The sequence below is a fragment of the Sulfitobacter sp. M368 genome, from assembly GCF_025141875.1.
GTDB classification, from domain to species: Bacteria; Pseudomonadota; Alphaproteobacteria; order Rhodobacterales; family Rhodobacteraceae; genus Sulfitobacter; species Sulfitobacter mediterraneus_A.
This window is the reverse complement of the sequence record NZ_CP081113.1, coordinates 3,484,096-3,539,807: the sequence shown is the minus strand read 5'-3', so window position 1 is coordinate 3,539,807 and position 55,712 is coordinate 3,484,096. Positions and strand designations below refer to the sequence as shown.

56 protein-coding genes and 1 riboswitch (1 of these 57 running past the window's edge) are annotated in these 55,712 nt (G+C 59.7%); of the genes, 25 read left to right on the top strand and 31 right to left on the bottom strand.

Annotated features, from left to right (window positions below):
• Positions 1–1,816 carry the 3' portion of an aspartate--tRNA ligase gene (gene aspS / locus K3754_RS17465; RefSeq protein ID WP_203209868.1) on the top strand. The gene continues 35 nt to the left of window position 1, outside the view, so 1,816 of the gene's 1,851 nt are visible here — the last part of the coding sequence; the start codon falls outside the window, past its left edge; it ends in the stop codon at positions 1,814–1,816.
• A gap of 50 nt (positions 1,817–1,866) precedes the next feature.
• Here aspS and K3754_RS17460 read toward each other — a convergent pair whose 3' ends face one another.
• Positions 1,867–2,343, bottom strand: a complete 477-nt coding sequence (locus tag K3754_RS17460; RefSeq protein ID WP_203209869.1) for a hemerythrin domain-containing protein — start codon at positions 2,341–2,343, stop codon at positions 1,867–1,869.
• A gap of 111 nt (positions 2,344–2,454) precedes the next feature.
• Here K3754_RS17460 and K3754_RS17455 point away from each other — a divergent pair, with 111 nt between their 5' ends.
• On the top strand, positions 2,455–3,864 hold the full coding sequence (locus K3754_RS17455; protein ID WP_259938919.1) for a DUF1800 family protein: 1,410 nt from the start codon (positions 2,455–2,457) through the stop codon (positions 3,862–3,864).
• 4 nt (positions 3,865–3,868) lie between these two features.
• Positions 3,869–5,044 (top strand): DUF1501 domain-containing protein, encoded by a 1,176-nt coding sequence (locus K3754_RS17450; protein ID WP_259938918.1) that lies wholly within the window; start codon positions 3,869–3,871, stop codon positions 5,042–5,044.
• Positions 5,045–5,053: 9 nt separating this feature from the next.
• On the opposite strand, the gene K3754_RS17445 is transcribed toward K3754_RS17450, so the two are convergent.
• Positions 5,054–5,236 carry a hypothetical protein gene (locus tag K3754_RS17445; RefSeq protein ID WP_203209871.1) on the bottom strand — a complete coding sequence of 61 codons (183 nt, stop codon included), beginning with the start codon at positions 5,234–5,236 and terminating at the stop codon, positions 5,054–5,056.
• A gap of 153 nt (positions 5,237–5,389) precedes the next feature.
• On the opposite strand from K3754_RS17445, the gene K3754_RS17440 reads away from it, so the two are divergent.
• Entirely contained in the window at positions 5,390–6,115 is a 726-nt protein-coding gene (locus K3754_RS17440; RefSeq protein WP_203209872.1) for a GNAT family N-acetyltransferase, read from the top strand.
• 7 nt (positions 6,116–6,122) lie between these two features.
• Here the strand turns inward: K3754_RS17440 and K3754_RS17435 are convergent, their stop codons facing one another.
• Positions 6,123–6,842, bottom strand: coding sequence for a response regulator (locus K3754_RS17435; protein WP_259938917.1), 720 nt, complete (start codon positions 6,840–6,842; stop codon positions 6,123–6,125).
• 130 nt (positions 6,843–6,972) lie between these two features.
• Here K3754_RS17435 and mce point away from each other — a divergent pair, with 130 nt between their 5' ends.
• Positions 6,973–7,377 (top strand): methylmalonyl-CoA epimerase, encoded by a 405-nt coding sequence (mce, locus tag K3754_RS17430; RefSeq protein WP_025050021.1) that lies wholly within the window; start codon positions 6,973–6,975, stop codon positions 7,375–7,377.
• A gap of 3 nt (positions 7,378–7,380) precedes the next feature.
• Positions 7,381–7,674 (top strand): DUF1467 family protein, encoded by a 294-nt coding sequence (locus tag K3754_RS17425; RefSeq protein ID WP_203209874.1) that lies wholly within the window; start codon positions 7,381–7,383, stop codon positions 7,672–7,674.
• Here K3754_RS17425 and K3754_RS17420 read toward each other — a convergent pair.
• From K3754_RS17420 to trpS, 4 genes are all read right to left on the bottom strand, one after another.
• The gene (locus K3754_RS17420; protein ID WP_203209875.1) at positions 7,634–8,341 is read right to left on the bottom strand and encodes an EI24 domain-containing protein; all 708 of its coding nucleotides are present in this window, start codon (positions 8,339–8,341) and stop codon (positions 7,634–7,636) included. The two genes, K3754_RS17425 and K3754_RS17420, sit on opposite strands and share 41 nt — an antisense overlap.
• Positions 8,326–8,904: a nitroreductase family protein gene (locus K3754_RS17415; RefSeq protein WP_120504463.1), complete on the bottom strand. Its 579-nt coding sequence runs from the start codon at positions 8,902–8,904 to the stop codon at positions 8,326–8,328. The genes K3754_RS17420 and K3754_RS17415 overlap by 16 nt, the downstream gene beginning before the upstream one ends.
• Positions 8,905–9,014: 110 nt before the next feature.
• On the bottom strand, positions 9,015–9,485 hold the full coding sequence (locus tag K3754_RS17410; RefSeq protein WP_203209877.1) for a VOC family protein: 471 nt from the start codon (positions 9,483–9,485) through the stop codon (positions 9,015–9,017).
• Between the two features lie 183 nt (positions 9,486–9,668).
• A complete protein-coding gene (gene trpS / locus K3754_RS17405) occupies positions 9,669–10,685 on the bottom strand; it encodes a tryptophan--tRNA ligase (protein WP_259938914.1) in 1,017 nt (338 codons plus the stop codon).
• Positions 10,686–10,758: 73 nt separating this feature from the next.
• On the opposite strand from trpS, the gene K3754_RS17400 reads away from it, so the two are divergent.
• A complete protein-coding gene (locus tag K3754_RS17400; RefSeq protein WP_259938912.1) occupies positions 10,759–11,445 on the top strand; it encodes a rhomboid family intramembrane serine protease in 687 nt (228 codons plus the stop codon).
• A gap of 11 nt (positions 11,446–11,456) precedes the next feature.
• Here the strand turns inward: K3754_RS17400 and murJ are convergent, their stop codons facing one another.
• The 4 genes from murJ to K3754_RS17380 all read right to left on the bottom strand — a co-directional run bounded on the left by murJ (position 11,457) and on the right by K3754_RS17380 (position 19,417).
• Complete coding sequence (murJ, locus tag K3754_RS17395; protein WP_259938911.1) at positions 11,457–12,998, bottom strand: murein biosynthesis integral membrane protein MurJ; 1,542 nt, start codon at positions 12,996–12,998, stop codon at positions 11,457–11,459.
• A gap of 101 nt (positions 12,999–13,099) precedes the next feature.
• Entirely contained in the window at positions 13,100–15,232 is a 2,133-nt protein-coding gene (locus K3754_RS17390) for a Hint domain-containing protein (protein ID WP_259938909.1), read from the bottom strand.
• Positions 15,233–15,447: 215 nt separating this feature from the next.
• Positions 15,448–18,231 (bottom strand): [protein-PII] uridylyltransferase, encoded by a 2,784-nt coding sequence (locus K3754_RS17385; protein WP_259938907.1) that lies wholly within the window; start codon positions 18,229–18,231, stop codon positions 15,448–15,450.
• Position 18,232: 1 nt separating this feature from the next.
• Complete coding sequence (locus K3754_RS17380; protein WP_203209883.1) at positions 18,233–19,417, bottom strand: penicillin-binding protein activator; 1,185 nt, start codon at positions 19,415–19,417, stop codon at positions 18,233–18,235.
• Between the two features lie 94 nt (positions 19,418–19,511).
• On the opposite strand from K3754_RS17380, the gene rsmI reads away from it, so the two are divergent.
• Genes rsmI through K3754_RS17360 form a run of 4 tightly spaced genes read left to right on the top strand, consistent with a single transcriptional unit; the run spans position 19,512 to position 22,665 of the window.
• Entirely contained in the window at positions 19,512–20,375 is an 864-nt protein-coding gene (gene rsmI / locus K3754_RS17375) for a 16S rRNA (cytidine(1402)-2'-O)-methyltransferase (RefSeq protein ID WP_259938894.1), read from the top strand.
• On the top strand, positions 20,372–20,749 hold the full coding sequence (locus K3754_RS17370) for a YraN family protein (protein WP_259938891.1): 378 nt from the start codon (positions 20,372–20,374) through the stop codon (positions 20,747–20,749). The genes rsmI and K3754_RS17370 overlap by 4 nt, the downstream gene beginning before the upstream one ends.
• 57 nt (positions 20,750–20,806) lie before the next feature.
• A complete protein-coding gene (gene gshB / locus K3754_RS17365; protein WP_259938888.1) occupies positions 20,807–21,742 on the top strand; it encodes a glutathione synthase in 936 nt (311 codons plus the stop codon).
• Positions 21,739–22,665, top strand: coding sequence for an alpha/beta hydrolase (locus tag K3754_RS17360; protein WP_259938886.1), 927 nt, complete (start codon positions 21,739–21,741; stop codon positions 22,663–22,665). The genes gshB and K3754_RS17360 overlap by 4 nt, the downstream gene beginning before the upstream one ends.
• Here the strand turns inward: K3754_RS17360 and K3754_RS17355 are convergent.
• From K3754_RS17355 to cobU, 4 genes are all read right to left on the bottom strand, one after another.
• Positions 22,631–24,145 carry a YifB family Mg chelatase-like AAA ATPase gene (locus K3754_RS17355; protein ID WP_259938885.1) on the bottom strand — a complete coding sequence of 505 codons (1,515 nt, stop codon included), beginning with the start codon at positions 24,143–24,145 and terminating at the stop codon, positions 22,631–22,633. The genes K3754_RS17360 and K3754_RS17355 overlap by 35 nt on opposite strands.
• Positions 24,146–24,241: 96 nt before the next feature.
• Entirely contained in the window at positions 24,242–24,928 is a 687-nt protein-coding gene (locus K3754_RS17350; RefSeq protein ID WP_203209889.1) for a glutathione S-transferase, read from the bottom strand.
• Between the two features lie 58 nt (positions 24,929–24,986).
• Entirely contained in the window at positions 24,987–25,568 is a 582-nt protein-coding gene (locus tag K3754_RS17345; RefSeq protein ID WP_259938882.1) for a histidine phosphatase family protein, read from the bottom strand.
• Complete coding sequence (gene cobU / locus K3754_RS17340) at positions 25,565–26,086, bottom strand: bifunctional adenosylcobinamide kinase/adenosylcobinamide-phosphate guanylyltransferase (protein ID WP_203209891.1); 522 nt, start codon at positions 26,084–26,086, stop codon at positions 25,565–25,567. The genes K3754_RS17345 and cobU overlap by 4 nt, the downstream gene beginning before the upstream one ends.
• 97 nt (positions 26,087–26,183) lie before the next feature.
• Between cobU and K3754_RS17335 the strand changes: the two genes are divergently transcribed.
• From K3754_RS17335 to K3754_RS17310, 6 genes are all read left to right on the top strand, one after another.
• The gene (locus tag K3754_RS17335; protein WP_259938880.1) at positions 26,184–27,062 is read left to right on the top strand and encodes an RNA polymerase factor sigma-32; all 879 of its coding nucleotides are present in this window, start codon (positions 26,184–26,186) and stop codon (positions 27,060–27,062) included.
• A gap of 80 nt (positions 27,063–27,142) precedes the next feature.
• Positions 27,143–28,339 (top strand): bifunctional phosphopantothenoylcysteine decarboxylase/phosphopantothenate--cysteine ligase CoaBC, encoded by a 1,197-nt coding sequence (gene coaBC, locus K3754_RS17330; RefSeq protein WP_203209893.1) that lies wholly within the window; start codon positions 27,143–27,145, stop codon positions 28,337–28,339.
• 33 nt (positions 28,340–28,372) lie between these two features.
• On the top strand, positions 28,373–28,810 hold the full coding sequence (dut, locus tag K3754_RS17325; protein ID WP_409202393.1) for a dUTP diphosphatase: 438 nt from the start codon (positions 28,373–28,375) through the stop codon (positions 28,808–28,810).
• Positions 28,810–29,868, top strand: coding sequence for a molybdopterin-synthase adenylyltransferase MoeB (locus tag K3754_RS17320; RefSeq protein ID WP_259938858.1), 1,059 nt, complete (start codon positions 28,810–28,812; stop codon positions 29,866–29,868). The genes dut and K3754_RS17320 overlap by 1 nt, the downstream gene beginning before the upstream one ends.
• 51 nt (positions 29,869–29,919) lie before the next feature.
• Positions 29,920–30,261, top strand: coding sequence for a DUF1428 domain-containing protein (locus K3754_RS17315; protein ID WP_259938856.1), 342 nt, complete (start codon positions 29,920–29,922; stop codon positions 30,259–30,261).
• A gap of 71 nt (positions 30,262–30,332) precedes the next feature.
• Positions 30,333–32,345 (top strand): M3 family metallopeptidase, encoded by a 2,013-nt coding sequence (locus tag K3754_RS17310; RefSeq protein WP_259938855.1) that lies wholly within the window; start codon positions 30,333–30,335, stop codon positions 32,343–32,345.
• An 18-nt stretch (positions 32,346–32,363) separates the two neighbouring features.
• On the opposite strand, the gene K3754_RS17305 is transcribed toward K3754_RS17310, so the two are convergent.
• From K3754_RS17305 to K3754_RS17275, 7 genes are read right to left on the bottom strand one after another with little or no spacing between them, the layout of a single operon-like run.
• A complete protein-coding gene (locus K3754_RS17305) occupies positions 32,364–33,293 on the bottom strand; it encodes a glyoxylate/hydroxypyruvate reductase A (RefSeq protein WP_203209898.1) in 930 nt (309 codons plus the stop codon).
• Positions 33,290–33,700 carry a VOC family protein gene (locus tag K3754_RS17300; RefSeq protein WP_259938852.1) on the bottom strand — a complete coding sequence of 137 codons (411 nt, stop codon included), beginning with the start codon at positions 33,698–33,700 and terminating at the stop codon, positions 33,290–33,292. Before K3754_RS17300 ends, K3754_RS17305 begins: the two co-directional genes overlap by 4 nt.
• A gap of 31 nt (positions 33,701–33,731) precedes the next feature.
• Positions 33,732–34,871, bottom strand: a complete 1,140-nt coding sequence (gene rodA / locus K3754_RS17295; RefSeq protein ID WP_203209900.1) for a rod shape-determining protein RodA — start codon at positions 34,869–34,871, stop codon at positions 33,732–33,734.
• The gene (gene mrdA, locus K3754_RS17290; protein ID WP_203209901.1) at positions 34,868–36,811 is read right to left on the bottom strand and encodes a penicillin-binding protein 2; all 1,944 of its coding nucleotides are present in this window, start codon (positions 36,809–36,811) and stop codon (positions 34,868–34,870) included. The genes rodA and mrdA overlap by 4 nt, the downstream gene beginning before the upstream one ends.
• Positions 36,812–36,825: 14 nt before the next feature.
• The gene (locus K3754_RS17285) at positions 36,826–37,365 is read right to left on the bottom strand and encodes a rod shape-determining protein MreD (protein WP_259938848.1); all 540 of its coding nucleotides are present in this window, start codon (positions 37,363–37,365) and stop codon (positions 36,826–36,828) included.
• On the bottom strand, positions 37,362–38,270 hold the full coding sequence (gene mreC, locus K3754_RS17280; RefSeq protein ID WP_259938846.1) for a rod shape-determining protein MreC: 909 nt from the start codon (positions 38,268–38,270) through the stop codon (positions 37,362–37,364). The genes K3754_RS17285 and mreC overlap by 4 nt, the downstream gene beginning before the upstream one ends.
• 43 nt (positions 38,271–38,313) lie before the next feature.
• Positions 38,314–39,360, bottom strand: a complete 1,047-nt coding sequence (locus K3754_RS17275; protein ID WP_025049534.1) for a rod shape-determining protein — start codon at positions 39,358–39,360, stop codon at positions 38,314–38,316.
• Positions 39,361–39,532: 172 nt separating this feature from the next.
• Here K3754_RS17275 and K3754_RS17270 point away from each other — a divergent pair, with 172 nt between their 5' ends.
• Positions 39,533–40,117: a VOC family protein gene (locus K3754_RS17270; RefSeq protein ID WP_203209904.1), complete on the top strand. Its 585-nt coding sequence runs from the start codon at positions 39,533–39,535 to the stop codon at positions 40,115–40,117.
• A 335-nt stretch (positions 40,118–40,452) separates the two neighbouring features.
• On the opposite strand, the gene K3754_RS17265 is transcribed toward K3754_RS17270, so the two are convergent.
• Entirely contained in the window at positions 40,453–42,021 is a 1,569-nt protein-coding gene (locus K3754_RS17265; RefSeq protein WP_259938845.1) for a 2-isopropylmalate synthase, read from the bottom strand.
• Positions 42,022–42,326: 305 nt separating this feature from the next.
• Here K3754_RS17265 and K3754_RS17260 point away from each other — a divergent pair, with 305 nt between their 5' ends.
• The gene (locus tag K3754_RS17260) at positions 42,327–42,992 is read left to right on the top strand and encodes an SDR family NAD(P)-dependent oxidoreductase (RefSeq protein ID WP_259938844.1); all 666 of its coding nucleotides are present in this window, start codon (positions 42,327–42,329) and stop codon (positions 42,990–42,992) included.
• Positions 42,986–44,515, top strand: coding sequence for a cryptochrome/photolyase family protein (locus K3754_RS17255; RefSeq protein WP_311201495.1), 1,530 nt, complete (start codon positions 42,986–42,988; stop codon positions 44,513–44,515). Before K3754_RS17260 ends, K3754_RS17255 begins: the two co-directional genes overlap by 7 nt.
• 15 nt (positions 44,516–44,530) lie before the next feature.
• Here K3754_RS17255 and K3754_RS17250 read toward each other — a convergent pair whose 3' ends face one another.
• From K3754_RS17250 to K3754_RS17240, 3 genes are all read right to left on the bottom strand, one after another.
• Positions 44,531–44,956: a thioesterase family protein gene (locus K3754_RS17250; RefSeq protein WP_203209907.1), complete on the bottom strand. Its 426-nt coding sequence runs from the start codon at positions 44,954–44,956 to the stop codon at positions 44,531–44,533.
• 75 nt (positions 44,957–45,031) lie between these two features.
• Positions 45,032–45,376: an antibiotic biosynthesis monooxygenase gene (locus tag K3754_RS17245; RefSeq protein WP_259938842.1), complete on the bottom strand. Its 345-nt coding sequence runs from the start codon at positions 45,374–45,376 to the stop codon at positions 45,032–45,034.
• A 2-nt stretch (positions 45,377–45,378) separates the two neighbouring features.
• Complete coding sequence (locus K3754_RS17240) at positions 45,379–45,696, bottom strand: NIPSNAP family protein (protein ID WP_259938841.1); 318 nt, start codon at positions 45,694–45,696, stop codon at positions 45,379–45,381.
• Positions 45,697–45,766: 70 nt separating this feature from the next.
• Here K3754_RS17240 and K3754_RS17235 point away from each other — a divergent pair, with 70 nt between their 5' ends.
• A complete protein-coding gene (locus K3754_RS17235; RefSeq protein ID WP_259938840.1) occupies positions 45,767–46,450 on the top strand; it encodes a helix-turn-helix transcriptional regulator in 684 nt (227 codons plus the stop codon).
• Here K3754_RS17235 and K3754_RS17230 read toward each other — a convergent pair.
• The 4 genes from K3754_RS17230 to K3754_RS17215 all read right to left on the bottom strand — a co-directional run bounded on the left by K3754_RS17230 (position 46,447) and on the right by K3754_RS17215 (position 49,984).
• Positions 46,447–47,247: a PHB depolymerase family esterase gene (locus K3754_RS17230; protein WP_259938839.1), complete on the bottom strand. Its 801-nt coding sequence runs from the start codon at positions 47,245–47,247 to the stop codon at positions 46,447–46,449. The genes K3754_RS17235 and K3754_RS17230 overlap by 4 nt on opposite strands.
• Before the next feature lie 32 nt (positions 47,248–47,279).
• The gene (locus K3754_RS17225; RefSeq protein ID WP_259938838.1) at positions 47,280–47,804 is read right to left on the bottom strand and encodes a hypothetical protein; all 525 of its coding nucleotides are present in this window, start codon (positions 47,802–47,804) and stop codon (positions 47,280–47,282) included.
• Positions 47,805–47,808: 4 nt separating this feature from the next.
• Entirely contained in the window at positions 47,809–49,467 is a 1,659-nt protein-coding gene (locus K3754_RS17220) for an NAD+ synthase (RefSeq protein ID WP_259938837.1), read from the bottom strand.
• A gap of 91 nt (positions 49,468–49,558) precedes the next feature.
• On the bottom strand, positions 49,559–49,984 hold the full coding sequence (locus tag K3754_RS17215) for a GFA family protein (protein ID WP_259938835.1): 426 nt from the start codon (positions 49,982–49,984) through the stop codon (positions 49,559–49,561).
• Positions 49,985–50,177: 193 nt separating this feature from the next.
• Here K3754_RS17215 and K3754_RS17210 point away from each other — a divergent pair, with 193 nt between their 5' ends.
• The 4 genes from K3754_RS17210 (at position 50,178) to K3754_RS17195 (ending at position 54,844) form a co-directional block, all read left to right on the top strand.
• Positions 50,178–51,566: an MORN repeat-containing protein gene (locus tag K3754_RS17210; RefSeq protein ID WP_259938833.1), complete on the top strand. Its 1,389-nt coding sequence runs from the start codon at positions 50,178–50,180 to the stop codon at positions 51,564–51,566.
• A 21-nt stretch (positions 51,567–51,587) separates the two neighbouring features.
• The gene (locus tag K3754_RS17205) at positions 51,588–51,989 is read left to right on the top strand and encodes a DUF1801 domain-containing protein (protein WP_203209916.1); all 402 of its coding nucleotides are present in this window, start codon (positions 51,588–51,590) and stop codon (positions 51,987–51,989) included.
• 62 nt (positions 51,990–52,051) lie between these two features.
• Entirely contained in the window at positions 52,052–53,389 is a 1,338-nt protein-coding gene (gene gltX / locus K3754_RS17200) for a glutamate--tRNA ligase (RefSeq protein ID WP_259938832.1), read from the top strand.
• Between the two features lie 57 nt (positions 53,390–53,446).
• Entirely contained in the window at positions 53,447–54,844 is a 1,398-nt protein-coding gene (locus tag K3754_RS17195; protein ID WP_259938830.1) for an MATE family efflux transporter, read from the top strand.
• Here the strand turns inward: K3754_RS17195 and K3754_RS17190 are convergent.
• Positions 54,824–55,381, bottom strand: coding sequence for a gamma-glutamylcyclotransferase family protein (locus K3754_RS17190; RefSeq protein WP_259938828.1), 558 nt, complete (start codon positions 55,379–55,381; stop codon positions 54,824–54,826). The genes K3754_RS17195 and K3754_RS17190 overlap by 21 nt on opposite strands.
• A 93-nt stretch (positions 55,382–55,474) precedes the next feature.
• A riboswitch (glycine riboswitch) is annotated at positions 55,475–55,563 on the top strand.
• Positions 55,564–55,712 lie beyond the last annotated feature (149 nt).

Genomic DNA, 55,712 nt, shown 5'->3' with positions numbered 1-55,712 from the left:
GAACATTGAAAACAAAGGCGACGCCGTGCGCCTTTCCGGTTGGGTCCACCGTGTCCGCGACCATGGTGGCGTTCTGTTCATTGATCTGCGTGACCACTATGGCATGACGCAGGTTCTGTGCGATCCGGACAGCCCGGCCTTTGCCGAGTTGGAGAAGGTCCGTTCTGAATGGTGCATCCGCGTGGATGGTGTGGTGAAGGCGCGGGACGAAAGCCTGATCAACCCCAAATTGTCCACCGGCGAAATCGAAGTGTACATTCGCGAGGTCGAAGTGCTGGGCGCGGCGGATGAGCTGCCCTTAATGGTGTTTGGCGATCAGGAATATCCCGAAGAAACCCGCCTGCGTTATCGCTATCTCGACTTGCGTCGTGAGAAGATGCAGCAAAATATGATCCTGCGCTCTGATGTGGTCAGTTCGATCCGTCGCCGCATGTGGGACCAGAAGTTCAAAGAATTCCAGACCCCGATTATCACTGCATCAAGCCCCGAAGGCGCCCGCGATTTCCTCGTGCCGTCGCGTCTGCATCCGGGCAAGTTCTACGCTCTGCCACAAGCCCCGCAGCAGTTCAAACAGCTGTTGATGGTGTCCGGCTTTGACAAGTATTTCCAGATCGCGCCGTGCTTCCGCGACGAAGATCCACGTGCCGATCGTTCGCCCACCGATTTTTACCAGTTGGACCTCGAAATGTCTTTTGTGACCCAGCAGGATGTATTCGACACCATCCAGCCGGTGATCGCAGGGGTGTTTGAAGAATTCGGCGGTGGCCGCAAAGTCGATGAGACATGGGAACAGATCTCCTATAAAGACGCCGCGCTTTGGTATGGTTCTGACAAGCCCGACCTGCGCAACCCGATCAAGATGCAGGTCGTGAGCGAGCATTTCGCGGGCTCCGGTTTCGCGATCTTTGCCAAGCTGCTTGAGCAAGACGGCACCGAGATCCGCGCTATTCCGGCGCCCACCGGCGGCAGCCGCAAGTTCTGTGACCGGATGAACGCCTTTGCCCAGAAAGAGGGTCTGCCCGGCATGGGCTATATCTTCTGGCGCGAAAAAACCGCCGATGCTGTGGCGCAGGAACTGGGCATCACCGTGAAAGAGGCGCAGGCCAAGCTGAAATCCGGCGAAGTCGAAGGCGGCATGGAAGCGGCCGGCCCATTGGCCAAGAACATTGGCCCCGAACGCACCGAGGCGATCCGGCAGCAGCTGGGCCTTGATGTGGGCGACGCGGCGTTCTTCCTGGGCGGCAAGCCAAAAGCCTTTGAAGGTGTTGCGGGCCGCGCCCGGAACGTCATCGGCGAAGAGCTGGGTCTGACCGACAAAAACCGCTTTGCCTTTGCGTGGATTGTCGATTTCCCGATCTACGAAAAAGACGAAGAGACCGGCAAGATCGATTTTGAACACAACCCTTTCTCCATGCCGCAAGGCGGGATGGAAGCGTTGCAGGGCGATCCGCTTGAAGTGCTGGGCTATCAGTACGATCTGGCCTGTAACGGTTATGAACTGGTGTCCGGTGCGATCCGGAACCATCGCCCGGAGATTATGTTCAAGGCCTTTGAAATCGCCGGTTATGGCGAAGAAGAAGTGCGCAAGCGGTTTGGCGGGATGGTCAATGCGTTCCAGTACGGCGCTCCGCCCCACGGCGGCTGCGCGGCCGGCATTGACCGGATTGTGATGCTGCTGGCGGATGAGCAGAACATCCGCGAGGTGATACTTTTCCCGATGAACCAACGCGCCGAAGACCTGATGATGAATGCGCCATCCGATCCGACATCGGATCAGTTGATGGATCTGGGTCTGCGGGTCATTCCGCAGGAATAATTACAATAAGGGCCGCTGCGATGCGGCCCTTTCCTTTTGGCGGTGGTTGATCAGTCTTCCAGACTGTCCTCGCGTTTTTTCTCAATCAGCCCGCGTTCCTCTTTCTTGCGCTCCTCAAAACGCTGGCCGAACGCTTCATTGTGTTCCTCGCCGATGGTCTCGCGGGCGCGGGTGAAAACCTCGTTCTCTTCTTCGTCGATGTGATGCTCATAGTCATGCTTGAGCGTTTTGAACTTGGTGAGCCAACCGGGGGACGACATGTCCATCTCGTTTAGCTCTTCCATCAGATCGTCCAGCTGCTGATGCTCGTGTACCGAATGGCGGGCCGAATCCTGCCCCCAGGTTTCCGAGATAAGTTTGGAATAAAATGTCTCTTCCTCTGCGGCGGCATGTGATTTCACATCACGGTAAAAACTGTCCCATGCTTCACGGCGTTCCGCAGTATCGCCGCTGGTCTGTTCCAAAGCATTCAGCAGGTCGCGGTGCGCGTCATGGTCGGATTTGATGGCGTCATAAATCGATGGCATTTTGATCCCTTTCTGTGTCTGCCATAACAACGCCTGTCTCGCACCCCGGTTCCCGTCACCGGCCAGCCAAAACAATTAGAGAAAAATAAATCCTCAATCCGCTATACTTGAATGGCTGTAGTTAAAGGATTGGATCCCGTGCCCTTCACTCCCGAATTGGCGGAACGGCGGTTTGGCTATGGGCTGTCCCCTCAAATCGCGGCGCCGCCCTCTGTGGCGGATATGCTCACCGGCCTGCGCGGGCCGGATGTTATGGCACAGACCTATCCGATCCCCGGTTTCAGGTACATTCAGGACCAAATTGTCCTTGTCAGCCGGTTTTCTAGATTCGCCCGCAAGAACCCCCAAACCGAGGCGGGAGCGGCGGCCGGGGAAAAAGCCAAGACTGCGCGTCGCGCTCTGTTTCATGACCGCCAGCGTTGGGTGGTTTCGACCCTGCAAAGGCGCATCGACACACCACATGCCTTTCGGGAACGGCTGATTGCCTTTTGGGCCGATCATTTCACCGCCCGGGGCAAAAGCGGGTTGCTGCGGGCAGCACCGCCCGCCTATGCCGAGGAGGCCGTCCGCCCCCATATAGGCGGCAGATTTGCCGATCTATTGTTCGCCTGCGTCACCCATCCGCTGATGCTGCATTATCTGGATCAAAACACCTCCGCCGGTCCAAACAGCCGGGCGGCACGGCGGCCGGACAGACGGCGCGGGTTGAATGAAAACCTCGCGCGGGAGGTGCTGGAGCTGCACACATTGGGGGTGGCCGGACCCTATAATCAGTCCGATGTGCGTGAATTGGCCAAACTGCTGACCGGGCTGGCGGGCACACGCGACCACAGCTTCAAGTTCCGCCGCAACATGGCAGAACCGGGGGCGGAGACTGTTCTGGGCCGCACCTATGGCGGTGCTCCGGGGCTCGCACCAATCCGTGCCGTGCTGTTTGATCTGGCGCTACATCCGGCCACTGCCGCGCATATCGCGCGCAAATTGGCGGTACATTTTGTCTCTGATCAACCCGCGCCGGATCTGATCCGCGATCTTGAAGAAACCTACCTCAGCGGAGGCGGTGATCTCATGCAATGCTACGAAACTTTGCTGCACCATCCTGCGTCGTGGACCAACGACGCGCCAAACATTCGGCCACCGGATGAGTTTGTCAGCGCCGCGTTACGCGCCTTGGCGGTGGCACCCGAGATGATGCAGTCTCTAAGACCAGCCCAGATCAAGCGGCTTATGACCACGCCAATGCGGTTGATGGGGCAGCCGTGGCAACAGCCGGCAGGTCCGGACGGCTGGCCGGAGGATGATAGCGCATGGATCACCCCACAGGGTATGGCGGCGCGGTTGGAGTGGGCGGTGAACACTCCGGCGCGGCTGCGGCCCGATCTACCCGATCCCCGCGAGTTCGTGCAGGATGTTTTGGGACCGATCCCGCCCGCGGATGTGGTGTTTGCCGCGCGCGCCGCGGAAACCCGCGCAGATGCAATTGGTCTGGTACTCTGCGCCCCGGCATTTCAGAGGCGGTGATCTGATGAACCATGCACCCCTTTCCCGCAGACAAATGTTGGCCCGCAGCGGTTGGATCGGCTGTTCACTGGCGGCCAGTCCGCTTTGGACCCCGCTTAGTCTGGCCAATGCCCCGTGGCAGGGGCGCTTGGTGGTGATCATCCTGCGCGGCGGTATGGACGGGCTGGATGTAGTGCGGCCCACCGGCGATCCGGCCTTTGCCGCGCTACGCCCGACTTTGGCCAAGGGCGATGCCCCGCTGGACCTGGACGGGTACTTTGCGCTGCACCCCGCGTTGAAGGATCTCATGCCGCTTTGGCACCGCGAAGAATTGGGGTTTGTACACGCGGTTTCCACCCCATACCGAGACAAGCGCAGCCACTTTGATGGACAGGATTTGCTTGAGGCCGGCACTCAGGATCTGGGCGGGGCAGGGCGTGACGGCTGGCTGAACCGATTGATGCAGCATCTGCCGCAGATCGAGGCCGAGACAGCATATGGCATCGGGCAAGGCACCTTGAACCTGTTGGCCGGGACAGCGCCGGTGGCCAATTGGACGCCCGAAGCGGCGCTGGACCTGAGCCCACAGGTGCTGCGTCTGGCCGAACAGATCATGCAAAGCGACCCGCAAATGCATGCGGCCCTGATAGAGGCTCAAATGCTCTCGGATGGTCGGCCCGGGGCAGTATCAACCAAAAAGGGGCCAGCACATATCCAGGTCGCCCGATTTGCGGCGGACCGGCTGCGCGGCCCGGCTCGCATCGCCGCGTTTTCACTCAATGGCTGGGACACCCACCGTGCCCAAGCCCGTATGCTGCCGCGCAGCTTAGGACAATTGTCGGATGTTATCACCACTTTGAAACAAGACCTTGGCGCGGCGGTCTGGTCTCAAACCGCAGTGGTCGCGCTGACGGAATTTGGCCGGACCGCCCGCGAAAACGGCACTGGCGGCACGGATCATGGAACAGCAGGTCTGATGATGATGGCGGGCGGGGCCATTCGCGGCGGACGGGTGTTCGGGCGCTGGCCGGGGCTGGGGGAGCAGGCCCTGTATCAAGAGCGCGATCTGATGCCGACGGATGACGTGCGGGCGCCCGTGGCCTGGATCATGCGCGGCATGACTGGCCTGCCGATATCAACCTTACAAGATAAGGTGTTCCCCGGCCTCGAAATGGGGGCAGATCCGAAGGTGGTGCGGTAAGGCTGGCCGTCAAAACAGATTTGAGCGGCCGACATAGCTGCCCAATTGGCCAACCAGCCCATGCTCGCCCTCGCGCACCGAGGCGATAATCACCACCGCCAAACCCAGCACACCGGCTGTGAACACGATCCAGTCAAAACTGACCAGATTTTCCAGTTCACGGCGATCTTGCTTGTCGGTTCTGTCTGTCATGGGATCCTCATTGAAGAGCAGCGGCACAAAGACAGCATCACATCGCAATATGGCCAGATTATGCACCGCTTATGCTGCTTTTGCGACGATTGGTTCCATCTGCCACCGCGTTATGGGCTTGGCCTTGGACGGGACTGCGCCTAACCTGCCGGCATGAGTGACCCAATACATACCGACACAATTCTTGGCACACCGGTTCCGAACTGGACAGTGCCGCCGCGCCCGGATGGCGCGGTTCTGAAAGGCCGATATGCCGAATTGGCCCCGCTGTCGGCAGAGGCTCATGCGGCCCTGCTCTTTCGCGCCTATCAAGGTCAGGATCACGTTTGGGATTACATGCCTTACGGTCCGTTTTCCTCGGCGTCACAATACCACCGCTGGGTGCGGGATCATGCAGGTCAGCCCGATCCGTTTTTCTACGCGATCCGCAACCTTGAAAGCGGTGCATGGGAAGGGGTGGCGAGTTTTCTGCGGGTCGCGCCGGAGATGGGCAGTATCGAAGTCGGGCATATCAACTACAGTCCCGCGTTACAGCGTACGCGCGCTGCAACCGAAACGATGTATCTGATGATGAAATGGGCCTTTGAGGCGGGATACCGGCGCTACGAGTGGAAATGCAATGCGCTTAATCTTGGATCGCGCCGCGCTGCACAACGGCTGGGCTTCAGCTACGAAGGGGTGTTTCGTCAAGCCGCGGTCATCAAGGGCCGCAATCGCGACACCGCGTGGTTTGCTGCAATCGACAGCGAATGGCCCGCCTTGAAAGAAGCCTTTGAGGCATGGTTGTCCCCTGCCAACTTTGACAGCGCCGGACAGCAGTTGGAGCGTCTTGGCGATCTGACGGGTCTTGTGCGCACGGCCTCTGATCCGACCCTTTGACCTGACCCTAGATTGCGACCCGGTCTGCCAGCCGCGATTGGATCAGACCGGCAATTCGTGCGGTGTCTGAGGCCGCCGCATGACCCAATGCCCGCTGGCGGGCCAGCATTTTGGCCGCATCGGCCAAACCATCGTCCCCTGCGGCATGCGCGACACCCTCCAAAAATTGCGCGACATAATCCAGTGTGTGATCGGTTGGGGCGTCCTCAAGAATGTCGGCGACATGGGCGATATCATCGCGGTAGGCAATCCTGTCCGGTTCAACTGTGGTCGGATCAATGCGCCGTGGCCCTTTTGGGCGCTGCTCGGGCGGCAAGAGAGACAGGACTTTTTCCTGAAACGGGGCCAGCGCCACAATGGGTTTCGACATGAACCCATGCGCACCCTTGGACAGTGCCGCCTTTTCCAGATCGGAATCGCCCGACATTGCCAAGATTCCGACAATCGCAGGTTGGCCATGGGAAAGTTCTTCAATCAGGTCCAATCCACTGCCATCGGGCAGGCCCAGATCAATGATAATGACGGACGGACGGTACACCCGCAGATGCCGCCGGGCAGAGCGTAGGCAATCCGCCCGTCTGATCCGCGCCCCGGACCGCAAACACAACAGGCGCAATGCCTCACAGGCAAAGCGGCTGTCCTCCACCACAAGGACAGTCAGCCCCAGCAGTGGCCGCGCCGCCGTGGGCGCGGGGATCGTCGCGGTAAACGGGTCCGTGGTATCCATTCTGGCCTCCAACATGATTTGATAGGACTATGGTTACGCACCGTTGGCTAACGGCAGGTTAACGTGACGCATTGCTCTTGCTCCCGCCAAAGACGATAAGACCGCAACTCAAATGACGAAGGATCAAAAGATGATTGGACGCCTGAACCACGTTGCCATAGCCGTTCCGGATCTGGAGGCTGCGGCCGATCAATATCGCAACGCTTTGGGGGCCAATGTCGGCGCCCCGCAAGATGAGCCGGATCACGGCGTAACCGTGATTTTTATCGAGCTGCCAAACACCAAGATTGAATTACTGTATCCTTTGGGTGAAAACAGCCCGATCCAGGGCTTTCTGGACAAGAACCCATCAGGTGGCATTCACCACATCTGTTATGAAGTCGATGATATCATCGCCGCCCGCGATCACTTGAAATCCACCGGCGCACGTGTCCTTGGCACGGGAGAGCCAAAAATCGGCGCCCATGGCAAACCGGTGATCTTCTTGCATCCCAAGGATTTCAACGGCGCTCTTGTCGAGCTGGAGCAGGTTTAGGCCATGGGTATTACATCCGGCCTTGTCCTCTTTGCGGTGATCTGGGCGATGACCTTTCTTATCGCCCTGCCGATCCGCGTGCAGACCCAAGGTGATCTGAACGACGTTGTGCCGGGCACCCATGCGGGTGCACCGGAGCATCATCATCTGCGCAAAAAGGCGTTTTGGACCACGCTGGTCGCCGCAGTGATCTGGGCGATTGTGGCCACCATCATTCTGTCCGAATGGATCAGTGTCGCCGACGTCGAAAGCTGGTTCAGGGCTGGCGCATGGAGAGACGGTGATACAGATGGGTAAAGGTCGCCGCTCCTAGGATCGGGATCACCAGATTGAGCAGGGGCACCGACAGCGGAATCGCCATCAAAATACCGGCGAGCCAGATCGTGCCCATATGTTTGCGCCGCAGCTTCTTGGCCTCGATGCGGCCAACACGGCGGATCGCGGCCATGGTGTAATATTCCCGGCCCAGCAAAAACCCGTTCAATGTCCAGAACACCAGCGGTGCAAAGACGTTGAACAGGAAATAGAACAACAACGCCAAGATATTGGCGCCGACCAGCACACCCAGAAAATTCACGGTATCACGCAGGGCATCGCCAAACGGCACAGGGGTGGTGGGCGGCAAGCCGGGATAATGCTCGGCCTCCACCGCATTGGCGACATCATCCAGAAACATCGAGGTGATGGCCGAGGCGACAGGGATCATCAGAAACATCGACAGGAAGAACAGCAGGAACGCCGACCCCCAAGAGAGGAAATCACCGACCCATGTCACCTCGCCAATAATCGGCAACCACACCTGTTCTGGCGTCAACCAATCGACCAACCAAGAAAATCCCGCTGTGGCCGCGATCAACAATGCCAGCGCAAGTGCGATGCCGATGAAAAACACACGGCGGAATCGCCGGTCCGTCAACTGGCCAATCGCCATGAAAAAGGAGTTGAAAATCAGCGGGAGAGCCATGTCGTTATGCTTTCGATATTGGGGCGGGGCCGCTCGGGCGGCGCTGATGTTTCTGTGCCGATGTGAATAATCCCCGCAATACGCTCATGATCGGCCAGCGCCAAGCCGTCCTGCATAAACCCGCGATCATGAGAGGGCCAGCCAGACAGCCAATTCGCCCCCCAACCAGCGGCCAGCGCGACATTCAACAACGCCAGACAAACGGCGCCCGCCGCATAGGTTTGCTCCAATGCCGGAATTTTCTCGGATGGTTTTTGAACTTCGACGACGACAACCGCAAGACCACCTTGATCAAACTGACTGCGCCCTTTGACGATCTGTTCCTCAGGCAAGGCCAAAGCCGCACCGCGTGTCTGAACCACCTCGGCCAATCGCGCCATCGCGGGTGTTTCCAACACGATAAACCGCCACGGCTCCAGCTTGCCATGATCCGGGCTGCGCGCCGCCGCCGTCAGCAGTGGGATCAACGCAGCCCGATCCGGCACAGGTCCAGCCAATGTTTTGGCCGGGCGCGAGCGGCGGGTTTGCAAAAAACGAAGGGCGTCGGGGTTCGGATCAGGCATGGGGCCTCACGTTTCAATTCCAATGGTCAGCCTGCCCTGCATAGGCCATCGCAAGCCCCGCTCACAAGCTCTTGACGAGACAGATGTGCCATTGCCAGCTAGCTAAATCGCTAGGCCGCCTCGTCCAGCAGTGCCTGCACGTCCAGCGGATCGTTGACCATCGCCAGGGCACCTTGCGCATCACGCGGCCAATCCGCCTCGGCCCGATCCCGATAAAGTTCAACACCGTTGCCGTCAGGATCACGCAGGTAAACCGCCTCGCTTACCCCGTGATCGGCGGCACCGTCCAAGGCAATACCAGCCTCGACCACCCGCCGCAAAACCTGCGCCAGCGCTGGGCGGTCCGGGTAGAGAAACGCTGCATGATAAAGGCCGGTATGCCCCGGCGGCGGCGGTGTTGCCCCTTTACTGTCCCAGGTGTTCAACCCGATATGATGGTGATACCCGCCCGCCCCCAGAAAGGCCGCGCGATCTCCGTACCGCAGGGTCAGATCGAACCCCAAAACATCACGGTAAAAGTTAATCGCCCGGTCAAGGTCTGCGACCCTGAGATGGACGTGCCCGACGCTGGGATGTGTCATAATGTTCTCCTGTTACCTCCCTCTACATGGGGAAGCTCAGGCATTTTGAACAGAGGCACCCGCGCAGAGCGGATGTGAACGCCCGCACAGAACAGTCGTTAGAAAGCCAATGCGGCAACTTGCCACTCTTCATTTGGCCCTTGAACCTCCGGGGGTCCGGGGGCAGCGCCCCCGGCGGCTGGCTTAACCCACCATCCCGATAATCTCGTAGGTCCGCTTGAGGATTGGCGCGGTGATCTCACGCGCCTGTTCGGCACCTTTGGCCAGAATGCGATCGATCTCGGCTGGGTCGGCCATCAACCGCGCCATCTCCGACGAAATCGGGGACATTTTGGCAACGGCCAGTTCGGCCAGCTTGGGTTTGAAAGTGCCAAACTGCTGCCCGCCAACCTCGGCCAGAACCGCATCCACCGATTGCTCGTTCAGGGCGGCATAGATGTTCACCAGATTGCGGGCCTCGGGGCGGCCTTCCAGTCCGGCCGCTTCGGATGGCAAGGCATCCGGATCGGTCTTGGCCTTGCGGATCTTCTTGGCGATGGTGTCGGCATCGTCTGTCATATTGATCCGGCTGGCGTCTGATGGATCAGACTTCGACATCTTCTTGGACCCGTCCCGCAGGGACATCACCCGCGTTGCAGCACCTTCAATCACCGGCTCGGTGATTGGAAAGAAATCAACGCCATAGTCGTGGTTGAATTTGGCGGCGATATCGCGGGTCAGTTCCAAATGCTGTTTCTGATCCTCGCCGACCGGCACATGGGTCGCGTGATAGACAAGGATGTCCGCCGCCATCAGCGCCGGATAGGCAAAAAGTCCAAGCGAAGCGGCTTCGGCATTCTTGCCTGCCTTGTCCTTCCACTGGGTCATCCGGCCCATCCAGCCCATCCGCGCCACGCAGTTGAAAACCCAGGCCAGCTGGGCATGCTCGGGCACCTGGCTTTGGTTGATCAGGATAGATTTCTCCGGGCTGATCCCCGATGCAATGAAACCCGCCGCCAATTCGCGCGTGCTGTGGCGCAGATCCGCCGGATCCTGCCAGACGGTGATCGCATGCATGTCGACCATGCAATAGACGGTCTGGATGTCCTGCGCCTGCATCCGCACAAAGCCCTGGATTGCCCCCAGATAGTTGCCCAGATGCAGATCCCCGGAGGGTTGAATGCCGGAAAACACACGCGGCGTGAAATTGGTATTGGACATGGGGCACCTCTGGGCTGGATTTGGCGGTTGCCACGGCTTACTCATGGGCGCGAACCCCGTCAAGGAGCGCCCCATGCAAGACCCCGACATCCAGCCCCCCGTGAACCCATTGCCCCCTGCGGTGATATTGATGTTTCTGGCCATCGCCGGGGTAGAGGCCGGGCTGACGCTGGGCGAAGCGGGGCTGATCGGCGGCCCCGGCGCGGTGGGCTGGCGGCTTGGCCTGATCCGGGATTATGCGTTTTCGGGCGAGATTTTTGATTGGATGATGGAGAACGCTCAGTGGCCTTTGTCAGAGGTTCGCAGGTTGGTGACCTATCCCTTTGTGCATCTGGGCTTTACCCATGGGCTGTTTGCGATGGTGCTGCTGTTGGCGCTGGGCAAGATGGTGGCCGAAGTGATGGGGCAGATGGCCTTTGTTGCGATCTTTATCCTGTCTGGCGTCGGCGGCGCGGCGATTTATGCACTGCTGCTCAATGATCCTGTTTGGCTGGCCGGTGCCTACCCCAATGCCTACGGTTTGATCGGGGGCTATTCTTTTGTCATGTGGCGGCATCTGGCCGGTCGAGGCACCCAGCAATATCGGGCCTTCTCGCTGATCGCGGTTCTGATGGGCATCCAACTGGTTTGGGGGGTGTTCTTTGAAACCGGCACCATGTGGGTGGCGGAATTGGCCGGGTTCTTTTGCGGCTTCGGCTTGTGTTTCCTGCTGGCTCCCGGCGAATGGGCGCGGATCAGGGCCAAGTTACAGCGCCGCTGACCGCCGCGAAATCAGCCGCGCCGCATTGCGCCTTTGAATTCGGCCAAGCGAAACGCGCCAATCATCTGGCCCACACCAAAGTAGCTGAACGCGCCAATCGCGATAAGCACCACAAGCGCCAGCGCCCGCCACCACGGCAGCCCAAGGAATGGCTGCATCACGGCATTTCCCAGCCACATCGCCACACCCATCACGGCTGAGGCGATCAATATGCGCCAGATCCGCTTGTGAAACCGCGCATCAAACCTCACGGCCTTTCCATAACGCCGTGCCCCGATGGCCAAACAGACAAACATCGCCCAACCGGCAAAGGTGGTGGCCAGCGCCGGTGCAATCCAGCCAACAAACGGGGCCAGCCCCACGGCGAGGGCTGCATTCACCACCATGGCCACCAGCGCAAAATAGAACGGCCGGCGTGTGTCTTCGCGGGCGAAATAAACCGGTTGCAGGATTTTCTGCAGGACAAAGGCGGGCAGGCCCAATCCATAGATCAACACCGCCGTGGCAATGGCTGCGGTGTCATCCACATCGGATGCGCCGCGTTCAAACAGCACCCGGACCAAGCTGCCCGGAACCACCATCAACGCCACCGCTGAGGGGATCGTCAGAGCCAATGCGATCTCCGCCGCGCGGCTGAGGGCATGGTGCGCGCCGTCATCATCACCGGCCCGCAGGCGCCGCGCCAGATCCGGCAAGAGAACAACGCCTACCGCGATGCCAACCACGCCCAGCGGCAGTTGGTATAGGCGATCTGCCGCGAACAGCCAGGATACCGCGCTGTCATATTGGCTGGCCACCAATTGCCCCACCACCAGATTGATTTGCATCACCCCGGAGGCCAGCGCTGCGGGCAGGGCCACTGTGACCATGGCCTTCATGTCCGGGGTCCAGCGTGGGCGGCCGGGGCGCAGGGCAAAGCCCGCCGCCGCTGCAGCACGCCATGTCAAGGCCAGTTGCGCGACACCGGCAACAGGAATGGACCAGATCAGCCAATCGATCACTGCCCCGCCGGACAGGGCGCCGATGGTCATGGCCGCAATCACAAAAATATTAAGCAATACAGGCGCCGCCGCCGCAACCGCAAACCGCCCTGTGGCGTTCAATATGCCCGAGAACAACGCCGCCAGAGACATGCAAAAAATATAGGGAAAAGCGATGCGTCCGTAACTCACTGTCATGTCAAACCGCGCGTCACCGGAGAAGCCTTCGGCAGTCACCCAGACAAGTGCTGGCATAAAGATCATGCCCAGTGCGGTCAGCAGCATCACCACCATCGCCAGCCCGTTAAAGGCATCGCGGGCAAATACCCCTGCACCGTCCTCGCCCTCCAACCGCTTTGCGAACATCGGCACAAAGGCCGCGTTAAACGCACCTTCTGCAAAGAACCGACGGAACATGTTGGGCAGGCGGAAGGCCGCAACAAATGCATCCATCACCGGGCCGGGACCGATCAATGACAAGAGCAGCACTTCGCGGATAAAGCCCATCACGCGGCTGAGCAAGGTCCAGACACCCACGGTGAAAAAGCCGGACATAAGGCGGATGGGTTTCATTGCTGGCACAGTCCTAGCGATCAGGTTGGGCCAGCATTACCGCGCCGCGCCGTGCCGCGCAATGTCATCAAGGATCGGGACGTCAATGACGCCAGAACGGTTCAGGCCACCAACAACCTTGCCGAGCCGCAGGTCAGACTCTGGCGTGCAGAGGGGCCAAACGCACCCGGATCGCTGCGCAGTTCGGGGAACAATGCAAATACTTCTTCGCGGGCTTTTGGGTTCAGGCCTGCCAGGCTGTAATCCCCGGGCTGATAGCTTTCGGACCATGCGCCAGCAGATTTGATGATTTCGTGATGATCAAACAGCAAGTGATAATAAGTGACATTATCGGTTTCCTGTTGAATGATATCGGCTCCGTTAACCAAGAATGACGCCGCCGCGATGACTTCCCTTTGGCCAAACAAAAGCTCGGCACGATAATCATCAATCAACATGCGGTGCTGCGGTGAAACCTGCAGGGCATGGCTGTTGCCAATGCTGCCCTTTGCAAAGATGATCGGGGCAAGTTTGCCGCGCCCTGCAACCGTTTTTGTACCCACCCAGCGGATCGGTTGCGGGCCATTGTCACGGGTCAGGACCAGATCACCCGCTTTCAGCTCTTGAACGCTGCGCGGGCCAAAAGGGGTCTCGATCCGGCTATCACCGGCAAAGCAGATGATCTTCTCAATCTGCGAAAAGTTGACCGTGGTCCCGTCTGTCAGTTGGGCCGTGCCGGTTTTGCCACCATTGGCGTCATCGCCATCGGTGATCACCACGGAGCCCGCAAGCAGATGCCCGCCAAAATCGAGCGTATCGCCCGTGGTTTCGTCGCCTTCACCGCCCAGTACACCAATGGTGCCGCCGTTCAGCTCGCTTCCGTCGATGATAAAGGTGTCGTCGCCGTCGTCGCCATGCGCAGAATCGCCGCTGCCGACATAGAATGTATCGTCGCCCTCGTTGCCAGCCAGGCTGTCGTTGCCGGCCTCACCATAGATGGTGTCATTGCCCGTGCCGCCATGAACCCAATCATTGCCTTCACCGGCATAGATCAGGTCATTGCCGGCACCAGCTTCGATGGAATCGTCAAAGTTTTCCTGGGGTACAGCTTCGAAATGAACGTCGGAAAAGTAAATCGCCTGTTGGGTGTCGCCGTTGTTGTCGTAGGTGATCGTAATGCTTGAAACCGGCCCTGCGATCTCGATCAACGCGGACGAATTGGCGGACCACGGGGCGGAGTTGTTCATCCCACCGGTGATGGTGTTTCCTGACACCGTCATGTTGGCGCCAGGCGTGATGTTGACCGCTACCGGATTACCGCTCTCGTCAAAGGCGGTGATAGTGACCACGTCTTGGAAGTTATTGTAGCCGTTTTCTTCGTCGTTGGTATAAAGCCCGTCAATGTCGCTGATGCGAAATTTGACGTTCTCAACCTCACCTTTGAAGGTCGCACGATCTTCGGTATTGAACGAAAAGGAAACGGTGCTGGGGTCGGTGCTTCCGCTTTGGTGCAGGTAGCCTGCGGATCGTGGATCAAAGGGCTCTCCCGAGGCAACATAGATCTGGTCGTTGCCGCCACTGGTTTCGGAGGAAAACTCTTCATTGGTCTGGATGTCTGAATAGCTGACCTGCACCCGCACTTCGCCGGTGTCCTGGGTTACGCCGCTGCGAAGATCCCTCTCATCGCCATAATCGCTCCAGTTAAATTCTGATTGGACAGGGAACTTCCCCTGATCGACCGTTTCGTTTGCCGGATCCCCGATATAGTTGCTGTCAATGACGTCATCGCCACTGGTGCCTTCGACGACGCCGTCCGCCTCGGCATAATCGGCATAGGCAAATGCGGCATCGCCGTTAACCGCCTCGGGCGTTTCGTCAAAAGTCAGCGTTTCGTAGCTGCGGCCCGCGATCAGGGGGATTTCGGAGAGGGTATAATATCCCGCATAACTGCCGGAATTGACAAAGAAGGTAACCAGCTGAAATTCCTTGCCGGTGACCGTATCCCGCAACGTCCAGGTTTCGGCTGCATAGCTATCAGACGTCTCGACAGGGCCGCCGTTGACGCTGATGGAAATTGGAACGGTGCCACCGTTCTCGTCATCGAAATGCTGTCCATCGGCGCCGGTGCCATTGTCTGTGATGGCTGCACTGCCCGTGGCTGTAGAAGGACCGGAATACGTGGCCGTCCCCCCAATGGTTTGGGAGAAAAGTGAATACGGATCAATGTCGTACAGCTTTACGTTGTGCGTCGGCATAGCCTGCCCTCAAGACATGACGCCCGGTCCGAGACGTCGGAAAAGAGATGGTTTGGTCACCTTGGTCTACGCAGACAATGTCAGTAAATATTGACCTTTTGACGCGGCAAATGTGGTGATATAAAGGCGAAACCGTCTGTATAACGCTAGAAATCAGGGATCGGCACAGGGTCTTGGGCGGTGAAATTTGCACCAAATTGGGCGCGACCAGGCGGTCAATCCTGCGCCCGCTCCACGCCCTCTGTGATCGCTTGCCGCAGACGTTTTTCCAAGGTGCGCTGCTTGCTTTCGGAGTAATATTTCAGGCCGAACATATCCTTGACGTAAAAGGTATCGACCACCTGTTCGCCGTAAGTCGCGATCACCGCATTGGCGATATAGACATTGGAATCCGCCAGAGTTCGCGCCAGATCATAAAGCAAACCGGGCCGGTCGCGGGTATCGACCTCGATGATGGTGTAGATTTCCGACCCTTCGTTATCAAAGGTGATATGGGTCGGCACCTTAAAGGCTTTCTCGCGTTTCTTGACTTTGTCGCGGGATTTGAGCGCCTCACGGGCGACCACCTCGCCGCGCAATGTCTTCTCAATCACTTGCCGCAAACGCGGCAAACGGCTCGCCTCATATGCATTGCCATCCGCGTCCTGTATCCAGAAGGCATCTGTGACATAGCCGTCTTTGGTCGTATAACTCCGGGCGTCCACCACATTGGCCCCCACCAGCGCCAGCGCGCCTGCGAGCCGCGAAAAGATCCCCGGATGGTCGGGCATCACAAAACAGGCGCGTGTGGCGTCGCGGTCCTCGTCTGGGTGCAGATCTATGCGCACGACATCTTCGCCAATGTCCCGCAGCAATTCGGCAAAGGCGACATGTGCGGTGACATGCAAACCCTGCCAATAGGGATCGTAATGCCGCCCGGTTTCCGTCTGCAGCGCCTTGCGCGGCCAGTCCTTGAGCGCTTCACGCAGGGTCTTTTTAGCCTCCGCCCCGCGGTTGGCCCGGTTGAGGTCTTCCAGCCCGGTCTCAAGCGCCCGTTCGGTTTGGTTGTACAGCCCTCTGATCAACACGGCTTTCCAGTTGTTCCAGGTATTTGGCCCAACGCCGCGAATGTCGCAGACCGTCAAAACGCACAGCAGTTCCAACCGCTTGACCGTGCGCACCGCCTTGGCAAAGTCCCGCACCGTGCGCGGATCCGCGATATCGCGTTTTTGCGCCATATCGGACATCAGCAAGTGATACCGCACCAGCCATTCAACGGTGTCCACCTCATCCGGTTTCAACCCCAATCGCGGTGCCACCTTGCGCACAATTTTTGCGCCAAGAATGGAATGATCCTCAGGCCGTCCCTTGCCGATGTCATGCAGCAGCAACGCAATATAAAGCACCTTGCGATTGACACCGCGTTGCAAGATCGACGAGGCGATGGGAAGTTCCTCTTCGAGCTCTCCGCGCTCAATCCGGGCGAGGTTCGCGATGCATTGGATCGTATGCTCATCCACCGTGTAGCTGTGATACATGTTGAACTGCATCATCGCGACAATCGGCTCAAACTCGGGAATAAACGCGGAAAGAACGCCCAATTCATTCATCCGGCGCAGCGCCCGTTCCGGGTTGCCGTGTTTGAGCAGCAGATCGTGGAAAATCCGCCGTGCCTCGGGTTCGTGTCGCATGCTGTCGTCGATCAGATGCAGGTTCGCCTTGATGAGCCGCATCGCATCGGGGTGGATCAACATGCCTGTGCGCAAGGCCTCTTCAAAGATCCGCAGCAGGTTCAGCTTGTCTGACAGAAACTCCGCCTCATCGGTGACCGAGATGCGGTTGTGCACCACCTCATAGCCTTTGCGGATGCGCGGGCGTCTGCGGAATATCCGCTCAAGCAGCGGTTCGGCCTTGAGATGGATCGCCTCCAGCCCTGTCAGGAAAATCCGCGTCAGATCTCCCACGGCCGTCGCATGGCGGAAATAGGCCTGCATGAACACTTCGACCGCTCGGCGACCTGCGGTGTCATTGTATCCCAGCGCCTGTGCGACCTGGACCTGCATATCAAAGGTCAGCTGCTCCGTCGCACGCCCCGTCAAAAGGTGCAAATGCCCGCGCACCGCCCACAAAAATTCCTCGGCTGCGCGGAAGGTTTCAAATTCGTCCGGGCGAAACACGCCCTTGTCCACCAGATCGGCGATATTCTCGACCTCGTAGATAAACTTAGCGATCCAGAACAGGGAATGCAGATCGCGCAGCCCGCCTTTGCCTTCTTTAACGTTCGGCTCCACCACATAACGCTCGCCCTGTTTGAGGTGACGATTGTCGCGCTCTTCCAGTTTGGCTTCGATAAAGGCGCGGCCCTTGGCGGAAAACAACTCGCGGGCCAGCGTGTCATGCAATTCCACCGCCAGTTCGGTATCACCAATGATGAACCTTTGTTCCAGCAGCGCGGTCTGGATGGTGTAATCTTCGGTGCCTAGCCGCACACAATCGGCAATGGTGCGCGTGGCGTGGCCAACCTTCAGCTTCAGATCCCACAGGATGTATAGCATGCTTTCGATCACGCTTTCGGACCATGCGGTGGCCTTGTAGGGAATCAGGAACAGCAGATCGACGTCCGAAAACGGCGCCATTTCCCCCCGACCATAGCCGCCCACACCAATCACCGATAACCGCTCCCCCTCGGTCGGGTTCGGCTTGGGATGCAGCAGTTTGGTGGCGACATGCATGGTGCTGCACACCAGGGTGTCCGTCAGATAGGTATAGGCCCGCGTCATACCGCGGGCATCAAACGGGGCGCTCGCGAAAGCCTCCGCAATGGTGCTGCGGCCCTGTTTCTGCACGTCCCGCAGGATCGCCACAGCGGCGGCGCGTTGGCCGGCGGGATCAAGACCGGCGCAGGCACTCTCGATCGCGGCAATCACGGCGGGCGGATCGACGATCTGTGCCGGATCGCAAATCAGGCGCAGCGTGGCCACTGCGCCTGATCCGGTGTCTATCGTGGTTTGTGGGGGCAACTCAGAACCCGGCCCCACCAAAGGATTGCGGCGCGTTTTCTACAACAACCACAGCTTTGTTGCGGATCGTTGCAACGGCAAGCCCGCGTTCATTGGTGCCATCTTTGCGCAAACGGAAAATCCCGGTTGCGCCGCGAAAGCCCGCGCCCTGGGTCAAAGATGCCCCGGTCAGCGCCGTGGCTTTGCCGGATTTGGCCAACGCCCCAACAGCAGCGATGCCATCAAAGGCCAGTCCGGCCAAAGGATGTGGATCCGACCCGTATGCGGCGCTGTAGCGCTGGCGGAAGGCGCCGGAGGCCGCCGGATCAGGCAGCGCAAACCAGCCACCCTGTACGCCCGGCAGGTCCAGTGTTTGTGGCGGAATGTCCCAACGGGTCAGGCCGATATACTGGGTGTTGGGGGCGCTCACGCCTGCCTCTGGCAAAAGCTGCGCAAACAGCGGCAGCGCGCTGGCCGATGAGGTGGTCAGGAAAAGTGCGTTGGCGCCTGATGCGTCCATGGTGGATTTGACGCGCGGCACAGAGGCAATCACTGATTCCTGGCTCAACGCATAGTCAACTGTACCCGAAAGCGTGGCGCCATTGGCCGAAATCGCTTGTTGAATCGCATCGCGCCCCAACTGGCCGGCCACATCCTGACCGTGCAGAATGACGATCCGGTCTTTGCCGTTGCGCTTGCTGTAACGCACCAGGCGGTTGGCTGTGTTGCCAAAAGTTGGCCCAAGAACAAAAACGTTGCCGCCCGCGATGGTGGGATTGTTCGAGAAAGACAGGACATTCACACCCTGCTTGGCCACTGCGACACCTGCGGCATTTGCCGCTTCGCCGTAAACCGGCCCAAGAATGATCTTTGCCCCATCGTTCACGGCTTTGGTGGCCGCGCTGGCCGCTGTAGCGGCATTGCCCGCCGTGCCATAGACGCGCAGGTCAACTTCCACGCCGCCCAGATCACGCATTGCCAGACGCGCGGCGTTTTCAAGATTCTTGGCCAGCAATTCGTCACTGGCCGACCCGCCACGCGGGATCAAAAGCGCCACAGGAACCGGTGCATTCGTGTCGATCTTGGCCCCGCCGGTGTTGGCCAAACTGCCCATCGCCGCCGGATCACAAGCCGCCAAAGCCATCGCAAAAAGCGGCAGGACCATCAACCGCACGCGCTTGCGGCATTTTTCAAAAAAAGCAATCATTCTAAACTCACTCCCCCGGTGGTAGGACGGCGCAACGGCGCAAACAAAAACAGGATGTGCCGCAATCATAGTGAGTGCGAAAGGCTGGTCCAGCGTGAATTACCAAAAGACACCCTTATCGGCGGGTTTGTATTTTGTCGGCGTGCCGATAGGTACTGCAAGAGACATCACGCTGCGGGCGCTGGATGTGCTGGCTTCGGCCGATGTTCTGGCCGCCGAGGACACCCGTAGCCTGCGCCGCCTGATGGAGATCCACGGCGTGCCCTTGGGCGAGCGCCGGATCTTGGCACTGCATGATCACAGCGGCAGCGGCGTGCAGGATAAATTGATTGCGCTTATGGCCGAGGGCCAATCGGTGGCTTACGCCTCCGAGGCCGGGATGCCCCTGATTGCCGACCCAGGGTTCGAGCTGGCCCGCGCGGCTGCGGCGGCTGGGGTGATGCTGACCTGCGCACCAGGACCCTCGGCGGTGCTGACCGCTCTTGCGCTGGGCGGATTGCCAACCGATGCGTTTTTCTTCGCGGGCTTTCTGCCCAATGCAAAAGCCGCCCGATGCAGCGCCCTTGAAGCCCTGCGCGACATTCCCGGCACTTTGGTGTTTTACGAATCTCCCAAGCGACTGGCTGCAATGTTGCGGGATGCCGCATCCGTGCTTGGCCAAGACCGGCAAGCTGCAATGTGCCGCGAATTGACCAAAAAGTTTGAGGAAGTGCAGCGCGGGTCATTGACCGAGCTGGCAGATCTTTTTGCAGGCAAGGCCCCGAAAGGCGAGGTTGTGGTTCTGATCGACCGCAATCGTCAACACTCTGTTAATGCTTTGGACCTAGAAACAGACCTGCGGCAAGCATTGGCGGATATGTCGATGCGCGATGCAGTGGATATGGTTGCGCAGGCTCATGCATTGCCGCGCAGGCAGGTCTATCAAACGGCATTGGCCATGGGAAAGGGCGATAGGTGACAAAAGGGTGCAGGCATCATCGTGGCAGGTTGGCATTTCATGCTGGTCTGGCGGCTGAGAACCGCATCGCGCAGGATTATGAGCGGCGTGGATTTGCCGTCGCCCGGCGCCGCTGGCGTGGTAAGGGCGGTGAAATTGACTTGATTGTGCGTGATGGCAACGCTTTGATCTTTGTGGAGGTCAAGCAAAGCCGCGATTTCAACCGTGCCGCCGAAAGCCTCAGCATCCGGCAGATGCGCCGCATTTATGCATCTGCCGAAGAATATCTCGCATCTGAACCTACGGGAAGCCTGACGGATGTCCGCTTTGATGTGGCGTTGGTTGATGGCCGTGGCGACACCCGCATCATCGAAAACGCTTTTGGACACGGCTGACCATTGCGAAAGCCGCCTTCCTGCGCCATCTAAGGAGAACGCAGCAAGGATAAGCCCATGAAAATCGCCTTTCAGATGGACCCTATCGGGGACGTGAACATTGACGCCGACAGCAGCTTTCGTCTCGCTGAGGAGGCGCAGGCGCGAGGGCATGAGCTGTTCTTTTACACGCCTGATCATTTGGCCTATCAAGAGGGAAAGATCACTGCGCGCGGGCATGTCTTCACCGTGCAGCGGGTTCAGGGCGACCATGCCCAGCTTGGCCCGGAGATCGAAGTGGATCTTGCGGACTATGATGTTGTCTGGCTCCGGCAGGATCCGCCCTTTGATATGCATTACATCACCTCGACCCATCTGTTGGACCGATTGAAAGAGACCACTTTGGTGGTCAATGATCCCTTTTGGGTGCGCAATTATCCCGAAAAACTGTTGGTTCTGGATTTCCCAGATTTGACGCCGCCCACCACGATTGCGCGCGACCTCGAAACGATCAAAGCGTTCAAGGCCAAACATGGCGATGTCATCCTGAAACCGCTATACGGCAACGGTGGTGCAGGTGTGTTCCGGCTCGATGCGCAGGACCGTAACCTGACCTCGTTGCATGAACTGTTCACCGGATTCTCGCGTGAGCCGCTGATTGTGCAAAAGTTCCTGCCAGCGGTGTCTAAGGGGGACAAACGCGTGATCCTCGTTGACGGTGCGCCTGTCGGCGCGATCAATCGTGTGCCGGCGGCTGGCGAGACCCGGTCCAACATGCACGTGGGGGGGCGGCCCGAGAAGATCGGGCTCAGCGAGCGAGATCTTGAGATCTGTGATGCCATTGGGCCGCTGCTCAAGGAAAAGGGGCAGGTCTTTGTCGGCATTGATGTGATCGGCGATTTCCTGACCGAGATCAACGTGACCTCCCCCACCGGCATTCAGGAGTTGGAGCGGTTTGACGGGGTCAACATCGCCGCAAAAATCTGGGAAGCCATTGAGGCCCGCCGGGCATGAGTCTGCGCCGCCCCTTGATCAATTTCTGGATGCGGCAGGTGGAAAAACCGGCCATGGCCCGCGCCAAGGATGCTGCCGCATTGCGCCGTTCGCTTGAGCTGAAGGCGAAGTTCCTGTTTCACGCGCCGCGCGGCACCCGGCAGAACTGGCTCAAGTTGAGCAGTGCAAATGGCACCGTGGACGCCTTGGAGGTGCGCCCAAGAGAGCTGCACGCCAAACGGGTTATTCTTTACATTCATGGCGGTGCCTTCGTTTTTGGCAGCCCGCGCACCCATGCGGCGATGATGGCGCAACTGGCGCGGCGGACCGGAGCGCGGGTCTTCTTGCCGCAATACCGGTTGGCACCAGAGGCGCCTTTCCCTGCGGCGAAACAGGATTTGCGCCAAGCCTGGAACGGGTTATTGGCGCAGGGCATCGCTCCTTCCGATATCGTCTTGGGCGGTGACAGCGCTGGCGCTGCATTGGCGCTGGGCCTTTTGGCTGAGCTTTGCGCCGATGGGGCTGATGGGCCCGCCGCTGTGTTCTGTTTTTCACCGCTCACGGATATGGCGCATAACAGCAACAGCTTTGTCCAGAACGCCCGGCGAGAGGCGGTTTTGCCCGCGGCGCGGGCCGCAGAATGCAGTGAGGTATATCTTTGCGGTTGCGATCCTGCTGATCCGGCAGTCAGCCCGGTTCACGCCGATTTCACCGGCGCCCCGCAGGTGTGGCTGACGGTGGGGGACACCGAGATATTGCGAGATGACGCCCATGCCATCGCCGCCCGGTTGCGGGATTGTGGGGTGACGGTGCAATTGGAGGAAAAGCATGATTTACCCCATGTTTGGCCGATTCTGCACAATATCCTGCCCGAAGCGCGGCAAACGCTGGATGACCTTGCCACCTGGATCAGGACACTGCCGGCCCGGCCAAGCGAAAGCTGATCGCCTCTGCGATATGGGGCTTGCGCACCGTATCTGAGCCTTCCAGATCGGCGATGGTGCGCGCCACCCGGATCACCCTGTGATACCCGCGTGCCGACAGATTGAACCGCTCTGCCGCCTTCACCAGCAGCGCCCGCGCTTCGCTGTCCGGGGTTGCGATTTTTTCGAGCTGATCCCCTTCGGCATCTGCATTGACCCGCATCGCATCCATGTCTTTGTATCGCGTGGCCTGCACGCTGCGGGCATGCGCAACCCGTGCGGCCACCTCGACCGAACTGTCACCGCCGGCAGGCAGATCCAGATCCGTAAAGGCGACAGGTGGCACGTCCACGCGCAGATCAAACCGGTCCATCAGCGGCCCTGAAATGCGGCCAAGGTAGTCCTCACCGCAGTGCGGTACGCGGGCGCAGGCACGGTCGGGGTCGCTGAGGTAGCCGCATTTGCACGGGTTGGCCGCCGCCACCAGCATGAATCGGCAGGGGTATTTCACATGGGCATTGGCGCGGGCAATCATCACCTCGCCGGTCTCGATCGGCTGGCGCAGTGTTTCGAGAACCGTGCGCGGAAATTCGGGAAACTCGTCCATGAAGAGAACCCCGTTGTGTGCCAGGCTGACCTCACCGGGCTTGGCCTGACGTCCGCCGCCGATGATCGCGGCCATGGATGCGGTGTGGTGTGGCTCGCGAAAGGGGCGGGCGCGGGAAATGCCGCCTTCGTCCAACAGTCCGGCCAGCGAATGGATCATCGAGGTTTCCAATGCTTCTGCTGGTGTCAACGGCGGCAGGATCGATGGCAGCCGCGCCGCCAACATGCTTTTGCCTGATCCGGGTGTGCCGACAAACATGAGGTGGTGCCGCCCGGCCGCCGCAATCTCAAGCGCCCGTTTGGCGCGTTCCTGCCCTTTTACATCACGCAGATCACGCCCTTGCGGCGCATCAGGCACTTCGCCGGGCTCGGCGGGGGGTAATGGATTTTGACCGGTGTAGTGACGGACCACATCGCCCAAAGTGGCGGCCGCAATCACTTGGGTCGTGCCAACCCATGCCGCCTCGGCACCGGAACCTGCGGGGCAAAGCAGTCCGCGATTGTGTTCCGCCGCGGCCATCGCAGCGGGCAGCGCGCCAACGACCGGAACCAAAGTTCCATCCAGTGACAATTCGCCCAAGGCCACGATGTTCTGGGTGACGTCATCAGGCAGGATGTCGAGCGCCGCCAGCAGTGCCATGGCAACTGGCAAATCAAAATGGCTGCCCTCTTTGGGCAAATCGGCAGGGCTGAGGTTCACGGTGATACGTTTGGAAGGCAGCGCGATTGCCATGGAATTGAGCGCAGTCCGCACGCGGTCGCGGGCTTCGGACACGGCTTTGTCGGGCAGGCCCACGATTGAAAACGCGGGCAACCCAGCGGTTACGGCGCATTGCACCTCGACCATCCGGGCCTCTACCCCCTGAAACGCCACCGAATAGGCGCGTGAAACCATAAGCCCCCCTCAACCTGAGGCTTAACGATTAGGCAGGGTGTCTTTAGGAATGGTTAACGTCCGCCCCGGCAAAGGTCAGGCAATCAGGCGATTGGATCACTCCGCGACGGGCCAGCTTCTGACCGGAACGCCCATGTCATAGGGGAAGGGATCGTAAGTGACCTTAAGCCCCTCAGCCCGCCATTCCTTGAACGCCGGATCGTTGATCGTGGTCTCGCAATACCGACGCGCGGCGTCACTGACCGGCAGGTCGTACCCTACGATACGGGCACAGATCGGCGCGTAAAAGGCATCGGCAAGGCTGTATCTGCCAAAGAGCCAGGGGCCGTCTTCTTTGCGTGTGGCCTGCGCGTGCTGCCAAAGCACCTCAATCCGGTCCAGATCTTTTTGCACGGCCTCAGAGACAGCAAAGCCTTTGTTCACATGCTGTAGCTGCATCGGGCAGGCATCGCGCAAGGCGCCAAATCCGGCGGTCATCGCGGCGCATAGCCAGCGGGCGGCGGCGCGTTCTGCGGCATCTTTGGGCCAGAGCCCGGCATCCGGGTGCCGCTCGGCGAGTGTTTCGGCAATGGCAAGGCTTTCCCCGACAACCGTGCCTTCCGGCGTGCGCAAGGCTGGCACCAGAACGGCAGGGGCCAGATCAGCCATCTCTTGCGCCATAGTGCCGCCATAGAGGCCGACCAGATGTGCCTGATAGGGCAGGTTGAATTTTTCCAGCATCAGCCAGCCCCGCAAGGACCAGCTAGAGAAGGTGCGATCGCCGATATAAAGATCATAACTCATAAGCGCAGATAACCGTGCTCGGAATAAGCTGACAATCGCTGTTTCGTGGGGAGGGTCATCACGGAACGTGATTGATATGTCCGATGTTCCACTCACCTTTGTGATGTGACAGCTGCGTCACTGACAGGTTGTCGATTTTGTGCGCCATCGCCTCTGTTGGAGAGGCGCCCATGGCCCGCTGCACCTGCGTCAGGATCACGCCAAAATGCGCCACCGCGATAATATGCGCGTCGGGGTGGGCGGCGTTCAACTGATCCACCACGCGGTTTACCCGCGCCGCTGTTTGGTTCCAGCTTTCGCCGTCCGGCGGTGCGATGTCGCCGGGGGTTTCCCAATAAGCGCGGGACAGTTCAGGATCGCGAGCCGCGACCTCGGTGAAGTGCATGCCATCCCAAACGCCGAAGTGCAGCTCTCGCAGATCCGCCGCATGGGGCAGGCGGCGACGTTCCCGATGGTGCAGCACATCTGCCGTTGCGCTGGCCCGGATCAAATCGGAAGAGATTACAATAGCAGATGATGGCAGATGCTCTGACAGCCGCGCGATTTGTGCAGTGTCGGACAGATCTGCGGGCACATCACGCCAGCCTACAAATGTTTTCTCATGGGTCGGGCCATGGCGTACCCAGTGCCAAACGGTCATGGCAAAACGCCTTTCAAAACTTGCGGCAGGCCAACAGTGACATGAACGACCAGATCGGCCTCGGCCGCCAGCGCGATATTGAGCCGTCCCTGTGCCTCGCGGAACCGCCGGGCGAGCGCGTTGTCAGGCACGATGCCGTGGCCGACCTCATTGGACACGATCACCCAAGGGGCGGCGCAATTGCGTAAAGCTTGCAGGAAATCGGATTGGGCGGCGGCCAGGTCATTTTCCTGCATCAAATGGTTGGTCAGCCACATGGTGGCGCAATCGACCAAAACTGTCTCCGCATCGGTCAGATCAGCCAAAACCGGGGCAAGATCCAACGGTGCTTCGACCGTGCGCCAACGCGCATCGCGGCGATCCCGGTGGATTTTTACCTTGGCCGCGACCTCGTCATCGAAAATTTGACCCGTGGCAAGGTAAACCATTGGCCGCGCATCTTTTTCCAGGAACTCTTCAGCCCAACTTGATTTGCCGGAGGCGGCGCCTCCTAGCACGAAGGTAGATCGCGGCAACATTTTTTCGTTCCAGAAGTGAACCAAACCTGAGGTTCATGCGTATCTTTCACAAAGGTAAACCACAAGGTGCGCCGCTTCTGGGAGGGGAGATCATCCAATGACAATGCAATCCGCACGTGAGTTTTCTCTGACCCGAACGGCGATGAAAGCCGAACTTCTCGATGCCGAGACCGAGCTTGAACTGGCCTATGCATGGCGCGACAACCGCGATGAAGCCGCTCTGCACCGGTTGATCACTGCCTACATGCGATTGGCCATTTCGATGGCGGGCAAGTTCAAGCGTTATGGCGCACCGATGAACGACCTGATCCAGGAGGCCGGACTTGGTCTGATGAAAGCCGCGGACAAGTTTGACCCTGATCGCGGCGTGCGATTTTCGACCTATGCAATCTGGTGGATCAAGGCGAGTATTCAGGACCATGTGATGCGCAACTGGTCGATGGTGCGCACCGGGTCCACCTCTTCGCAAAAGTCGCTGTTTTTCAATATGCGCCGCGTGCAGGCGCAACTGGAGCGGACGGCGTCGTCCAATGGTGAAACCCTTGATCAGCATCAGATGCGGCAGATGATCTCGGCCGAGATTGGCGTGCCGCTTCATGACGTGGAAATGATGGATGGCCGTCTGTCCGGCTCCGACTTTTCTCTGAATGCCACACAGTCGGCGGAGGACGAAGGCCGCGAGTGGATTGATACGCTGGTGGATGAGAGCGCGCAGGCCGCAGATGTGGTTGAGGAAAGCCATGACATCGCGCAATTGCGCAATTGGCTGGTCTCAGCGATGGGCGAATTGACCGACCGTGAACAATTCATCCTGCGCGAACGAAAATTGCGCGACAAACCCCGCACCTTGGAAAGCCTCGGCGATGAGTTGAGCCTGTCCAAGGAGCGTGTGCGCCAGTTGGAGGCGGCGGCCTTTGGCAAGATGCGCAAATCGCTTGAGGGGCAGTCCAACGAGATCCGGCATTTCCTCAATTGACGCAGCCGTGAGCAAGGGCTGGCAGATTGCCGCCCCGCGCCCTATGATTTGTCCCGAACGGGGCCGCGAAAGGGCGCATCATGCTGGCAGGCAAACATATTCTGCTGATCATCGGGGGTGGCATTGCCGCCTTCAAATCGCTTGACCTGATCCGACGCCTGCGTGAACGCGGCGCCGAGGTCACGCCGGTCCTAACGCGGGCTGGAACGGAATTTGTGACGCCCCTATCAGTCTCTGCGCTGGCGGGGAAAAAGGTGTTTCAGGATCTCTTCGATCTGGGTGATGAGGCCGAGATGGGTCATATCCAGCTTAGCCGCGTTGCCGATCTGTTGGTGGTGGCCCCTGCGACCGCCGATCTGATGGCCAAAATGGCGCAGGGCCATGCCAATGATCTGGCCTCAACGCTCCTGCTGGCCACAGATACCCCGGTGATGATCGCACCTGCAATGAATGTGCGCATGTGGGACCATCCCGCGACCCAGCGCAATCTGGGCATCTTGAAATCCGATGGCATTGCCGTGGTTGGCCCGAATGAGGGCGACATGGCCTGCGGCGAATTTGGACCGGGCCGTATGGCCGAACCGCTCGAGATCGTCGCGGCCATCGAGACACGGTTGGCCGATGGCCCCTTGAAGGGCAAGCGGGTGCTTGTCACCTCTGGCCCCACGCATGAGCCGATCGATCCGGTGCGCTACATCGCCAATCGATCCTCTGGTGCGCAGGGCAGTGCCATAGGGGCTGCTCTGGCGGCGCTGGGCGCAGAGGTCATCTTTGTCACCGGTCCCGCCGATGTGCCGCCGCCCGAGGGTGTCACAGTGATCAAGGTGCAAACCGCGCAGGACATGATGCAGGCGGTGCAAGATACCCTGCCAGTGGATGCAGGTGTCTTTGCCGCCGCCGTGGCAGACTGGCGCGTGGACGGGGCCAGTGACCGCAAGCTCAAGAAATCCAAAGACGGGTTGCCGAGCCTGGCCTTTGCCGAAAACCCTGACATCCTGAAAACGGTCAGCCAGATGACGAAAGGCCGCCCGCCGCTCATGGTGGGATTTGCAGCAGAGACCAATGATGTGATTGATCACGCCACGGCCAAGCGCAAGCGTAAGGGGTGTGACTGGATTGTCGCCAATGACGTATCCCCCGCCACAGGCATCATGGGCGGTACAGAAAACGCTGTGACCTTGATTACTGACACAGGTGCAGAAAGCTGGCCGCGCATGGGCAAGGATGAGGTGGCCCGCAAATTGGCCGCGCGGATTGCGGATGCGATCTCGGGTTAGGCGGCATAGGGGTAGAAAGTGGTAACCATCAAGATGACATGGGCAGAAGGTGCCGATACCGCACTGGGCCTGCCTGCATATGAAACACCGGGCGCGGCGGGGGCTGATCTGCGGGCCAATCTGCCAGACGGTGCGGTGGTCCTGCCGCCAATGGGCCGCGCGTTGATCCCGACCGGGTTGCATATGGAAATTCCGCCGGGGTTTGAGGTGCAGCTGCGCCCGCGTTCCGGTCTGGCGTTGAAACATGGCATCACCCTGCCCAACAGCCCCGGCACCATCGACAGCGATTACCGCGGGCCCGTGGGGGTTATTTTGCTGAACACGGGCGCGGAGCCGTTTGAGGTAACGCACGGCATGCGTGTCGCACAAATGGTTGTTGCTCCTGTTGTGCAGGCCCGGTTCGAAACGGCTGCACAACTGGGCGAAACCGCACGCGGCAGTGGCGGATTTGGCTCTACCGGGGTCGGCTGATGGTTTTGGTTCTGCTCATCGCCGCCGGCATCTGGTTCGGCGGTATGGTCTTTGATGTACCGCGACGGCTGCGGCTCACGTTACTGGCGATTCTCTATGCTGCGGTTTTGGGCATTCAACTGGCCTTTCCAGACCTGCACCCCCTGCGGGTGATGACAGGTCAAAGCCCTGCACCCTGGCTTTTGCTGGGTGGCTTTGCCCTGATCGTGGCGGGATACCGGGCGATCTTGAAGAGACTGCGCCTGAAGGCCACGCCGAAGATCGAGAACGCGCCGGACACAGCGCAGAAATCTGCGGCCTTTTCAGACACAGAGCTCAACCGATATGCCCGCCACATTGTACTGCGCGAGATTGGCGGCGCAGGGCAGCGGGCGCTCAAGGATGCCAAGGTGCTTGTCGTGGGCGCGGGCGGTCTCGGCGCTCCGGCGCTGCAATACCTCGCGGCGGCGGGCGTTGGCACCATCGGCGTGATCGACGATGACGTGGTTGAGAATGCCAATCTGCAACGGCAGGTCATCCACAAGGATGCGGCCATAGGCATGCCCAAGGTGTTTTCGGCCCAGGCAGAAATGGAAGCCCAAAACCCCTTTGTCACAGTGCGCCCCTATCACCGCCGACTGACCGAGAAGATCGCAACCGAATTGATCGCAGACTATGATCTGGTGCTAGATGGTACGGATAACTTCGAAACGCGATACCTCGTCAACGCGATCTGTGTCGCAGAGAAAACGCCGCTAGTGTCTGGCGCGCTGAGCCAATGGGAAGGACAGTTGAGCGTCTTTGACCCGGCGCTGAAAGCCCCCTGCTATCAGTGTATTTTTCCTCAAGCGCCCGCTGCGCATCTAGCGCCGAGCTGTGCCGAGGCAGGTGTGATTGGCCCCTTGCCGGGCGTGATCGGGGCGATGATGGCGGCAGAGGCGATCAAACTGATCACTGGTGCAGGCAGCCCGGCGCGGGGTCAGATGTTGATCTATGATGCGCTCTTTGGTGAAAGCCGCACGATCACTCTATCCCGGCGAAAGGATTGCCCGGTTTGTGGAGCTGGTGAGCCATCCTGACGGCCGTGATGTTCTCTGCTAGGTTTAACAAACACAGCAAGGAGAAATCAGATGCCATATGTCAACGGCATGGTTGTCGCAGTCCCCAACGCCAGCAAAGAGGCCTACATCCGGATGGCCCGCGCTATGGTGCCGCTGTTCGAGAAACACGGTGCGTTGGAGGTCGTGGATTGCTGGGGCGTGGATGTGCCCCCCGGCAAAGTGACGTCCTTTCCCATGGCGGTGCAGTGCAAAGAGGATGAAACCGTGGTGTTTTCTTGGATCACATGGCCGGACAAAGCCACTGCCGACAGCGGCATGGAGGCAGCGATGAGCGATCCTGCGATGGGCGAGATCGGCGATTTTCCCTTTGACGGGGCGCGCATGATCTTTGGTGGATTCGAACGGATTTAATCACGCGGCAGCGCTGTCACCGATTGTAACCTGCGGACCTGCGCCCTAGCTTGAGCGCAAAGGAGATCCGCATGACAAACCCGCTTTTGCAAGACTGGAGCACGCCCTTTGGGCTGGCCCCGTTTGACGCCATTTCTGACGATGATTTTGCCCCCGCTCTGGACGAGGCATTGACCGCACACCGGGCCGAGATTGACGCCATCGCGGGCAACCCTGCGGCGCCGGATTTTGACAACACCATCGGTGCGATGGAGGCGGCAGGCGGGGCGCTCGACAAAGTGTTGGGTGCGTTCTTCACCGTGGCAGGGGCCGACAGCAATCCGGCCCGAGAGGCGTTGCAGCGCGACTTTTCCCCCAAGCTGGCCGCGCATTTCTCTGAGATTTCCAGCAACAAAGCATTGTTTGCGCGTGTGGCCGCGCTTTGGGCCGGACGCGACGATCTGGACCTGACGGAGGAACAGGCGCGGGTCTTGATGCTGACCCATCGCGGGTTTGTCCGTGCGGGCGCCGCGCTCGAAGGCGAAGAAGAACAGCGCATGAAAGACATCAAGGCGCGGCTGGCCGTGCTGGGCACGCAATTCACCCAAAACCTGCTCGCGGATGAACGCAGTTGGTTCATGGAGCTGTCCGAGGATGATCTGGAAGGATTACCCGATTTCGTGGTGGCTGCGGCCCGTGCGGCAGGCGAGGAAAAAGGTGCCGCTGGGCCGGTTGTCACCCTGTCGCGATCCCTCATCGTGCCATTCCTGCAATTCTCGCCGCGCCGCGACCTGCGCGAGAAAGCCTTTCTCGCTTGGGAGGCACGCGGAGCAAATGGCGGGGACACTGACAATCGCGCCATCGCCGCCGAAACGCTGGCCTTGCGCGAGGAACGGGCAAATCTTCTGGGCTATGACACATTTGCGGATTTCAAATTGGAAACCGAAATGGCCAAAACACCGGAGGCAGTGCGCGGCCTGCTGATGGAGGTCTGGGAACCTGCAAAGCGCCAGGCCAATGCCGACGCCGAAGTGCTGACCCGGATGATGCATGATGATGGCATCAACGGCGATCTGGCCCCCTGGGACTGGCGTTACTACGCCGAGAAACGCCGCGCCGCCGAGCATGATCTGGATGAAGCTGCGTTGAAACCTTACTTTCAGCTGGACCGGATGATTGACGCGGCCTTTGCCTGCGCCACCCGTCTGTTCGGTCTGAATTTCGCGCCTCTCGATGTGCCACTGTACCATCCGGACTGCCGCGCATGGGAGGTCACCCGCGATGGCAAACATGTGGCGGTGTTTATCGGTGATTATTTCGCCCGTGGGTCAAAACGGTCCGGCGCATGGTGTTCCGCGATGCGATCGCAAGCGAAATTCCCCAAGGTGCAAAGCCCGGTGGTCATCAACGTTTGCAATTTTGCCAAGGCCGACCCGGCGCTGCTGTCTTATGACGATGCGCGGACGCTGTTCCATGAATTTGGCCACGCCCTGCATCAGATGTTATCGGATGTAACCTATGAAAGTGTCAGTGGCACCTCTGTGGCGCGTGATTTTGTTGAACTGCCCAGCCAGCTTTATGAACACTGGCTGGAGGTGCCGGAAGTTCTGGGCGAATTCGCGACCCATGCCAGAACCGGAGAGCCCATGCCGCAAGACATGTTGGACAAGGTTCTGGGGGCCGCAACATTTGATATGGGGTTCCAGACAGTGGAATATGTTGCCTCTGCGCTGGTTGATCTGGCGTTCCATGATGGACCGCCCCCTGCCGATCCGATGGCAAAACAGGCCGAAGTTTTGGCGGCGCTTGGCATGCCAGAGGCTATCCGCATGCGTCATGCCACGCCGCAGTTTGCCCATGTGTTTTCCGGCGATGGCTATTCCAGCGGATACTACAGCTACATGTGGTCCGAGGTGATGGATGCCGATGCCTTTGAAGCCTTTGAAGAGGCGGGCGGCGCCTTTGATCCGGAACGGGCCAAAGCGCTGGAGCAGCTTATCCTGTCCACCGGCGGAAGCCGCGACGCGGCAGAGCTTTATGTCGCGTTTCGCGGGCGCTTGCCGGGAGTTGAGGCGCTGCTGAAAGGCCGGGGTTTGGCGGCCTGATGCGCGGCTGAGGACCGGTCAATACCCCAGTGATCGGTCCACCAGATTGAGGAACGGCTCGCCCGCTTCGCCGCGGCGAATGTTCTCAACGATGGCTTCTGATGCAGTGCTGGCGCGGGTTTCGGCGGCGATATGCGGTGTAACCGTGACCTGCGGATGCGCCCAATAGGGATGGTCCTGCGGCAAGGGCTCCACCCGGAACACATCCAGCGTGGCGTGAGCGATCTGGCCATTGTCGAGCGCCGCCAACAGAGCATCGTCATCAATAAGTGGCCCACGTCCGGGGTTGATGACAAAAGCCCCCTTCGGCATCGCTGACAGTGTTTCAGCGTTCAGCGTATTTTCCGTGGCGGGCGTGTCTGGCAAAAGCAGCACGGCGATCTCGGCCCGTGCCAAAGCCTGCGTCAGGCCCGCATCCCCCGAATAACAGGTCACGCCCTCAATCGATTTGGCGCTGCGCGACCAGCCAGAAACCTCAAAACCCAAACCAAGCAGGGTCTGTGCCACCGCTGCGCCCAATGCCCCGAGGCCCAGCACCACAACCGATCGTTCCTGTGCCAAAGGCGGCGTGCGGGGCTGCCATTTGGCATCACTGCGCAGAATGTCCGTGTCGATCCCCAGATGATAGCGCATCACATGGCCTGTAACCCATTCCACCATGCCTTTGGTCAGTCCCGGATCAACCATCCGAGCCAACGGGATGGTCAGGGTCTCATTCCCGGTGATGTTCTCCACCCCGGCCCAGAGGTTCAGCACCGCCTTGGCGCGGGTGTAGGGGGCAAAATCCTGCACATCGCTGTTGGGGGCATAGACGATATAGTCGACCTCTTCGGGGGGCAGGTCGATGGCAAGATTGGCCTCGAGCCCCGCCTTGGCAAGTGCATCGCGCAGTGGCTGTTCATAGGTGGTCCAGCGTTCGGGACGGGCGGCAAAAAGAACGTTGATCATGTGGCAAACACCCCTGACATATCGGCAAATCCCTTGATCTCAATCGGGTTGCCCGATGGATCGTGAAAAAACATCGTGCTTTGCGCGCCCGGTTCACCGGCAAAGCGGCTGCTGGGTGGAATCACAAAATCCACTCCGGCCTGCGTGAGCCGCTTTGCCAAGGCCTTCCAGTCGTCCAGCGCGAGGATTACACCCAAATGCGGCATTGGCACCATGTGATCGCCCACCTTGCCTGTGGCAGCGGTGGCAAAAGGCTCCCCCAGATGTAGGGAAATCTGATGGCCGAAAAAGTTGAAATCAGCCCATGTCTCGGTGAACCGGCCCGGCATGCAGCCCAGCGTTTCACCATAGAATGTGCGGGCGCTGTCCAGATCGCGGACGTTATAGGCCAGATGAAAAATGGTCATTTTGCTACCTTGGAACTGAGAGGACGGGGCGTTATCGCGGCCTGTGGATATGCGCACTTTGCACCAGTCCAAATGCCAGCAGCAGCACCAGCATCGCAGAGCCGCCGTAGCTGACCAGTGGCAAGGGCACTCCGACCACGGGGGCAAGGCCCATCACCATCGACATATTGACCGCGAAGAACAGGAAAAAGTTCAGCGCAATGCCCAGTGTGAGCAGGGATGAAAACCGGTCTTTGTTGAGCAGCGCGGTGCCGATGCAAAAGACGATGATCAGCGCATACAGGCTCAGCAGGGACACACCACCGATAAAGCCAAACTCTTCGGCCAGCGTGGTAAAGATAAAGTCGGTGTGCTTTTCCGGCAGGAAGTTCAGCCGCGATTGCGTGCCTTGCATATATCCGCGCCCAGTCCAGCCGCCAGAGCCAAGGGCGATCTTGGATTGGGTGATGTGATAGCCTGCGCCCAATGGGTCGGCAGAGGGGTCAAGGAAGGTGTCGATCCGGCGGTACTGATAATCATTCAAGAGCTGCCACGTGGTGCCGCGCGACTGGAAAACCGCCGTGATCAAACCAACGCCAGAGGCGATCACCGCCGCAAAATACGCCCAATGCACACCTGCCAGAAACATCAGCCCGCCCCCCGCCGTCAGCAGCAGGATGGAGGTGCCAAGATCAGGTTGTTTCAGGACCAAAGCCGTGGGCACGCAGATGATCAACACCGGCAACAGAACCCAGAAGGGCCGTGAGACTTTCTTGGCCGGCAGCCAGTCATAATAGGCGGCGAGAAACATCACCAGGGTGATTTTCATCAACTCAGAGGGCTGAAGGTCCATAAAACCAAGGTCGATCCATCGTTGTGAGCCTTTACGCTCTTCCCCGATAAAGGCCACCGCAAGCAGCAGCAGAAACGACACGCCATAGGCCAGGCCAGACAGGTTGCGCCACAGCCAGATTGGCACAAAGGCCACCGTGAACATCACGCCAAGTCCTAGGGCAAAACGTTTGATCTGCGGCTCCGCCCAAGGCGAGAATGATCCGCCCGCAACGGAATACAGCATCAGGAAGCCGATACCGCAGACCGAGGCCAGCAACAGTGCAAGCGGCCAGTTCACGAACAACACCTTGCGCAGGCCTGTGGGAACGGATTTGACGGAGTGTTCAAGATAGCTCATGCCTGATCCTTCCCGTCAATCTTGGCCATCGGCTGGATATCGCGAAGCTTGCGTTGCTGCTCGCGGATGCGGTCGCGGTCGCCGGTTGGATAGGCTTCCAGCGGCGGCTCTCCTCCGGCAAGAGCCTGCAGCATCACATCACGGGCAATCGGCGCTGCCGCTGTGGACCCGCCGCCGCCATGTTCGACCAGCACCGACACTGCATATCGAGGCTTGTCGTAGGGCGCAAAGCTGACAAAAAGCGCGTGATCGCGGCGTTCCCAAGGCAGATCGCGGTTACGGGTCACACCGCGCGCCCGTTCAGCGGCAGTGATATTGCGCACCTGGCTGGTGCCGGTTTTACCCGCCATGCGCATATCTTCCGCGATGATCCGCGACTTGTAGGCGGTGCCGCGGCGGTTGTTGACCACGTCATACATGCCGCGGCGCATCTGGCGCAGATTGTTTTCATTCAGCCCCAAAGGTCCGCCGATGCTTGGTGGCTGTTCCACACCGTCCACTGATTTAATCAGACGCGGCGTGATCTCACGGCCCGTTGCGATGCGGGCGGTCATCACGGCCAGTTGCAACGGCGAGGCCAGCATAAACCCTTGGCCGATGGAGGCGTTGACCGTATCGCCAATCACCCAATCGGCCCCGCGCACGGTTTTTTTCCAGTCCTTTGTCGGTGTCAGCCCCGAAGACACCGAAGACAGTGGCAGATCATGCCGGATCCCGAGGCCAAAGCGGTTTGCCATGGCGCTGATCTTTTCGATGCCGACCTTGAGCGCCAGATCGTAATAATAGACATCGCAGGATTGTTTGAGCGAATTGCCCAGATCAACCCAGCCATGGCCGGCGCGTTTCCAGCAGTGGAACTTGCGATCGGCCACTTCGACAAAGCCGGGGCAATAGGCGGTGTCGTCCGGTCCGGCGAGGCCTTCCTCCAGCGCGGCCATGGCCACGATCATCTTGAAGGTTGATCCGGGCGGATAGCTGCCTTGCACGGTCTTGTTCACCAGAGGGCGGTAGATCGATTGCAACAGCGGATTATAATCGGCAGACGAAATGCCGCCGATAAAGAGGTTGGGGTCATAGCTGGGCGCAGAGGCATTGGCGACCAGATCACCGGTTTCGCAATCAATGATCACGACGGCGGCAGATTCATCGCCCAGACGCGCCTGAACGTAGCCTTGCAGATTGGCATCCACGGTCAATTGCAGATCCGCGCCTGATTGCCCCTCGCGGCGGGCCAGCTCGCGCATCACGCGGCCAGTTGCGTTGACCTCGACCTGCTTGGTGCCGGCACTGCCGCGCAACAAGGATTCCTGCCGCGCTTCTACGTTGATCTTGCCGATCTGGAACCGTGGAATGCGCAGCAATTGGTCCGGGTCTTCGAGGGCATCAAGATCCGCCTGGCTGACCCTGCCGACCCTTCCCACCACATGGGCGAAATGCGATCCGCGCGGGTAGACGCGGGTCAAGCCCACCTCGGGTGTGACGCCGGGCAGGGCAGGCGCATTCACGCTGACCTTGCTCACGTCCTCCCAACTGACATCGTCGATGATCGTGACGGGCAAAAACGGCGCGGAGCGCTTGACCTCGGCCAAGACACGCTCCCGCACTTCGGGATCAAGGGTGATGATCTGCGCCAGCCGGTCCAGCACCGCCTCAACATCGCCGGCATCCTCACGCACAATCACGATCCGGTAGGACGGCACATTCTGCGCCAGCCGAATACCGTTGCGATCAAAAATCTCGCCGCGAGCGGGCGGGATCAGACGGATATTGATGCGGTTTTCTTCGGCCAGAAGACGGAACTGGTCCGCCTGATCCACCTGCAAATACCGCATCCGCGCCGCAAGACCGCCCATAAACAACAGCTGCGCCCCACCAAGCAACGCGGCACGGCGCGTCAGCTTGTTGTGGCTGGCATCATTTTCGGCACGGTTGCGTCTCACGCGTGTCTCCCGTCTCAGGCCCGTTGGCCGTGCGCATCCAGATCACCCGGCGCTGTTTTTCGAACCCGCATCAGCCCATGGGTGACCAGAACGATCAATGGATAGAATAGCAAGGTCATGCCCAGTTCGGAAAGGACCAGCGGCAGATGCGGTACTTCGACCAATGAAATTGCCAATAGGAACCGGTTCGCCATCATCACCATGATGATCACGACGCCCACGGTCAGCCATTCCACCGCAAAGCTGGAATCGCGCAGGTTGCGCCCGCGGGATTTAAGGTTTTCGGAGCCCATCAACGCCAGCAAGGCCCAAAGACCGGGCGGGCGCTGCAACAGCAGATCAGCCATCAGAAAGGCCAGCGCCAAGGCCAGAGCCGGCACATATTCAGGCCGCCGCAGCGACCACGCGCAGGCAAACCCAAGCAATAGATCAGGGCCAGTCCATCGGCTCGGCGTCGTCGTCAGAGGCAACAGGTGAAAGAACAGGATAACCAGAGCCAGAAACAAAAACGCCGCCCGCATCAGCCAAAGCCGTGTTTGCGAAAGATCATTCATGGCTGATCGTCCGTCGCGTCGTTATTTTCCACGGCGGGCAACGGACCACTTTCGGTGATCACCTGTGCGGTGTCGGAGACCTGTTCGTTGCCGTGATGGCGCAGCACCCGCAAAAATTCGAGCCGCTCATAATCTGCGGCCAAACGCACCCGCAAACGCCCGCCCGGATCGGCAGCAACCTGCCCGATCAACAGACCCGCCGGGAACACGCCCCCATCGCCAGAGCTGATCACCCGGTCGCCGGGGCGCACCAGATCCGGGTTTTCCAGAAAATCGATGGGCGGCGCGGCGGTGTTGTCACCTGCCACAATGGCACGCTGGCCGGAGGGTTGAATGATCGCGGGAATACGGCTGGAAGCATCGGTGAGCAAGATCACCCGCGCGGTGTTCTTTGCAACACCGGAAATCCGCCCAACCAGGCCGATCCCGTCCATTGTGGCCCAACCATCAACCAGCCCATCGCGTGCCCCCACATTCAACAGCACGGATTGCCGGAAAGGTGACCCACTGTCGGCCAGCACAACGCCGGTGATGAAGGTCAGGCGCGGATCAAGCCGCACATTGTTGAGATCCAGCAGTCGGGCGTTTTCCTGCTCCAGCTGCAACGCAGCCTCTTTCCAGGCCTGCATCTGGCGCAATTCGCTGCGCAGCTCGCGGTTTTGTTCGGCCAGACGTTGATAGCTTTGATAATCCCGCAAAAGGTTGATGGTGCCGGTGACCGGTGCCATCGCCCAATCCAGATTGGGGACCAACCGGTCCGTGATCTGGGCGCGGAATCGCTCCACCCGCGGGCTGTCGATCCGCCAAAGCAGGAACACCGCCGCCAGGACCAGCACCAGCACAGCCAGGAGCAGCCGGCGCAGCGGGCCGGTATAGTCACTGGACTGGGAACGGTCTTTGGCCATGGGGTGTTACGCTCCTGACCGGGGGGCCGGTGGGGTTTTGCGGTTAGCTGTCGTAGTCGATGGCGTGGCGCAGTTGTTTTTCATATTCCAGCGCCTTGCCGGTGCCAAGCGCCACACAATTAAGGGATTCGTCCGCGATAGATACGGCCAGCCCTGTCTGCTCGCGCAGGGCCAGATCCAGATCACCCAAAAGCGCACCGCCGCCCGTCAGCATCACACCGCGATCTACGATGTCTGCGGCCAGATCCGGCGGGGTGGTTTCCAGTGCGGTCATCACCGCCTCGCAAATCTGCTGCACGGGTTCGGCAAGCGCTTCGGCGATTTGGGCCTGCGTGACTTCGATCTCCTTTGGCACCCCGTTGAGCAGGTCGCGCCCACGGATCTGCATCGACGTGCCGCGCCCGTCATCGGGCATCCGTGCGGTGCCGATAGAGGTTTTGATCCGCTCGGCGGTGGTTTCACCCACAAGCAGGTTCTGCTGGCGGCGCAAATAGCTGATGATAGCCTCATCCATACGGTCGCCGCCGACACGCACGGAGCGGGCGTAAACGATGTCGCCCAGCGACAAAACTGCCACCTCGGTCGTGCCGCCGCCGATGTCCACAACCATGTTGCCGGTTGGATCGGTGATTGGCATGCCTGCACCAATGGCGGCTGCGATGGGCTCTGCGATCAGGCCGGCGCGGCGCGCCCCTGCGGACAGAACCGACTGGCGGATCGCCCGTTTTTCAACCGGCGTGGCACCATGCGGCACGCAAACGATGATCTTGGGCTTGGAAAAGGTGGAGCGTTTGTGCACCTTGCGAATGAAATGTTTGATCATTTCTTCGGCGGTGTCGAAATCGGCGATCACACCTTCGCGCATCGGACGAATCGCCTCAATGCTGCCGGGCGTCCGGCCCAGCATCAGCTTGGCATCCTCGCCCACGGCCAGCACTTTCTTGACGCCATCCTTGACGTGGTAGGCCACGACCGAAGGCTCCGACAGGATGATACCTTTGCCTTTGACATAGACCAGGGTGTTGGCCGTGCCGAGGTCAATTGCCATGTCGGACGAAAACAAACCGCCGAGGTTTCCAAAGATATTCATAAGGTCGCGCACCTTGTTAAAGTCATAATGGCCCGCGACTCTGACAGTGGCGGGCTGGGGGTCCTTATAGGCCCGCACAGGGGCAGGTGAAAGGGGTTTGGCAAAGACATTCGGCATCTTGTCGCCGGTGCCCTATATTGAAGGACAAAGCGGCATCAAGGAGAGGCGTGAAATGAAGAAAATTCAAAGCTTGGGCGTGCATCACATCACCCTGACCGGCGCAGACCGGCAAAGCTCAATCGACTTCTGGGAAGGGGTGCTGGGCATGCCATTCATCTTTGACCAGCCCAATCTGGACGACCCCAACGAAGGGCATCTCTATTTCGATCCAGGTGACGGGCGGCTTATCACGATCTTTACCAACGAAGAGCGCAAACCGGTGCACAAGCGCACGCCCACCGATCCCGGCTGTGTGCATCATATCGCGTTCGAAGTGGACCGGGCGATGTTCGATCAGATTATCGAGCGGCTCGAAGCCCGCGGGATCGGCCATTCCGGGGTCAAGGATCGCGGGTTCATGCATTCGATCTATTTCAAAGATCCGCTTGGGCTGCTGATCGAGCTGGCCTGCTATGCCTTTATCCCGCCGCGCGGAGTCAGCCATGCCGAAGTGATGCTGGAGGCACATAAACTGAGGGTGGAACGCGGTGCCAAGGCGATAGAGCGGGAACACTTGGCAGATGCCAGTGTCCTGATTGTAGAGCGCGGTCAGGCCTCACTGAGCGCGGACCGTGGGGCGAGAAATCCTTATAGGTGAGGTTTCGGGCCATTGACATGGCCCGACCGGTCGGGGGGCTTTGCCCCCCGAACCCCCTAGGAATATTTTGGCCTGCAAAAGAAAACGCTCAGGCGAAAGTCTATTATTCAGAGTTTCTTAAGATTTTCAAAGGAGATTAAGAAATGCGGTACAGGCGGGGACGCCGATGGCCGTGCCTGCGGAAGAAGCATTGCTTTTTTCGGCCGGGGGGCGCTTGTCGTTCCCCGGCGTAGTGATTTCAGCCAACTTCATTTCTTTTGCAGGTCAGATATATCCCGGGGGTCCGGGGGCAGCGCCCCCGGTTGGTCGGATCGCATCTGCGGTCCGAAACCCTTTTAGCTCACGTCTTTGTAGCTGACCTCGCGTTTGTCCGTGCCGCCTTTTTCGCGGCGGACCAACAAACGGTTCAGTGCGTGCACATAGGCGCGGACCGATGCCACAACCGTGTCAGTGTCCGCCGATTGGCCTGTGACGATCCGACCGTCCTCTTCCATGCGCACAGAAACCGTGGCCTGCGCATCTGTGCCTTCCGTCACCGCATGAACCTGATAAAGCTGCAAGCGCGCATCATGGGGCACAATGGCTTTGACGCAGTTGAATGCTGCGTCCACAGGGCCATCGCCGGTCTGTTCGGTACTGTGCTCCTCGCCGTCCACATCAAGCACCATCCGCGCCTGATTTGGGCCTTCGGTGCCGCAGATCACATGCATCGACTTGAGCTTGATCTGGTCTGCCTCGCTGTCGGTTGCGGTGCGCATGAGGGCGATGAGGTCGTCATCATAGACCTCCTTCTTGCGATCGGCGAGTTCTTTGAACCGGACAAACACATCCTTGAGCTGGTTGTCGCCGAGCTCGAACCCGAGGTTCTCCAGCTTGGAGCGCAGCGCGGCCCGGCCCGAATGCTTGCCCATCACGATATTGGTTTCGGTCAGGCCCACATCTTCGGGGCGCATGATCTCGAAGGTCTCGGCGTTCTTGAGCATCCCGTCCTGGTGGATGCCGCTTTCGTGGGCAAAGGCGTTTTTGCCTACAATGGCCTTGTTAAACTGCACCGCAAAGCCAGACACCGCCGCGACACGGCGCGAGATGTTCATGATCTTGGTGCTGTCGATGCCTGTCTGGAACGGCATGATGTCATTGCGCACTTTCAGGGCCATCACGACCTCTTCGAGCGCGGTGTTGCCCGCCCGTTCGCCAAGGCCGTTGATCGTGCACTCGATCTGCCGCGCGCCGGCCTCGACCGCCGCCAGGCTGTTGGCCGTCGCCATCCCCAGGTCATTGTGGCAGTGGGTGGCAAAGATGATCTCATCCGCGCCGGGCACGTTTTCGAGCAGTTTTGCTATCAGATCGGCGCTTTCGCGCGGGGCGGTATAGCCAACGGTGTCGGGAATGTTGATCGTTGTCGCACCCGCCTTGATCGCGATTTCCACGACCCGGTAGAGGTAGTCCAATTCGGTGCGCGTGGCATCCATTGGCGACCATTGCACATTGTCGCAAAGGTTGCGGGCGTGGGTTACGGTTTCGTGGATACGGTCGGCCATTTCGTCCATGGTCAGGTTCGGAATGGCGCGGTGCAGCGGCGAGGTGCCGATAAAAGTGTGGATGCGCGGCTGAGGGGCATGTTTCACCGCTTCCCAACAGCGGTCGATGTCGCCAAATTGCGCACGGGCCAACCCGCAAATGACGCTGTTCTTGGACAGGCGGGCAATCTCGCTCACTGCGTTGAAGTCTCCTTCGGAGGCAATGGGAAAGCCGGCCTCGATGATATCGACGCCCATTTCGTCCAGAAGACCCGCAATTTCGAGCTTTTCGGCGTGGGTCATGGTCGCGCCGGGGGATTGTTCCCCATCGCGCAAGGTGGTGTCAAAAATCAAGACGCGGTCTTGTTTGGATATATCTGTCATGTCTGGGTCTTTCTTGTCTGCTTTGAAATCCATTGGCGCGCGGCACATCCCTCTGAGCGGGCGCGCCGGAATGGCACGCTCAGAGGCGGATTAGTAGCAGCAGGTTGGCACGCAGCATGGCCGCGCAGGGGCGCGGCAGGGTTGGGATATGGGCGGCGTGTGTCATGGGGCGTAGTTATACCGGTGCATTTGCAAATGGAAAGGGGGTGAATGATCTTTGTTGTTGCGAGCGTGGCGCGGGGGTGGCTGAGTCATTTGGTCAAATGAAAGATTGATCCGCGTCTTTGCACCGCTAGTTCCCGCATATGAGAGATGTTTTGATAATTGGATCCAGCGGCGGGATCGGGTCTGCACTGATGCAGGTCCATATGGCGCGCGAGGATCGTGTGGTGGGCCTGTCGCGATCCGGTGATGGGTTCGATCTGACGGACCCGGACAGCGTTGCGCATCACTTGGGGCGGCTGGCGGGGCCGTTTGATAAGGTGATTGTCGCTAGCGGCGCGTTGGAGATTGGCGGCGCGGCGCCGGAAAAGACCATTCGTGCGGTGCGCAAGGACGCGATGATGGATCAATTTGCGCTCAATGCGGTTGGTCCGGCGCTGGTATTGGCACAGGCGCATAAGTTGCTGCCCAAGGACCGCCAGGCGGTTTTTGCGGTCTTGTCGGCGCGGGTGGGGTCGATTGGCGACAACCGTCTGGGCGGTTGGATCAGCTATCGCAGTGCCAAGGCGGCGGTGAACCAGATTGTACATACGGCAGCGATCGAATTGTCCCGCAGCCATCCGCAGAGCATCTGCGTGGCGCTGCATCCTGGCACCGTGGCCACGCCGTTTACCGAAGCCTATCTGGGCCGCCATCCCGCCGTACCAGCGGAGGAAGCGGCACAGAATCTGCTGGGTGTGATGGATGGACTGACCCCTTCGCAAACGGGTGGGTTTTTTGATTGGTCGGGCGCAGAGGTGCCGTGGTGAGCCGGTTGATCTTGGTGCTTGGGGATCAATTGTCCGAGGGGCTCAGCGCTTTGGCAGAGGCGGACAAGGGCAGCGATATCGTTGTGATGGCCGAGGTTGCGGACGAGGCCGGCTATGTGCGTCATCACCCCAAGAAAATCGCGCTGGTCTTTGCTGCGATGCGCCAGTTTGCACATCTGTTGGAAGAGGACGGCTGGGATCTGCGCTATACCCGGCTGGACGATACGCACAATGCCGGCTCCATCGTCGGAGAGCTGCTGCGCCGGGCGGAAGAGACCGGGGCGCAAGAGGTGGTCTGCACCGAGCCGGGAGAATGGCGGCTGATCGAAAAGCTGAAGTATGCGCCGATCAAGGTGCGGATGCTGCCCGATGATCGGTTTCTTGCGTCACATGCCGAATTCGAGGACTGGGCCGAGGGGCGCAAAGCTTTGCGGATGGAATATTTCTATCGCGAGATGCGGCGCAAAACCGGTTTGCTGATGGAAGGCGATGACCCCGCTGGCGGGCAGTGGAACTATGATCACGACAACCGCAAACCTGCACCGGATGACGTGGATTACGACGGGCCGTTGCGGTTTGAGCCCGACGCCCTCACCAAAGAAGTGCTCGAACTGGTGGAGGCACGGTGTGCCGACCATTTTGGTGATCTTTATCCCTTCGAATTTGCGACCACGCGAGCGCAGGCACTGAAGGCTTTGGATCACTTCGTCACCCATGCGCTGCCTAAATTCGGAGACTATCAGGATGCCATGTTGGAGGAACATGAGACCCTCTATCATGCGGTACTGTCGCCATATCTGAATATCGGTTTGCTGGGTCCGCTCGAGATTTGCCGGGCGGCGGAACAGGCTTGGCAGGACGGTGACGTGCCGATCAATGCTGCCGAGGGGTTCATCCGCCAGATCATCGGCTGGCGCGAATATGTGCGGGGGATCTATTTTCTCGAAGGGCCAGACTATGTCACCCGGAATGCCTTGGGCCATAATCGGGATCTGCCTGACTTCTACTGGGGCGCGGAAACAAAAATGAACTGTGTGGCCCATGCGGTGCGCCAGACCCAGACCAGTGCCTATGCCCATCACATTCAGCGGCTCATGGTGACGGGCAATTTTGCCCTTCTGGCCGGAGTGGACCCCACGCAGGTGCATGAATGGTATCTGGAGGTTTACGCCGATGCGTTTGAATGGGTCGAGGCACCCAATACTATCGGGATGAGCCAATTTGCCGATGGCGGGGTCATTGCCTCCAAGCCCTATGTGTCATCCGGGGCGTATATCAACCGGATGTCGAACTACTGCAAAGGTTGCGACTACAAGGTCAGTGTGAAGACGGGAGAGGGAGCCTGCCCTTTCAACCTGCTGTATTGGCATTTTCTGGACCGGCATCGGGACAGGTTCAAAGACAATGCGCGGATGGGCAATATGTACCGCACATGGGATCGGATGGATGGTGACCGGCGCGAAACCGTTTTGAAAGATGCAGGCGAATGGCTTAAACGATTGGACGCAGGCGAAGTGGTTTAAGCCAGGATCCTGCCCCTAGGCTTCCCCGTCCGTGATCAGCCAATCGTCCAGCGTTGCCTTGACAGGGGCCGGCCAGGGCACAGAGGTATGTTTGTCCAGATCAGAGGCCGCGAGAACCTGTGTGCTGTTCCAACGTTTTTCGCCCTTGCAGCTGATCTCGTGCTTGAGGGTTACAGAGGACCGTCCGACGCGCACCACCCGCAGTTCAAACGTCAGGGTTTGGCCAAACAGCGATGGGATCGAGAAATCGCAGGTCAGGTGAACCGTGGGTGTGCCCCAGCGCTCTTTCCAGATGATTTCATGCCAAGGATAGCCGATGTGCGCCCAGTATTCCTCGTTCACGCCGTTCAGAAGATTGAGGTAGGAGGGGAAGTAGGCGGTGCCCGAAATATCGCAATCGCCAAATCGCAGTTCGCGGTCGGTGACAAATACCTTGCCCATGCTGCAGGGCTCCTTTGGTTGTGATCCGGCCCCTGTTTAGCGTGAAACACGGGCCGGTCACAATGCAGCGCAGGATCAGCCGTGGCTGGCGCGGCTGTCGTCCGGTGCCTCGTCGCGGTCCGACAGGCCATAATCGCGGATCACATGGGCGATGCGCAGATGATAATCGGTAAAAATACCCGCCCGCCCCCTGGCCTGCGCCTTGCGATGGGCTGCCAGTTTGCGCCAGTTTTGCACGGCTTCTTCATCGCGGAAGAATGACAGGGACAACAACTTGTCCGGGTTGGTCAGACTTTGAAACCTTTCGACAGAGATAAACCCGTCCACCTGATCGACCAGCGGTTTCATCTCAGCGGCAAGGTCGAGGTAATCGCCTTTGCGGTCCGGGTGCGGCATCACTTCGAATATTACAGCGATCATTCTTACGCTCCATGCGGTGTGGACACCAGCTTGAGAAAGGTCCGGTCCTCGCGCAAGAGGAACTTTTCGGATTGGGCAAACTCATAATTCTCGCGGCCCAGCGGATCTGCGGCCAACCGGGCGCGATAGGCCTCATAAGCGGCCAGATCCGGGATGTTATAGATGCCATAGGCAAGGGTGCTGGACCCTTCGTGCGGGGCGTAATAACCGATCAGATCGGCGCCGCAGCGCGGGATTGCCTGACCCCAGTTGCGGGCGTATTGTTCGAAGGCGGCTTTCTTGGTGGGATCGATGTGGTATTTGATGATACAGGTCAGCATGGGTGTCTCCTTGTTGCTGGCCCGGTTCTAGCGGATTGATCGGCGGCAATGCTTCGGCTATGGTCGAAGTATGAAAGACGGCCCAGATATATCCCGCATTGCGGCGCTGATCGGCGATCCGGCCCGCGCCAATATTCTGACTGCGCTGATGGCGGGCAAGGCCCTGACCGCCACCGAATTGGCCGGAGAGGCGGGTGTGACCGTGCAAACCGCCAGCGCCCATTTGTCCAAATTGGAGGCAGCGGAGATGATCCAGTGCCGCAAATCCGGGCGGCACAAGTATTTCACGCTTGGCAATGACGATGTGGCCCATGCGCTTGAGGCGCTGATGGGGCTGGCTGCGGGCGCGGGACACTTGCGCACCCGCACCGGCCCGCGCGATGCAGCACTGCGCGAGGCGCGGGTTTGCTACAGCCATTTGGCAGGTGAAAAGGGCATCGCGCTTTATCAGGGTCTATTGGCACGCGGCATGCTGCATGAAACCGGAGAAGCCGTGACCCTGACCGCCAAAGGTGAGGTGTTCCTGACGGATTTTGGCGTCGATCTGGCGGCACTCAAACGCAGCAAGACACCGCTGTGCCGGTCCTGTCTGGACTGGAGCGCCCGGCAGACCCATCTGGCGGGCAGTGTCGGACGGGCCATTCTGGCACAGATGCAGGCCCTCGGTTGGGCACAACGCGAAGACGGTACACGGGTGGTCCGGTTCTCGCCCAAAGGTGAGGCCGCGTTTCGGGATGCTTTTGGCCCGGTCTAGAGCTGGCCTTCGGCCTTCAGCCGCTTCAATGCATAGCCAAGGTGCCTGGTGCTAAACGAATGCCCGCCCGGAAACAGGCAATATTCCAGAATATTGCCGGATGCGTTCTTGCGGGTCTTGCAGGACAGGTTCAGCGGCTTGCTTTGCGCGGGATTCCCGAAACCTCCAAACTCGCGGTATTGGGACAGCGCATCCATAACCCGGCCCTGATGTGTCTCGCCAATGGGGCGGCCATTCAAGGGGACTGTCCGATCTGCATCGCCGTGGATGTGCAAAATGCTGCGGGCCGGTGCGGTGCAATTTGCGGGCGGTTCCTTCCAGTAGGTGCCGGAGAACGGGACAAAGGCGGCGAAGGGCTGCGGGTGCAGGCAGGCCAGATACCACACCATCATGCCGCCCGCGCTGAAGCCGCTGGCCACAACGCGGGACGGATCGATGTCGAAACGGTTGGTGGCATCGGCGAGGACCGCATCGAAATAGGCAAATTCTGCCGCGCCGGTGCTGTCCATGGTGCGCGGCCCGTTGGGCAGGTTCCAAGAACCATTCACACCCTGCGCCGCGATCAGGGCCAATCCGGCCTCTGATGCCACCCGCCGCAAGGCGCGGTTGCGCATCACCCCGGCGGCGCTGCCGCGATAGCCGTGCGACCAGATCAACGCGCCGACAGGGCCGTTGCCCGCGTGATCCTGCGGCATGGAGATCCGATAGGACCGTTCACCGATGCGGCAATCACTGTCGGGTCCGCAGGCAAGGGCCGGGGTTGCAAGCAGGCTCAAAAGCAGGGCAAGAATACGCATGAGGGGCAGAGTGCAACGCCCCGCGCCTAGGCTCAATTCACATCCCCGTGCACTGCCGCCTTGCGCAGGGCATTGGCCTCTGCCGCCAGATCATCCACGGATCGGTCTTTCAGGATCAGCTCAGGAATAACGATATGATAGCCGCTGCTGCGCCCGCTGGACCATGAGGTCAGCCGCCGCCAAGCGGTTTGCCGGTCCCGAAAGGCGATGGGGTCATGCAGGGCAAAGCCTAAAAAACGATGCCCCTTCTGGCCGGTGATCACGCCGATGTCCTTGATCTCCGCCCATTCTGCCGGTTCGGCGTAATAGCCAGAGATGCCATTTTGATCCATGCGCAGCGCCATAGGCGCACGCAGGGCAACACCGACAAAGTAGAACGTCAACGCGGCACAACCGACCCCTACTGCGAACGTGACAAAAGGCAATGCGTCCAGCGGGGCGGCGCGTGTCAGGGCCAGACCGAAAAAGCCCAAACAGAACACCGCCAACACCGCAAAGGAGCCGGCGATCATCAGAGATCTGCTGCGCCGGGTCTGCACAAGGATCGGCGGCGTCATCGCCCTAGCTCGGATCGCGCCAGCGGTTCACAATCGGGTAGCGCCGATCCAGCCAAAACGCCCCTTTGGTCAGACGCGGACCGGGGGCGGACTGGAACCGCTTGTATTCGGAAATATAGATCAGATGTTCGACCTTCTTTGCGATATCGCGGTCAAATCCGGCCGCAACACAATCCTCGATCGAGCCGTCCTGATCCACCAGAATATTCAGGATCGCGTCCAGCACTGGATAATCCGGCAGGCTGTCGCTGTCTTTTTGATCCTCGCGCAATTCGGCGGCGGGCGGCTTGGTGATGATCCGGTCCGGGATCATCTCGCCTTCCGGCCCCATCATCCAGTCGCGGTGATTGGCATTGCGCCAGCGGCAGGTCTCAAACACGCGGGTTTTGTACATGTCCTTGATCGGGTTATAGCCCCCCGACATATCGCCGTAGATCGTGGCATAGCCGACCGCAACCTCGGATTTGTTGCCGGTGGTCAACAGCATTTCGCCAAATTTGTTGGACATCGCCATCAACAACAATCCACGCAGACGCGATTGGATGTTTTCCTCGGTCAAACCGGGCTCATACCCTTCGAACAACGGGGCAAGCGTATTGGTTATCGCGGCGCGGCCTTCGGAGATTGGCACGTAATCGTAACGGCAGCCCAAAGCCTTGGCGACCGCTTCGGCATCATCGAGCGATGCTTGTGATGTGTATTCGGACGGCAACATCACACAGCGCACGTTGTCTGCGCCAAGTGCGTCCACTGCGATGGTGGCAACAATGGCGCTGTCGATGCCGCCTGACAGACCCAGCAGCACCTTCTTGAACCCGGTTTTGCGCATGTAATCGCGCAGGCCCAGCACCATCACGCGGTAATCTTGCTCCCAGGCATCGGGCAAATGCGCCAGATCCTGCTGCACCACGCGCCAGCCTTCTGGGGTGCGTTCCAGATCGACATGGGTGATCTGCCGTTCAAACGCGGGCAGTTGCATGGCCAGTTTTCCGCCGGGGTTCAGGGCAAAGGATGCACCATCAAAGACCTGATCGTCCTGCCCGCCGATCATATTGAGGTAAATCAGTGGCAGGCCGGTTTCGATCACCCGCGCGACCATCACGTTCATGCGGGTTTCCATCTTGTTGCGATAGTAGGGCGATCCATTGGGCACCAAAAGGAACTCCGCCCCGGTTTCCTCAAGCGTTTCGGCCACATCCGGGTGCCATGCATCCTCGCATATTGGTGATCCGATGCGGGTGTTGCCAACGGAGTATGGTCCACCCAACGGTCCGGCATCAAAGATGCGCACCTCGTCAAAAACGGTTTCGTTGGGCAGATTGTATTTGAGCGACCGGCTGGCGATTTTGCCGCCTTTCAGGATCAGATAGGCATTATACAGCGCGGTGCCTTCGGCCCACGGCGCCCCAATGGCCAATGCGGGGCCATCCGCACAATCGGCGGCCAATGCCTCAATATGGGTCATCACATCCAGCTGGAACGCGCGTTTCATCACCAGATCCTGCGCGTTGTACCCGGTGATGAACATCTCCGGCAGGGCTACGAGATCGGCGCCTGCCTCCTTGCCCGCTTGCCATGCCTCGCGGGCCAACGCGGCATTGCCTGCCAAATCTCCGACGGTCGGGTTCAACTGACCCAAGGTGATGCGAAACCGGTCTGCCATGCGCTGCCTCGATAGAAAAATACGTCTGACCTGTGATGTAGCAGATCAACGCCGGGGGAAAACCCCAATCGCGTCCAAGTGCCGCGCCGGATCAGCGCGGAGGCAGCCGTTCGAACGCGGGAAGACCCTCAGGAACAAGGTGAAACGGTTGTTGATCCACCACGTAGATCGCCGCTTTGGCCGCGCCAAAACGGGAGGGTTCATCCAGCGTCCCCACCTTGAGCACGACATGATCCCGCGCAGGCAGTTTCGTGAGAATATGCGTTCCGCATTGCCCGCAAAAACATCTGGTGACGGCGCCTTCCAGATCTGGCCGAGTGAACTCTTTCGGGGTGCCTTTGGTCCAGTGGAGACCGTCTTTGGGCATCATCATGAAATAGTTTGGCCCGCCGCCTGAGAAGTACTGACATTCGCGGCAATGGCATTGCGCCTTGAAAACCGGCTTGCCCTCGGCGGCATATTGCAATGCGCCGCAATAGCAGCGGCCCGTGTATTGGGTTTGGGTGTCATCGGTCATGGAAATCTCCTGAATTTGGGGTAGCCTAGGCCGCTTTGCCAAGGGGGTCGAGGGCCGCAATCCGCTTGCGTCCTTACCCAGACAAAAGACGATTGCCCCCTTTGGCCCCTTTGCATAGGCTACCGTTCAAAGGTCGCAGGGGGTGCGACCCAAACCGATCCGGCGCAGTTTCGCGTGAAATGCAGGTATGTCCATGACGCTCCGTTCCTTGTTGCTTTGTCTCTCGTTGTTGCCCTTGCCCGCCTTGGCGCAGGATGGGCAGGTCCAGACCAAACAATATGACGACGGCGGGATCTACGAGGGCAGTTTCCGCGGCGGATTGCAGCACGGGCAAGGCAGCTACAAATTGCCCAACGGCTATGAATACAGCGGCAATTGGGAAGACGGCGAAATCAAAGGCGAAGGCGTGGCCCGTTTTCCCAACGGGTCGGTCTATGAGGGCAACTTTGCCAAGGGCAAGCCGGACGGTTTTGGCAAGATCACCTTTGCTGATGGCGGCACCTATGAAGGGGAATGGGAGGCTGGCGCGATCATGGGGCAGGGCGTTGCGCTTTATGCCAATGGGGTGCGTTATGAGGGACAGTTCCGCAATGCCAAACACCACGGCAAAGGCGTGATGCAAAGCCCAGGCGGTTATGAATATAAGGGCGATTGGGTGGACGGGGCCAAACACGGTGTTGGCACGATCACCTATCCTGATGGTGCGGTCTATGACGGTGATATCCGGCAGGGCAAGCGCCACGGCACCGGAACGCTGACCATGCCCGATGGGCTGATCTACGTGGGCTCATGGAAAGACGGCCAGATTGATGGCACTGGCAAGCTGACCCAAGCCAATGGCGATGTTTACGAAGGCATCCTTGTCAGTGGCCGCCGCGAGGGCCGCGGCAAGGTCACCTATGCCAACGGTGATATCTATGAGGGCACATTCAAGGACGACCGCCGCGATGGGCAGGGCACCTTCACCGGCGCGGATGGCTATGTCTACACCGGCTCCTGGGTGGCGGGCCAGATCGAGGGGCAGGGGACAGTCACCTATCCGGACGGGTCGGTATATGTTGGGTCGTTCCGCAATGATCTGGCCGATGGCGAGGGGAAGATCACCTATCCTGATGGTTCCACCTACGAAGGGGATTGGGCCGGCGGTGTGATTGAAGGGCAGGGCAAGGCGACCTATCCCAATGGCGTCGTTTACGAGGGCAGCTTTAAAAATGCCCGGAACGACGGACAGGGCGTTATGACCTACGCAGATGGTTATCGCTATGAGGGCACATGGAAAGACGGCCAGCGGCACGGACAGGGCAAGGCGACCTATCCTGACGGGACGATCTATGTGGGCGAGTTTGACATGGGCCAACGCCACGGCACCGGCAACATCACCATGGCGAGCGGTTTTGTCTATGAGGGCCAATGGTTCCGGGGCGAGATCGAAGGTCAGGGCAAAGCGACCTATGCCAACGGTGATGTCTATGAGGGTACCTTCAAGGCCGGCAAACGGCAGGGCGCGGGCACCATGCGCTATGCCACCGGCGAAGAGGCCAGTGGAGATTGGGAGAACGGCGCGCTGAACGACGGCGGCTGACCCGGACGACAAGGACGAGCGATGGATGAAGTTGCGGAGTTTCTGACAAACGTAGAGCCACCGCGCCGCCATGCAGAGGCGGCCGAGCTGGATGCGCTCTTTCGCAAAGTCACAGGCTGGCAACCCCGATTCTACAAAGGCGGCATGCTGGGGTATGGCCGGTATGATTACACCTACGCCTCTGGCCGCAGCGGCAGCACCTTTGCCACCGGTTTTGCACCGCGCAAGGCCAAGTTGTCGATCTATATCATGCCCGGATATGCCAATTTCGACCCGATATTGGCGCGGCTGGGCAAACACAGCAAAGGCAAATCCTGCCTCTACCTCAACAAGCTGGCCGATGCTGACACGGATGTCCTCGCCGAATTGATCCGCGCCGGTCTGCAAGACCTGAACGGGCATTGGCCAGTGCAGCCGACCTAAGCTGTTTACTGGACAATTCTGCGGCGCTGTGACAGGTGACCGTTGCGATAGGAGAATACCAAATGTCCAGCCAAACCGTTACCCGTTTTGCCCCCTCCCCAACCGGATATATCCATGTGGGCAACCTGCGGACCGCCTTGATGAATTATCTGATTGCCCGCAAGGCTGGCGGAACATTCATCCTGCGGATTGACGACACAGATCCAGAGCGCAGCAAAGAAGAATATGTTGATGCAATCAAAGAAGACCTGACATGGCTGGGCCTGCATTGGGACCGGGTCGAACGGCAATCCGAACGGCTCGATCAGTACCACGCTGCGGCGGATGATCTGCGGGCCAAGGGCCGGTTCTACGAGGCATTCGAGACGCCGACCGAGCTGGATCTCAAGCGCAAGAAACAACTGAACATGGGCAAGCCGCCGGTCTATGACCGCGCGGCGCTGGCACTGTCAGAGGATGAAAAGAACGCCCTGCGTGCCGAACGCGGTGATGGGGTGTGGCGCTTCAAGCTGGATCAGGAACGGATCGAGTGGAATGATGGCATTCTGGGCGATATCTCTATCGATGCCGCTTCTGTGTCGGACCCGGTGTTGATCCGCGGTGACGGGCAGATCCTGTATACGCTGGCCAGTGTTGTGGATGATACCGAAATGGGCGTGACCCATGTTGTGCGCGGCTCTGATCACGTCACAAACACGGCGACTCAGATCCAGATCATGCAGGCGCTGGGCATGGGCAATGTGCCAAGTTTTGCCCACCATTCGCTGTTGACCGGCCCGCAGGGTGAAGCGCTGTCAAAGCGCCTTGGCACCTTGTCTTTGCGTGATCTGCGGGCGCAGGGCATTCAGCCCTATGCCTTGCTTAGCCTAATGGCGCGGCTTGGATCGTCTGATCCGGTGGAACTGCGCACGGATATGGACAGCCTGATCGAGGGCTTTGATATCAATCATTTCGGCTCTGCCCCGACCAAATTTGACGTGCAGGATCTTTTCCCGCTGACCGGACGCTATCTGCAGCAATTGCCGCTTGAGGCCGTAGCAGATGAGATTGCCGCGTTGGGCGTGCCTGCGGATCAAGCGGACCGGTTCTGGTCCGTCACCCGCGAGAACATCTCGACCCTCAAAGATCTAAACGGCTGGTGGGCGATGTTCCGCGATGGCGCTGATCCGGTGATCGAAGAGGGCGACGCGGATTTCATCAAAGAGGCCATGGCGATGCTGCCTGAGATGCCGTTTGACGAAAACACCTGGTCGAGCTGGACCGCCGCCGTCAAAGAGACCACCGGTCGAAAGGGGCGCGGGCTGTTCCGGCCACTGCGTCTGGCCCTGACAGGGCAGGAAAGTGGGCCGGAAATGGCCGCCGTGATGCCCTTGTTGCAAGTGGTCAAAGCGCGGAAATGATCTGCGGGCCGGGGATCACACATCCGGCCCAAGGCCAGATCAGCGGCGCGGCCGCATATGGCTGATGCACAGGCGAAATTCCTGACCGGCAATCTCTTTGCCCATACCGCCGTGATGGCGTTGACGGCCTCCATCGGGTTGATGGCGGTCTTTGTCGTCGATTTTGTTGATATGATCTTCATTTCGATGCTGGGCAAATCAGAACTGGCTGCCGCCGTCGGCTATGCTGGCGCGATCTTGTTTTTCACCACATCTTTCGGGATTGGATTGGCGATTTCTGCAGGGGCTTTGGTGGCACGGGCGCTTGGCTCCGGCGATGCCGAACTGGCGCGGGAACGCACCACCCACGCGCTGAGCTATGGTCTTATGTTCAGCATCGTCTTTGCGGTGATCTTCTGGTTGTCATTGGAATGGATGGTGGCGCTGCTGGGCGCGACAGGGGAAACCGCCGAGCTGAGCGTGCATTTTCTGCAAATCGTGGTGCCAAGCGTGCCCTTCTTGATCCTTGGCATGATGGGCAGTGCGGTCCTGCGTGCCCACGGCGATGCGCGGCGGGCGATGATGGCGACGATCTCGGGCGGCGTGGTCAATGCGGTGCTGGACCCGATCCTGATCTTCGGGCTGGATCTGGAGCTGACCGGCGCGGCAATTGCCTCCTTCGTGGCGCGGCTGGTGATTGCCGTGGTGGCAATCCTGCCGTTGATCCGGATCTATGGGGGCATCGTGCGCCCGCGTCTGGCTGGTATGATCCGCGACCTTGCGCCGGTGCTGGCCATTGCCTTTCCCGCCATTCTTGCACAGATCGCCACCCCCGTAGGCCAGGCCTATGTCACACGGGCGATGGCCGGATATGGTGAAGAGGCGGTGGCGGGCATGGCGATTGTCGGCCGGATGATTCCGGTGGCCTTCGGCGTGGTTTTTGCCCTGTCGGGGGCGGTTGGTCCGATCATCGGCCAGAACTACGGTGCGGGCAACATGGACAGGGTGCGGCGCGGTTTCAATGCGGCGGTCTTGTTCACAGCTCTGGTCACGGTCTTTGTCTCGGCTGTGCTGTTTGCCCTGCGCGGGCCGATTGCCAATCTGTTTGAGGCCACAGGCATCACCCGCGATTTGATCTATCTGTTTTGCGGGCCGCTGTCCTTGGCGTTCTTCTTTCCCGGTGTGTTGTTTGTGGCCAATGCGGCGTTCAACAACCTGGGCCAGCCGTTCCTGTCGACCTTCACCAATTGGGGCCGCAACGCATTGGCGCTGATCCCGCTGGTCTGGCTGGGCGCGATGATCTGGGGCCCGCAAGGTGTGCTGATCGGGCAATCGTTGGCAGGTGTTCTGTTTGGCATCGTCGCTTGGGTGCTGGCGATGCGCTGCATCGCGCGGGGCGGCAAACCGGGCAAGACAGGGCAAGAGATATTTGGCCGCGAGGGGCGTCTGATGGCGTTATTTCAGGCCCGCCGATAGACGGCTGAGGTGCAGATCCACCAGCGCGGTTTCAGCCTCTGATATGGGTTGGTGCCGCGGATAAATCGGTGCGGCGCGATCATCCAGAATGGGCGTTTCCCAGCCTGACGTCGTGTCAAAGAACCGCTGCACGCCCGCGTCTCCAAACTCACGCAGGAACCCTTGCACCACCACATCAAGGTAGCTGCGCAGGATGCAATGATCGCCGCTATCGACGCGGTTGTCGGGCGTCACGCTGTAATGGGCAATCTGCGGCGCTTGGCCCAAAGGATGTGCAACCGCGCCGCCGGAGGGATGGCGGTCATAGCCGGTTTCGCGCAGGTCCAGCGCCGCCCAATCGGCGCCCGGCACGGCAGCGATCAACCCGTCAATGGTGCATGAGGGGTCAGGCTCCACCGTCAGAAACACCACGTCGCGCAGGCGGGTGCGCACCCATCTGCGCCGCCAGCCCTGCAATTGCGCGGGATGCGCATCCGGATAGGCGTGTGTGTTGCGGTTGACGAGGCTGCCGTAGCCAAAAAAGTAAGGGGTCATCATGGTCTGCCGATCGAATTTAGGCCGCAGACAACACCGGAAGCGACGCGAACACAAGCACGCTTGACGGAATGGTATGCCGCGGCATACCTATAGCCAACCGTCATGGGAGAATCGGCAGAGCGCCGGTGCCGAAGGAGCAACCGCCCCGGAAACTCTCAGGCCACAAGGACCGTGGCGGGCATACGACACTCTGGAGAGTGGTGCGAGCGGCACCCGCCGAAGGGATAACGATCTCAGGCGAAAGGACAGAGGGGGCATCGTGGGCCGCATGTTGCGGTGCATTGGTGCCGGTTGATCAATTGTCGACATCCGGTTGAACAAGGGGACACAC

What these genes read in the sequence shown, in the direction of transcription:
- K3754_RS17460 (WP_203209869.1), bottom strand. Translation starts at nt 2,343, where the DNA reads ATGCCATCGATTTATGACGCCATCAAATCCGACCATGACGCGCACCGC.
- K3754_RS17455 (WP_259938919.1), top strand. Translation starts at nt 2,455, where the DNA reads ATGGCTGTAGTTAAAGGATTGGATCCCGTGCCCTTCACTCCCGAATTG.
- K3754_RS17450 (WP_259938918.1), top strand. Translation starts at nt 3,869, where the DNA reads ATGAACCATGCACCCCTTTCCCGCAGACAAATGTTGGCCCGCAGCGGT.
- K3754_RS17445 (WP_203209871.1), bottom strand. Translation starts at nt 5,236, where the DNA reads ATGACAGACAGAACCGACAAGCAAGATCGCCGTGAACTGGAAAATCTG.
- K3754_RS17440 (WP_203209872.1), top strand. Translation starts at nt 5,390, where the DNA reads ATGAGTGACCCAATACATACCGACACAATTCTTGGCACACCGGTTCCG.
- K3754_RS17435 (WP_259938917.1), bottom strand. Translation starts at nt 6,842, where the DNA reads ATGGATACCACGGACCCGTTTACCGCGACGATCCCCGCGCCCACGGCG.
- mce (WP_025050021.1), top strand. Translation starts at nt 6,973, where the DNA reads ATGATTGGACGCCTGAACCACGTTGCCATAGCCGTTCCGGATCTGGAG.
- K3754_RS17425 (WP_203209874.1), top strand. Translation starts at nt 7,381, where the DNA reads ATGGGTATTACATCCGGCCTTGTCCTCTTTGCGGTGATCTGGGCGATG.
- K3754_RS17420 (WP_203209875.1), bottom strand. Translation starts at nt 8,341, where the DNA reads ATGGCTCTCCCGCTGATTTTCAACTCCTTTTTCATGGCGATTGGCCAG.
- K3754_RS17415 (WP_120504463.1), bottom strand. Translation starts at nt 8,904, where the DNA reads ATGCCTGATCCGAACCCCGACGCCCTTCGTTTTTTGCAAACCCGCCGC.
- K3754_RS17410 (WP_203209877.1), bottom strand. Translation starts at nt 9,485, where the DNA reads ATGACACATCCCAGCGTCGGGCACGTCCATCTCAGGGTCGCAGACCTT.
- trpS (WP_259938914.1), bottom strand. Translation starts at nt 10,685, where the DNA reads ATGTCCAATACCAATTTCACGCCGCGTGTGTTTTCCGGCATTCAACCC.
- K3754_RS17400 (WP_259938912.1), top strand. Translation starts at nt 10,759, where the DNA reads ATGCAAGACCCCGACATCCAGCCCCCCGTGAACCCATTGCCCCCTGCG.
- murJ (WP_259938911.1), bottom strand. Translation starts at nt 12,998, where the DNA reads ATGAAACCCATCCGCCTTATGTCCGGCTTTTTCACCGTGGGTGTCTGG.
- K3754_RS17390 (WP_259938909.1), bottom strand. Translation starts at nt 15,232, where the DNA reads ATGCCGACGCACAACGTAAAGCTGTACGACATTGATCCGTATTCACTT.
- K3754_RS17380 (WP_203209883.1), bottom strand. Translation starts at nt 19,417, where the DNA reads ATGATTGCTTTTTTTGAAAAATGCCGCAAGCGCGTGCGGTTGATGGTC.
- gshB (WP_259938888.1), top strand. Translation starts at nt 20,807, where the DNA reads ATGAAAATCGCCTTTCAGATGGACCCTATCGGGGACGTGAACATTGAC.
- K3754_RS17360 (WP_259938886.1), top strand. Translation starts at nt 21,739, where the DNA reads ATGAGTCTGCGCCGCCCCTTGATCAATTTCTGGATGCGGCAGGTGGAA.
- K3754_RS17355 (WP_259938885.1), bottom strand. Translation starts at nt 24,145, where the DNA reads ATGGTTTCACGCGCCTATTCGGTGGCGTTTCAGGGGGTAGAGGCCCGG.
- K3754_RS17350 (WP_203209889.1), bottom strand. Translation starts at nt 24,928, where the DNA reads ATGAGTTATGATCTTTATATCGGCGATCGCACCTTCTCTAGCTGGTCC.
- K3754_RS17345 (WP_259938882.1), bottom strand. Translation starts at nt 25,568, where the DNA reads ATGACCGTTTGGCACTGGGTACGCCATGGCCCGACCCATGAGAAAACA.
- cobU (WP_203209891.1), bottom strand. Translation starts at nt 26,086, where the DNA reads ATGTTGCCGCGATCTACCTTCGTGCTAGGAGGCGCCGCCTCCGGCAAA.
- K3754_RS17335 (WP_259938880.1), top strand. Translation starts at nt 26,184, where the DNA reads ATGACAATGCAATCCGCACGTGAGTTTTCTCTGACCCGAACGGCGATG.
- coaBC (WP_203209893.1), top strand. Translation starts at nt 27,143, where the DNA reads ATGCTGGCAGGCAAACATATTCTGCTGATCATCGGGGGTGGCATTGCC.
- dut (WP_409202393.1), top strand. Translation starts at nt 28,373, where the DNA reads ATGACATGGGCAGAAGGTGCCGATACCGCACTGGGCCTGCCTGCATAT.
- K3754_RS17320 (WP_259938858.1), top strand. Translation starts at nt 28,810, where the DNA reads ATGGTTTTGGTTCTGCTCATCGCCGCCGGCATCTGGTTCGGCGGTATG.
- K3754_RS17315 (WP_259938856.1), top strand. Translation starts at nt 29,920, where the DNA reads ATGCCATATGTCAACGGCATGGTTGTCGCAGTCCCCAACGCCAGCAAA.
- K3754_RS17310 (WP_259938855.1), top strand. Translation starts at nt 30,333, where the DNA reads ATGACAAACCCGCTTTTGCAAGACTGGAGCACGCCCTTTGGGCTGGCC.
- K3754_RS17305 (WP_203209898.1), bottom strand. Translation starts at nt 33,293, where the DNA reads ATGATCAACGTTCTTTTTGCCGCCCGTCCCGAACGCTGGACCACCTAT.
- K3754_RS17300 (WP_259938852.1), bottom strand. Translation starts at nt 33,700, where the DNA reads ATGACCATTTTTCATCTGGCCTATAACGTCCGCGATCTGGACAGCGCC.
- rodA (WP_203209900.1), bottom strand. Translation starts at nt 34,871, where the DNA reads ATGAGCTATCTTGAACACTCCGTCAAATCCGTTCCCACAGGCCTGCGC.
- K3754_RS17285 (WP_259938848.1), bottom strand. Translation starts at nt 37,365, where the DNA reads ATGAATGATCTTTCGCAAACACGGCTTTGGCTGATGCGGGCGGCGTTT.
- mreC (WP_259938846.1), bottom strand. Translation starts at nt 38,270, where the DNA reads ATGGCCAAAGACCGTTCCCAGTCCAGTGACTATACCGGCCCGCTGCGC.
- K3754_RS17275 (WP_025049534.1), bottom strand. Translation starts at nt 39,360, where the DNA reads ATGAATATCTTTGGAAACCTCGGCGGTTTGTTTTCGTCCGACATGGCA.
- K3754_RS17270 (WP_203209904.1), top strand. Translation starts at nt 39,533, where the DNA reads ATGAAGAAAATTCAAAGCTTGGGCGTGCATCACATCACCCTGACCGGC.
- K3754_RS17265 (WP_259938845.1), bottom strand. Translation starts at nt 42,021, where the DNA reads ATGACAGATATATCCAAACAAGACCGCGTCTTGATTTTTGACACCACC.
- K3754_RS17260 (WP_259938844.1), top strand. Translation starts at nt 42,327, where the DNA reads ATGAGAGATGTTTTGATAATTGGATCCAGCGGCGGGATCGGGTCTGCA.
- K3754_RS17250 (WP_203209907.1), bottom strand. Translation starts at nt 44,956, where the DNA reads ATGGGCAAGGTATTTGTCACCGACCGCGAACTGCGATTTGGCGATTGC.
- K3754_RS17245 (WP_259938842.1), bottom strand. Translation starts at nt 45,376, where the DNA reads ATGATCGCTGTAATATTCGAAGTGATGCCGCACCCGGACCGCAAAGGC.
- K3754_RS17240 (WP_259938841.1), bottom strand. Translation starts at nt 45,696, where the DNA reads ATGCTGACCTGTATCATCAAATACCACATCGATCCCACCAAGAAAGCC.
- K3754_RS17235 (WP_259938840.1), top strand. Translation starts at nt 45,767, where the DNA reads ATGAAAGACGGCCCAGATATATCCCGCATTGCGGCGCTGATCGGCGAT.
- K3754_RS17230 (WP_259938839.1), bottom strand. Translation starts at nt 47,247, where the DNA reads ATGCGTATTCTTGCCCTGCTTTTGAGCCTGCTTGCAACCCCGGCCCTT.
- K3754_RS17225 (WP_259938838.1), bottom strand. Translation starts at nt 47,804, where the DNA reads ATGACGCCGCCGATCCTTGTGCAGACCCGGCGCAGCAGATCTCTGATG.
- K3754_RS17220 (WP_259938837.1), bottom strand. Translation starts at nt 49,467, where the DNA reads ATGGCAGACCGGTTTCGCATCACCTTGGGTCAGTTGAACCCGACCGTC.
- K3754_RS17215 (WP_259938835.1), bottom strand. Translation starts at nt 49,984, where the DNA reads ATGACCGATGACACCCAAACCCAATACACGGGCCGCTGCTATTGCGGC.
- K3754_RS17210 (WP_259938833.1), top strand. Translation starts at nt 50,178, where the DNA reads ATGACGCTCCGTTCCTTGTTGCTTTGTCTCTCGTTGTTGCCCTTGCCC.
- K3754_RS17205 (WP_203209916.1), top strand. Translation starts at nt 51,588, where the DNA reads ATGGATGAAGTTGCGGAGTTTCTGACAAACGTAGAGCCACCGCGCCGC.
- gltX (WP_259938832.1), top strand. Translation starts at nt 52,052, where the DNA reads ATGTCCAGCCAAACCGTTACCCGTTTTGCCCCCTCCCCAACCGGATAT.
- K3754_RS17195 (WP_259938830.1), top strand. Translation starts at nt 53,447, where the DNA reads ATGGCTGATGCACAGGCGAAATTCCTGACCGGCAATCTCTTTGCCCAT.
- K3754_RS17190 (WP_259938828.1), bottom strand. Translation starts at nt 55,381, where the DNA reads ATGATGACCCCTTACTTTTTTGGCTACGGCAGCCTCGTCAACCGCAAC.